Origin of the sequence: Gilliamella bombi, from assembly GCF_900103255.1 — a bacterium.
GTDB classification, from domain to species: domain Bacteria; phylum Pseudomonadota; class Gammaproteobacteria; order Enterobacterales; family Orbaceae; genus Gilliamella; species Gilliamella bombi.
In genome coordinates, this window is sequence record NZ_FMWS01000013.1 from 1 (window position 1) to 40745 (window position 40745).

General features: G+C 34.7%; 39 protein-coding genes, 1 pseudogene and 1 riboswitch. Of the genes and pseudogenes, 15 read left to right on the forward strand and 25 right to left on the reverse strand.

Features of this window, described 5'->3' with window-relative positions:
• Together B9N71_RS12950 and B9N71_RS02390 are read left to right on the forward strand one after the other, a co-directional pair.
• The coding region (locus B9N71_RS12950; protein WP_167370043.1) for a hypothetical protein at positions 1 to 1110 on the forward strand (1110 nt) is incomplete at its 5' end.
• 830 nt (positions 1111 to 1940) lie between these two features.
• Positions 1941 to 2978: a hypothetical protein gene (locus B9N71_RS02390; RefSeq protein WP_143421996.1), complete on the forward strand. Its 1038-nt coding sequence runs from the start codon at positions 1941 to 1943 to the stop codon at positions 2976 to 2978.
• Positions 2979 to 3369: 391 nt separating this feature from the next.
• Here B9N71_RS02390 and B9N71_RS02395 read toward each other — a convergent pair whose 3' ends face one another.
• The 4 genes from B9N71_RS02395 to B9N71_RS02410 all read right to left on the reverse strand — a co-directional run bounded on the left by B9N71_RS02395 (position 3370) and on the right by B9N71_RS02410 (position 7860).
• The gene (locus tag B9N71_RS02395) at positions 3370 to 4401 is read right to left on the reverse strand and encodes an AI-2E family transporter (RefSeq protein WP_085163984.1); all 1032 of its coding nucleotides are present in this window, start codon (positions 4399 to 4401) and stop codon (positions 3370 to 3372) included.
• 260 nt (positions 4402 to 4661) lie between these two features.
• Positions 4662 to 5282, reverse strand: coding sequence for a peptide chain release factor H (gene prfH / locus B9N71_RS02400; protein WP_065589473.1), 621 nt, complete (start codon positions 5280 to 5282; stop codon positions 4662 to 4664).
• Positions 5282 to 6370, reverse strand: a complete 1089-nt coding sequence (locus B9N71_RS02405; protein WP_085163985.1) for an RNA ligase RtcB family protein — start codon at positions 6368 to 6370, stop codon at positions 5282 to 5284. The genes prfH and B9N71_RS02405 overlap by 1 nt, the downstream gene beginning before the upstream one ends.
• 551 nt (positions 6371 to 6921) lie before the next feature.
• The gene (locus B9N71_RS02410) at positions 6922 to 7860 is read right to left on the reverse strand and encodes a hypothetical protein (RefSeq protein WP_085163986.1); all 939 of its coding nucleotides are present in this window, start codon (positions 7858 to 7860) and stop codon (positions 6922 to 6924) included.
• Between the two features lie 135 nt (positions 7861 to 7995).
• On the opposite strand from B9N71_RS02410, the gene B9N71_RS02415 reads away from it, so the two are divergent.
• Together B9N71_RS02415 and B9N71_RS02420 are read left to right on the forward strand one after the other, a co-directional pair.
• A complete protein-coding gene (locus tag B9N71_RS02415) occupies positions 7996 to 8196 on the forward strand; it encodes a heavy-metal-associated domain-containing protein (RefSeq protein ID WP_034912296.1) in 201 nt (66 codons plus the stop codon).
• Positions 8197 to 8375: 179 nt separating this feature from the next.
• Positions 8376 to 8834 carry an STY0301 family protein gene (locus B9N71_RS02420; RefSeq protein WP_085163987.1) on the forward strand — a complete coding sequence of 153 codons (459 nt, stop codon included), beginning with the start codon at positions 8376 to 8378 and terminating at the stop codon, positions 8832 to 8834.
• Positions 8835 to 8900: 66 nt separating this feature from the next.
• On the opposite strand, the gene thiD is transcribed toward B9N71_RS02420, so the two are convergent.
• The 13 genes from thiD to B9N71_RS02485 all read right to left on the reverse strand — a co-directional run bounded on the left by thiD (position 8901) and on the right by B9N71_RS02485 (position 20910).
• Positions 8901 to 9695 carry a bifunctional hydroxymethylpyrimidine kinase/phosphomethylpyrimidine kinase gene (gene thiD, locus B9N71_RS02425; protein ID WP_085163988.1) on the reverse strand — a complete coding sequence of 265 codons (795 nt, stop codon included), beginning with the start codon at positions 9693 to 9695 and terminating at the stop codon, positions 8901 to 8903.
• 11 nt (positions 9696 to 9706) lie between these two features.
• Complete coding sequence (thiE, locus tag B9N71_RS02430; protein WP_085163989.1) at positions 9707 to 10348, reverse strand: thiamine phosphate synthase; 642 nt, start codon at positions 10346 to 10348, stop codon at positions 9707 to 9709.
• Positions 10349 to 10360: 12 nt separating this feature from the next.
• Complete coding sequence (gene thiM, locus B9N71_RS02435) at positions 10361 to 11146, reverse strand: hydroxyethylthiazole kinase (RefSeq protein ID WP_085163990.1); 786 nt, start codon at positions 11144 to 11146, stop codon at positions 10361 to 10363.
• A gap of 63 nt (positions 11147 to 11209) precedes the next feature.
• Positions 11210 to 11311, reverse strand: a riboswitch (TPP riboswitch).
• A gap of 37 nt (positions 11312 to 11348) precedes the next feature.
• A complete protein-coding gene (gene trkA / locus B9N71_RS02440) occupies positions 11349 to 12710 on the reverse strand; it encodes a Trk system potassium transporter TrkA (protein WP_085163991.1) in 1362 nt (453 codons plus the stop codon).
• Positions 12711 to 12819: 109 nt separating this feature from the next.
• Positions 12820 to 13815, reverse strand: a complete 996-nt coding sequence (trpS, locus tag B9N71_RS02445) for a tryptophan--tRNA ligase (protein ID WP_085163992.1) — start codon at positions 13813 to 13815, stop codon at positions 12820 to 12822.
• A 23-nt stretch (positions 13816 to 13838) separates the two neighbouring features.
• A complete protein-coding gene (locus B9N71_RS02450; RefSeq protein WP_065561329.1) occupies positions 13839 to 14534 on the reverse strand; it encodes a phosphoglycolate phosphatase in 696 nt (231 codons plus the stop codon).
• Positions 14527 to 15204, reverse strand: a complete 678-nt coding sequence (gene rpe, locus B9N71_RS02455) for a ribulose-phosphate 3-epimerase (RefSeq protein WP_085163993.1) — start codon at positions 15202 to 15204, stop codon at positions 14527 to 14529. Before rpe ends, B9N71_RS02450 begins: the two co-directional genes overlap by 8 nt.
• Before the next feature lie 36 nt (positions 15205 to 15240).
• Complete coding sequence (locus B9N71_RS02460) at positions 15241 to 16062, reverse strand: Dam family site-specific DNA-(adenine-N6)-methyltransferase (RefSeq protein WP_065589483.1); 822 nt, start codon at positions 16060 to 16062, stop codon at positions 15241 to 15243.
• A 48-nt stretch (positions 16063 to 16110) separates the two neighbouring features.
• On the reverse strand, positions 16111 to 16932 hold the full coding sequence (locus tag B9N71_RS02465) for an SPOR domain-containing protein (protein ID WP_085163994.1): 822 nt from the start codon (positions 16930 to 16932) through the stop codon (positions 16111 to 16113).
• Positions 16933 to 16999: 67 nt separating this feature from the next.
• Positions 17000 to 17521 (reverse strand): shikimate kinase AroK, encoded by a 522-nt coding sequence (aroK, locus tag B9N71_RS02470; protein ID WP_034912252.1) that lies wholly within the window; start codon positions 17519 to 17521, stop codon positions 17000 to 17002.
• 185 nt (positions 17522 to 17706) lie between these two features.
• Complete coding sequence (gutQ, locus tag B9N71_RS02475; protein ID WP_065589485.1) at positions 17707 to 18669, reverse strand: arabinose-5-phosphate isomerase GutQ; 963 nt, start codon at positions 18667 to 18669, stop codon at positions 17707 to 17709.
• Positions 18670 to 18834: 165 nt separating this feature from the next.
• Complete coding sequence (locus tag B9N71_RS02480) at positions 18835 to 19458, reverse strand: LysE family translocator (RefSeq protein ID WP_065589486.1); 624 nt, start codon at positions 19456 to 19458, stop codon at positions 18835 to 18837.
• Positions 19459 to 19467: 9 nt separating this feature from the next.
• Positions 19468 to 20910, reverse strand: coding sequence for an LTA synthase family protein (locus B9N71_RS02485; RefSeq protein WP_085163995.1), 1443 nt, complete (start codon positions 20908 to 20910; stop codon positions 19468 to 19470).
• Positions 20911 to 21161: 251 nt separating this feature from the next.
• Between B9N71_RS02485 and B9N71_RS02490 the strand changes: the two genes are divergently transcribed.
• The 10 genes from B9N71_RS02490 (at position 21162) to B9N71_RS02535 (ending at position 30644) form a co-directional block, all read left to right on the forward strand.
• Positions 21162 to 21800, forward strand: coding sequence for a nitroreductase family protein (locus tag B9N71_RS02490; protein ID WP_167370044.1), 639 nt, complete (start codon positions 21162 to 21164; stop codon positions 21798 to 21800).
• Between the two features lie 16 nt (positions 21801 to 21816).
• Complete coding sequence (locus B9N71_RS02495; protein ID WP_208610412.1) at positions 21817 to 23013, forward strand: FTR1 family iron permease; 1197 nt, start codon at positions 21817 to 21819, stop codon at positions 23011 to 23013.
• A gap of 118 nt (positions 23014 to 23131) precedes the next feature.
• Positions 23132 to 23695 carry an iron transporter gene (locus B9N71_RS02500; protein ID WP_034943540.1) on the forward strand — a complete coding sequence of 188 codons (564 nt, stop codon included), beginning with the start codon at positions 23132 to 23134 and terminating at the stop codon, positions 23693 to 23695.
• Positions 23696 to 23791: 96 nt separating this feature from the next.
• Positions 23792 to 25042 (forward strand): Fe-S-containing protein, encoded by a 1251-nt coding sequence (locus B9N71_RS02505; protein WP_167370045.1) that lies wholly within the window; start codon positions 23792 to 23794, stop codon positions 25040 to 25042.
• A gap of 23 nt (positions 25043 to 25065) precedes the next feature.
• The gene (locus tag B9N71_RS02510) at positions 25066 to 26352 is read left to right on the forward strand and encodes an ABC transporter permease (protein ID WP_085163998.1); all 1287 of its coding nucleotides are present in this window, start codon (positions 25066 to 25068) and stop codon (positions 26350 to 26352) included.
• A gap of 17 nt (positions 26353 to 26369) precedes the next feature.
• Entirely contained in the window at positions 26370 to 27512 is a 1143-nt protein-coding gene (locus B9N71_RS02515) for an ABC transporter permease (RefSeq protein ID WP_085163999.1), read from the forward strand.
• A gap of 10 nt (positions 27513 to 27522) precedes the next feature.
• Positions 27523 to 28182: an ABC transporter ATP-binding protein gene (locus tag B9N71_RS02520; RefSeq protein WP_065561315.1), complete on the forward strand. Its 660-nt coding sequence runs from the start codon at positions 27523 to 27525 to the stop codon at positions 28180 to 28182.
• A 20-nt stretch (positions 28183 to 28202) separates the two neighbouring features.
• Positions 28203 to 28682 (forward strand): DUF4418 family protein, encoded by a 480-nt coding sequence (locus tag B9N71_RS02525; RefSeq protein WP_085164000.1) that lies wholly within the window; start codon positions 28203 to 28205, stop codon positions 28680 to 28682.
• 85 nt (positions 28683 to 28767) lie between these two features.
• Positions 28768 to 29979 (forward strand): ABC transporter permease, encoded by a 1212-nt coding sequence (locus B9N71_RS02530; protein WP_085164001.1) that lies wholly within the window; start codon positions 28768 to 28770, stop codon positions 29977 to 29979.
• Positions 29979 to 30644, forward strand: a complete 666-nt coding sequence (locus tag B9N71_RS02535; RefSeq protein ID WP_085164002.1) for an ABC transporter ATP-binding protein — start codon at positions 29979 to 29981, stop codon at positions 30642 to 30644. Before B9N71_RS02530 ends, B9N71_RS02535 begins: the two co-directional genes overlap by 1 nt.
• A 24-nt stretch (positions 30645 to 30668) precedes the next feature.
• On the opposite strand, the gene B9N71_RS02540 is transcribed toward B9N71_RS02535, so the two are convergent.
• Positions 30669 to 31250 (reverse strand): Maf family protein, encoded by a 582-nt coding sequence (locus B9N71_RS02540; RefSeq protein WP_085164003.1) that lies wholly within the window; start codon positions 31248 to 31250, stop codon positions 30669 to 30671.
• A 251-nt stretch (positions 31251 to 31501) separates the two neighbouring features.
• Between B9N71_RS02540 and B9N71_RS02545 the strand changes: the two genes are divergently transcribed.
• Positions 31502 to 31930 (forward strand): universal stress protein, encoded by a 429-nt coding sequence (locus B9N71_RS02545; protein WP_065589497.1) that lies wholly within the window; start codon positions 31502 to 31504, stop codon positions 31928 to 31930.
• 272 nt (positions 31931 to 32202) lie between these two features.
• Here B9N71_RS02545 and rlmL read toward each other — a convergent pair.
• The 7 genes and pseudogenes from rlmL to B9N71_RS02580 all read right to left on the reverse strand — a co-directional run.
• Positions 32203 to 32544 (reverse strand): annotated as a pseudogene (gene rlmL, locus B9N71_RS02550) (bifunctional 23S rRNA (guanine(2069)-N(7))-methyltransferase RlmK/23S rRNA (guanine(2445)-N(2))-methyltransferase RlmL); the annotation flags it as partial.
• 110 nt (positions 32545 to 32654) lie between these two features.
• Positions 32655 to 33206 carry an MltR family transcriptional regulator gene (locus B9N71_RS02555; RefSeq protein ID WP_085164005.1) on the reverse strand — a complete coding sequence of 184 codons (552 nt, stop codon included), beginning with the start codon at positions 33204 to 33206 and terminating at the stop codon, positions 32655 to 32657.
• 6 nt (positions 33207 to 33212) lie between these two features.
• Positions 33213 to 34376 carry a mannitol-1-phosphate 5-dehydrogenase gene (locus B9N71_RS02560; protein ID WP_085164006.1) on the reverse strand — a complete coding sequence of 388 codons (1164 nt, stop codon included), beginning with the start codon at positions 34374 to 34376 and terminating at the stop codon, positions 33213 to 33215.
• A gap of 78 nt (positions 34377 to 34454) precedes the next feature.
• Complete coding sequence (locus tag B9N71_RS02565; protein ID WP_085164007.1) at positions 34455 to 36332, reverse strand: PTS mannitol transporter subunit IICBA; 1878 nt, start codon at positions 36330 to 36332, stop codon at positions 34455 to 34457.
• Positions 36333 to 36712: 380 nt separating this feature from the next.
• Positions 36713 to 38833, reverse strand: coding sequence for a bifunctional 23S rRNA (guanine(2069)-N(7))-methyltransferase RlmK/23S rRNA (guanine(2445)-N(2))-methyltransferase RlmL (gene rlmKL, locus B9N71_RS02570; protein WP_085164008.1), 2121 nt, complete (start codon positions 38831 to 38833; stop codon positions 36713 to 36715).
• 433 nt (positions 38834 to 39266) lie between these two features.
• Positions 39267 to 39758, reverse strand: a complete 492-nt coding sequence (locus B9N71_RS02575) for a hypothetical protein (protein ID WP_085164009.1) — start codon at positions 39756 to 39758, stop codon at positions 39267 to 39269.
• Positions 39759 to 39924: 166 nt separating this feature from the next.
• Positions 39925 to 40341, reverse strand: coding sequence for a hypothetical protein (locus tag B9N71_RS02580; RefSeq protein ID WP_065589504.1), 417 nt, complete (start codon positions 40339 to 40341; stop codon positions 39925 to 39927).
• Positions 40342 to 40745 lie beyond the last annotated feature (404 nt).

Sequence of the window (40745 nt, forward strand, 5' to 3'; positions counted from 1 at the left end):
AATAATCCTATTCGACGCGTTCTTGCACGAAATTTATTTGTATCTTCCAAATTATCTCTCAACGTATTATCGAAATTGTTCCAAAAAAGCTTATTGGTGTTGGGGCTGTTATTATTGTTATCTTCATGGAGTTTACAGGCATTAACTAGTAAAAGTGGTCGTGCAAATAATCATCGTAGTGATGCAATAGTACTACCTGCTGATCCAGTTATCTTATTTGCGACCCCTACCCTTTCCCCTTACTATCTTTATAATGAAGGTATTAACGATATTCAACCTGAACCCACGACACCTGAATTTGTTTACAATAAAGGATTTTTTGCTCAACTACATCCTTTATATGCTTTTAATTTTCCTACCACAGGTGCTGATGGGTTATTTTTTGATTTAGTTTTAGAGGGAAATGTAAATGATTTAATATGGGATTCTGATACACATGAAGGAATTACTGCCACAGTGACAAGTATACCAAGGAATGAGTCTTGGTTTTATGAGGCTTGCAGTACTCTGGAAAGTTTTATGCCTTCCTGTAGTACAAAAACTATTTTTAAAAAAAGTACATTTATACGCGTTATTTTAACAGGTCCATCAGCAAATCATGCTCAAAGAAACTCCAATAATCCAAGTCCAGTTCGTAAGCCACATTTGCCGCAAACATTTGAATTAGTGGGTAGAAATAGATCTGGTGAGGTATTAAAGTATAGTTTTATATTGAAGCAGTGGTTTGTCCATCGTGGTGATAAAATGGGTAACCAATCTGAGCAAACCGCATGGTGTAATGCGATAGGTTATCGTATGCCAAGAGTAAAAGATCTGACCAATGCGAAGTGCGGTGTAGGTGACTCCCGATACGACAATTTTCCTTGTAGAAATGGAATAGACGGCGCTTCACCACAGTCACGCCGTAATGATGTACTACGCAGTATAGGAGCAGGATTCGTAACGGAATGGGGAACCTTGACTATGTACAATAGTGCAGGCTTTACCAGGCGTGATGACTATTGGACTAGCGATAGCGATTTCTTCGTAAAATCGGGCAGTGGCCAGGTTTATAACCTAAACTCAAATTGGGTTTCTAGCTCTAATGGTGGTATTTGCGTTTATCCTTAATACTAATTTCTTATTTTTTATATAAAAGAGATATTAAGCTTGGAATTAATCAAAAGTAAAGCAGTTAAAGAATAACGCTCAGCTTAAGTGAATCTAAGCTATGAAGCAAGCGTTAAGCGCTTTTACACAGCAAGTAAAAGCGCTTTCAGTGAAATAATAAAATAACAAAAAACGCAGTAATTTTATCATTTTACAAAAAACTAGATTACATCATGAAGTGCAACTCGTCTTAGCTCCTTAGAATAAAAGGAGGCAGGGCTTTTATTCTAAGGCCGTTTTCTTGGGTGCGAGTTCAATAAATATTGTATTTTCTTTATCTGTTCGTCGTCAACGAATGAAATAGTCGCTGACGTTTGTTTAAACATGCGGCAATCTGCTCTGGCTGTAATAATGTATTAGGTATTTTTCAATTTGATGTCATACCGAGCCTCTATGGGCCTATCATTACCGCTGTTTTTTCGCCTTTTCCGAGCAAGTGTCACCGCCTCATGCGCTTGATAGGCTTGTTTACGTTTGAATTTCTTTTTATCTCACGACTTATTGTCGAAGGATATTTAGAAACATAACACCATATTTTAATTAAAAATTTAACTATCAATAAAACTGAACCGTTTTTATTTTTACATTTCTTTATAAAAAAAGTCCGCCAAAAAACTAGCCAACCATTTTTTTAATGGTTATACTTTTATCGCTATAGGAAAATAAGCTTATTAAATAAGCGAATAATTATAAAAATCTAAATAAAACAAAATATTACTTGACAGGTGAACCATAATGCATTATCATTTTAGACACCAGACACCAGACACCAGCACTGGCAAACCTATGTCTTGAATTTATCAAATAATCCTATTCAATGCGTTCTTGCACGAAACTTATTTGTATCTTCCAAATTATCTCTCAACGTATTATCGAAATTGTTCCAAAAAAGCTTATTGGTGTTGGGGCTGTTATTATTGTCATCTTCATGGAATTTACAGGCATTAACTAGTAAAAGTGGTCGTGTAAATAATCATCGTAGTGATGCAATAATTTTATCTTCGACGGTGCTTATTGACTATGTAAGACCGAATCTAATGAAAGCTGACAGCCAGTTACCTGCAAGCCCAGTTGATATATGGAATCCTCATAAGGGCTTTTTAGTTCAATCAATTGATCCTGAATCATACAATCTAAATTTCCCGACCACAGGTGCACATAATTTATATTTTGATTTACTCATAACAGGAATAGATGTAAATGAATTGACATGGTTACCTGTCACACATGAGGGAATTACTGCAACAGTGACAAATGTTGTAGCTAATGATAGGTGGATTCCTGATGAAGACAAGGGAAAAGTTTTTCCCCGTGTTAAGCTAACAGGTCCAGTGGCAGGAAATCAATGGGATAATCCGAATCCTAGCCGAATTACTGTACCAAAGTTACCGCAGAAGTTTGAGTTAGTGGGTAAAGATAGTGATGGTAATGAGGTAGTAAGATATGGGTTTGAGTTGAGGCAGTGGTTCGTCAATCGAGGAGATAGAAGAGATACCGCTTCTAACCAAACTACATGGTGTAGCAGTTTGGGTTATCGTATGCCACAAATAAAAGATTTGACTAACGCTGTCTGTGTGGATCATAATCCTTATTCTTCTGATCCTTCCTATTCTAAGTGCAAAAATGCAGTAACTATTGATGCTAAGCTGTCGTCAGGTAATCGGTTTTATCAACGACGAATAGGAGCAGGATTTTTCACAGAGTGGGGAATGATAGACACATTCTTTATCCCCGATGCGGGTTTTGTAGGTTCTGCTTATTTGACCAGTATCCCTTGTTCGGAGGAAAAAAATGGCTTCTTAGCAGTACACATGGGGGGGGGGACCTAGGTATGTGTGGCAAGGATGACGACGTGGCAACCTTGCGTGATCATGTTATTTGCAGTACACCTTAGCTGTTTATCTCTCCATTTTTGAGTTGCAGAGGGGCTGAAGCAGACAACGTATGTGCGCTTTTGTTATTAAGCAGCGGTTATTAAATAACAAAAGCGCTTTTTTTAATCCAAAATCGGTGTAATAAAAAATAGTCAGTCTATAAATGTTTGATTTATTTAAAAACATTAAACATAAGCTTCAATAAAATTAATGGTTTATCTGAACAATTTTGGTGATTTTAAAGTTTTGACTATGTGGTAATAAATTAACTTATTTTTTACTATGAAAATCTATTTTATAACAATCAGATAACTATCAATTTATACAAATCTTAATTTGAATAGATTTAAATAATTCGTAATTCTTTTAGTGATAATTTTATAAACGCATAAAAAATAGGCGCAAAAATTAAACCAATGACACCAAAAAGAGTTTCTAAAAATAGCATCGCAATTAGTAATTCACAGATACCAGCATGGATTTTTGTGCCGACAATTTTAGCATTAAGTACATATTCCATTTTATGGATTAAAATTAAATAAACAATAATTATTATTGAAACAGAAAATGATACGGTAAATGCGACAAAAAAGATTATTGTATTGACAATCAGGTTTCCAATAATTGGAATTAGACCAAAAATAAATGTTGCTAGCACTAAACTTTTACTAAATGGCAAATGAATACCAAACACGGGCAGAATAATAAATAGTAAAATAGCCGTCATTACGGTATTAAATAATGCAATCACAACTTGAGAGATAGCTACATATTGGAAAACCACTACTAATCGGTTTAGGCTGGTTTTCAAGGCTTTAGTCAATGGCCTTTGTGTAATTTGATTATGATCAGCGTTGCGTTGATTTTCTTTATAACCCAGAATTAATCCAATGATCATTCCTACAATTAATATAATTAAATCATGAAACACTTTTTTAATAATAGATTGTAGATAAAACACATGATCTTTAAGGTAAATCATTATAGTTGATTTAATTTCATCTAGATCATCAGGTAAATAATGGGTAATACTTGTTGGTAGACTGCTGATTACATTGTTGACCAGTAATTTCAAATTTGTTAATGTTTCGGTTGGATGCTTGGCCATATCAACAAACCAAGCAAATAAATACCAAAAGCCACCAATAAAAATGCCAATAATTAAAGTGGTAAGTACCAATACCGAAATTAATTTTGACCTATGGCTAAAACGTAGCATTTTTTGTGATAAAAAATCATCTAATTTTTGTGTTAACGTATAGGTTAATAAGCCTGCAATTACTGTAGGCATTAAATGCACTTGCATTAAGATAATGAAACTAACCGAAAATAGCACAAGGCAAAACAGCCCTAATTTTTGATTGTTATTAAGTAACATTATTGATTTATTTCCTTTAATAATTAATGCGATATATTAAGTGAGCATATAGGCTGAAAGATAATTATAATGATAAAAATAGGATATTGATACATTTGGGATTTATAAAGTATCAATATTCCATATAAATTATGTTTAATTATTTATTACTATGTAACATGAAGTATATATTAATGTTTTAAATGCTTTTTATTTATAGTGTTGGTAAATAAAGTTTTATTATTCATATAAATAATAAAACTATTATATTAGTAACATGGTTAGTGTCTTTTTTCGCTAAATTTTTCGCCGTAAAATACTAAACTACTATTACCTCTTGGCACCGAGTAATGAAATTGTTGGCGCGTGGTTTTATGTTGTTGATGTGTATTTGCTTCGTATTCGGCAAGTTTATGGGCTAGTAATAATTTAGCTAACCGTTTATTGGCATGTTGACTTCGTTCTGTTTGTACTTTAACACTAATCCCCGTCGCAAGATGTGTTGCTCTTACTGCTGATTCGGTTTTATTGACATGCTGGCCACCTGCACCTGATGACTTCATAGTCGTAAATTCAATGCTACTATCTATTATTTGTGAGGGATTTTTTAGGCAAGTAATACCGATAAACCAATTCTTACGTTTATGCGTCGGTCGATACGGACTTTGACAAATCCATTGTATGGTTCCAAGCCAACGTTGAATTAATTGTTCACTTTGTAAACCTTCAACCGAAATAAGGACTGATCGAAAAGTATTGGGGTTATCACCCAATACGTTTTCGACAATTTCGGTTGTTACCGATAATTGTCTTGCCTCATCTAAGAATTTTGTTACTGCTTTGGAAACAGCTAAAGTGCACTCGGCAGGTCCTCTGGCAGATGAAAAAAAGAGTAATGCCATTAATGACCTCCTTGTGTTTTATAGTTCAATATTGGCGTAAGCTGTGCAATGACTTTAACAATATTGACTTGTTGCATAGACTCAATCACACTATCGATTGATTTATATGCTTGTGGGGCTTCTTCATAAATTAAGCGACTATCTTCACAAATTATGCGAGTACCTAATTTAGTTCTTTTTAACTCTTGCATTGAATAACGATTATCTAACTTACCTTTACAATCGGTTCGTCGCCATTTACGCCCTGCGCCATGAGCTAATGACATAAGTAGGTTTTCACTCTTTATTGGTTCGACTAAATAGCTATAATCCCCTCGCGATCCTGGCACAATCACTAGTTCATCCGTAGCTGAAGAGGCTCCTTTACGATGTAACCAATAGTTTTGTTTCGAAAACGTTACTTTTTCCAGAAAGTTATGGCACACATTTAACACTTCTGTCCCTTGTGTATTCAGATTTTTCATTAATCTTTCTGCAACAGTTTGGCGATTTAATGTTGCAAACGCCACGGCGTTGTCATGTTTAGTTAGATAGTTTAATGCTTCTGGACTATTTTCAGGCAAACCTTGATAACCAAAGCATGATATTTGATTTTGTAAAATTTGATGTCCTAATCCTCTTGAACCACTATGTACTAATAAAAATAATTTTTTAGCATTAAGTTGATAATGATTAAATAACTGTTCATCAAAAATCTTACTAACCTTTTGTAATTCAGCAAAATGGTTACCACCGCCAATTGTGCCAAGATTATATTTGTGCCGTATATCTGGTTGATCAATATTGCCGATTTGCCGTTCTAGTTTATCTACGCTTAGTTTGGCAATATTAATTTCTGTTTGCCAAAATCCCATACCACAACCAATATCACTGCCAATTAAAGCAGGGTAAATGATTTCACGACTTAAATAAGCCGCCCCAATAGGATAGTCTTTTCCTGGATGAAGATCTGGCATACCAACAACTTTAACCATATTTGGTAAATTTGCAGTTGTTAGTAATTGCTCAATAGCTAAACCTTCGATCCATGTATTTTTTGATGCTATATATGACACTTTGTCAGATAGCATCTGTATAGAATTGTCCATATATCAATCCATTTAATAAGTATTATTGTTTTTGGTTTACCCTGAGGATGTATAAAGACTATTGTTTTGAAAAAATCATATGCAAGAAAGATATGTTGAAGGTGAAAGCTTACTTAAAATTTTACTTAACACCTAACTCTTTAATAGTGATTAGATCACAATAAATTTATTCTTTTCAAACATTATTTTATTAATATAAAGTTGTCTTTAATCATTGGGTATAAGTTATATCGGCAGGCTAAAATTAGCAGAATGAATTGAAGTAAAAGGTTGGATAGGTAATTACTTAATTATTTTGCGATAAGCCTGCAAAGGTTAGTTAAATAAATCATAATCAATTCTCCTTTGCGGTTAATAATGGCGCGTATCATAATTATCTTTTTGCAAGATGTAAATAGTAGAATAAAAATTTTAGTACTTTTCTTGAAATAAAAATGGGAAAACAGCTTGTTCGTTTGTTGGTGCATAAAATCCATTTGAAATTATCTTTTCCTGTTAAAAGAGGCTGTTTAACAACCTCTTTTTTATTTTTGGAAATGACTAAGGCAATGCTATTTAATTACATAAAAGTTAACATCGCGAGTATTTCTGAGAGCATCAACGAATTGCCTCAATTCTTTTCTATAAGTTTTCTCAGGATCGTTTTCTTCTGTACATTTGTCTTCTGCACCATAGCTTTTAGCCATTGCATCATTTGATGCCAAATTGTCGTATGGTTTTGTAAAATCACTACCTTTTAATGTCATAAGATGATTCCAATCATTTAACAGGCCTTCCATATATTGGCGACCGGCTTCGCATTTTATGTTATTTAAGTCAATCTTAGGAATAACATATTGGCTTATCTCGCTGAACTTTTTAGGGTTGTAAGGGAAGCTAATGTCTTCTTGTTCATCTTCTTTTAAGAATTCAATAAAGTCGCTTTCACGATATAATTTTCTAAAACGTTGTTGATAAGATTGGTTTTTCTTTAATCTTAGGTCTTGAGTTATTTCTTCTGGGAAAGGTTGATCATAAGAATAATCCCAACGATATTGGCTGTGTTCAATAAATACATCATTGATTAATTTTGCAGGCATTTCTATTTCTTGCTCTTTACCATCAATAATGGCTGGGATGTTATTTATTTCTCTGTTTTCTCTTAAGATCTTTTCGTATTGCTCATCATTCAACTCAGAGGTTGAATAGATGACAGTGTATAAGTAATAGTTACTTTGTGTTGGGTTAATAAGACCTAATTCTCCAAATTGAGCCGGTTTTACGACAAAATTGAAGTCGTCATTATTGTACGATAAGGTATGTTTGCCATATTCAAATGTATAATTAACACCTGATTTGGCTGGAATCGTTAATTCTTTACCATCAATAGTGACTTTTATTTCGTTAGCAGTAGGATTGTCAATCCAACGGTCGATAGAGCTAGGTTCAGAACATCCAACAAGGATTAAACTGCAAATTAGCAGTAAAGAATATTTTATTTTTTTCATCATAATATTTTGTTATAAGTATAAAAAGTGAGTGAATTTTATCATGTTTGTAAAAAAAATTAAATGTAATCAAATAAAATTAGTGTTATAAATAGACCTGTTATTTATTAAAAATGCATTAGAAATAGAGAGGTTTTCATGAAATTAATAGTCGATAATATGAGTTGTCAACACTGTGTTAAAGCAATAACAAAAGCAATTAATGATATTGATCCAAATGCAAAAGTGACCGTTGATTTAACCAAACACGAGGTTGATATCGAAAATAGTTCTATTTCGCAAGAAGCTGCGATTACTGCTGTTAATGAGGCTGGTTATGAGTTTGTTAGGATTGTGTAATAACTACATCTATATTTGACGGCACTAGGCTATTTTGAAGCATCTTTTCTATTTTAATTTGTTGAAATTTCAAATTAAAACAGAACTAATAAAACTTTGTTTAAGGTATTGGCATATTTTGGGGAATGCTAGAATGCTTTTATCTGTTTATTAATAGGCTATTGTTATAAGGATATATTATGAAAGGTAAAATATTGAGTGTTACTGTGGCTATTATGGCTTGGTGTGGTGCAGTTTTTTTTGTTAATGCTTATCAGATTGATTGTCCACAAAAATTTAATATTAAAGAAGAAGTTGTAAATATGCCTGATGGGTGGGAAGTTTCTAATGATATAAATAGTAAGGAGGCATCTTTTTTTAGTATGATTGTTTATCACGATAAGCCTTCTAGAATGGCGGCTTTAAAACCAGCAAAAGGAACGGTTGACGGTAAGAAACATGAGTTAATATGGGAAGTTAATTATAAGACAGATATTGAACCTTATTATGTTAGTTGTTCTTATAATGGAACTAGAGTTGAGTTGATAAAACAAATTGATTTATCAATGAAAAGTTGTTGGGCTGATTATTTTGAAGACGAGCAAGGAAAGCGAGGAACGCTCAGTTGTAGTACGAGTGAAGCAAAAGATCTGCATTAGTTGCGTATGGGATTTGTTGTTATATGCAATAGTTAGTGACGTAAATCCCATTAATATTTTGAACAATTACCACCAGCGGTAAAAATGATGCGTTGGTCCAATTCCTTTCCCTATATTTAAATCATCGGCATGGCTAATTGCGCCTTGTAGATAATTTTTTGCTTGGGCGACTGCTTCTTCTAAATTATTTTTAGGTAATAATGCTGCAATAGCTGCTGATAATGTGCACCCCGTTCCGTGAGTATTTTTAGTTTGGATGCGTGGAAAGGTCATTCTTATTATATTATTGTGTGTGATCAAATAATCAGGGCTTTCATTGCTAGGCAAATGTCCTCCTTTCATTAATACCGCTTTACAGCCTAACTTGAGTAATTCACGCCCTTGCTTTTGCATTTCATCTTCGGTTTTAGCTTCATCACAATCGAGTAGCGCTGCTGCTTCTGGTAGATTGGGAGTAATAATTGTGGCTAAGGGTAATAAAAGCTCACGAATAGCTGTTACGGCATCAGACTTTAAAAGGGGATGTCCACCTTTAGCAACCATTACAGTATCTAACACGATAGTAGGAATAGGGTTTGTTTTAAGAAGGTGGTGAACGGTTGCAACTATTTCTTTATTCATTAGCATACCCATTTTTACGCTATCAATTTGAATATCTTGATAAAGTGTATTAAATTGGGCTTCAATAAATTCGGGCGATATAGCTAATACCGCATCAACCCCTTGCGTGCTTTGTGCCGTTAGGGCAGTGATAACTGACATACCATATGCACCAAGTGCAGAAAAAGTTTTTAGATCGGCTTGAATACCTGCACCACCGCTAGGATCAGATCCTGCAATGGTTAATGCAATTGTTGTCATGATAGTATTTCCTATTTAACTTGTTTGATTTTGTTGATAAGCGATAATGTTGCTTGTTGAATATCTTTTTTGCCACAAATAGCCGAAACTACAGCAACGCCGTCAATGCCCGTTTGAATAATGCTAGTTACATTGCTTTCATCAATACCACCAATGGCAACAGTTGGGCACTGTTTTAGTTTGACTAATTCAGTTAATTGTTCAGTTCCTATTGCTACCGTTGCATTTTTTTTGGTTGTGGTTGGAAAGATAGGGCCTATGCCAATATAATTAACCTGCTGCCAAGGAACTGCTTCAAGTTGTTGTTGGTTAGTTACCGAAAGGCCTAACCATTTATCTTTGCCGATAAGTTGTCGAGCTACATCAACAGGCAAATCACTTTGCCCAATATGGACACCATCGGCATCAACCGCTAAAGCAATATCTACATGGTCATTTATAAATAGTGGAACAGAGGTGTCGTTTAATGCTTCTTTTAATGCTAAGGCAGCGTAGTACCAATCTTTACCGCTAAACTCACGTTCAGATCTTAACTGTATTGCAGTCACACCATTTGAAACAGCAATCTTTGTGGTGTTTACCATGCCATTAATGCCACCGCATAATAATGGATCAAGGACTAAATAGAGGGTTAAATCCAGTCGTTTTTTCATTTGATTTCCTTATTAAAGCGATGGGTTAAATGTTGAGAGTTGATCTAATAGTGATATCGAGAAAGTTCCTAATCCTTGTTGTTTATTAGCTAGCTCACCAGCTTTTTTCATCATAAAACATGCACAGGTAGTGGCTGATAATGGGTCAGGAGAATTAGCTATGAAAGCCGCTACCATTGCAGATAATGAACATCCTGTACCTGTTACTTTTGTTAAAGCAATATCACCTCCAGTTATACTATATGTGCTGTTTCCGTTAGTTATGTAGTCAACATCGCCCGTCATTGCGACAATAGTTTGATATTTTTGCGCAAGCTCTTGGGCAGCGTTTAAAGCTGATTGAGTTGTGTCTTGACCGTCGGGTCCTTTTGAGAAAGATTTTTGACCATTTAGTGCTAATATTTCTGAAGCATTACCTCGTATTACTGCGGGATTAAATGATAATAATTGATGTGCAATTTCAGTTCGATAATTAAGTGCTGCTCCTACAGCAACAGGATCGAGTACCCATGGGGTTTGTGTTTGCTGTGCCTTGGCGGCCGCTAATAGCGTACTTTGGGCTGTGTTGCTGTGAATAGTGCCAATATTAATCAGTAAGCTATCGGCAATGTTGACAAATTCAGCAACTTCTTGTTCGGCAATTACCATTGCTGGAGATGCACCAATAGCAAGTAGTACATTGGCGGTAAAGTTTTGGACTACATCATTAGTAATGCAATGCACTAGTGGGCGGTGTTGTTTTATATAATTGATAAAAGGAGCGGTTTGGGTAATTTGGAATGATTTGGCTGCTGACATATTTCTTCCTTTCTTACTGATTTATTAATTTATAAATGTCGGGAAGAATTTGCCAATTTAAGGCTTTTATGGCTTAGACTTCCCTACGCTGGTATAATCCAGATCAGGTTCAACGGGTGAAATCTCAGTTTTTTGTTTAGACAAAAAACACCCCGAGTCAAAATGATTTTTTATTATGAACTGATTATCTATTTTTAACAAGCTATTGTAATAATCTTTCAATATCAGTAATTGCTTTTCTATCTGGTAAGAAGATGATTAGATGATCATTGTCTTCAATGGTTAAATCAGTATTAACGATAATAACATCTTCTCCACGCACTACAGCTCCAATGGTTGCACCCGATGGGAGTTTTAGGCCATTAATATTTTTGCCAACCAGTCTTGATGTTTCACCATTACCATTGGCAATAATTTCGACAATTTCGGATTCTCCTTGTCTTAATGAAACAACTTTAACAACCCCAGTTTGTCTAACATGGCTTAATAGCTCAGATATTGTGGCGTGTTGTGGGGAAATCGCAATATCAATCACACTATCATTAATTAGTTCAAGGTAGGCTTGGCGTTGAATTAATACAATTACTTTTTTCGCTCCCATTCTTTTGGCTAACATAGAGGACATGATGTTGGATTCATCATCACTGGTAACAGCGATAAATAGATCAGTAAGTTCAACTTGTTCTTGTGAGAGCAATTCTTGATCCGATGATTCCCCATGTAATACTGTTGTATTAACAAGTTGCTCGGCAATTAATTCTGCTCGTTCGGCATTTCGCTCAATTAATTTGACTTGATAGTTATTTTCTAAACGTTTTGCTAGAGCGACAGCGACACCACCACCGCCACTGATAATTATTCGTTTATATGGTTTTTCTAACCTTTGTAACTCACTGGTCACCGCTTTGATATTAACGGGGGGAGTTATAAAGTAGACCATATCGCCCGCTTCTATAAGTGTTGAACCAAGCGGTCGGATAAAACGGTTTTTGCGGTAAATAGCTACTACTCGAGCTTCAACATGTGGTAAATGTTCTTTGAGTTCTGATAATTCACTACCTACTAAAGCACCGCCATAATAAGCGGTAACGGCAACCAAACAGACACGATTGTCGTAAAAAGATGCAAATTGTAACGAACCAGGATATTGTACTAATTGACTAATATGGTTGGTGATAAGGTTTTCTGGAGCAATGATATGATTGATATTAATACAATCTTTATTGAAAAGAGGGTAGTTTTCGTTATTGTATTCAGGTGATCTAATGCGTGCAACTTTTTGTGGAATATTGAACATGACATGCCCAATTTGGCAGGCCATCATGTTGACTTCATCTGAGTTAGTTACAGCAACAAGCATATCAGCTGATTCAGCACCAGCGCTTTCTAAAACTTGTGGGTAAGATGATTTTCCGCAAATCACCTGTAAATCAAAACGTTCTTGTAATGATTGCAATTTGTCGTGATCTTCATCAACCACTGTAACATCGTTTTGCTTTTCGGTAACGAGATATTCAGCAAGCGCACTACCTGTCTGTCCTGCACCAAGAATAATAATCTTCATAACTAACCTGTATATTTAAATGGCTTTAATTGTTACCCATTTTCCTTGTATATTAAAGCCATTGCATACTGTTTTATTTTTTAGTAACAATCAGTTATTAATTTTTCAATTATACAAAACCGATTGCATCATAAACTTTTTTCAAAGTTGGTGCGGCTTTTGAGCGTGCTTTTTCTGCCCCTTCTTGCATTATTGAAATTAGATAACTTTCATCATCTCGATACTGATGATACTTCGCTTGAAGTGTAGTTAGCATATCAATGACTTGTGTTGCTACTTCGGTTTTTAGGTGGCCATACATTTTGCCTTCGAACTCTTTTTCAAGTTCGCTGATAGGCTTACCTGTCACGCCAGTTAAAATGTCAAGTAGGTTTGAAACACCAGCTTTATTTTTTAGATCGTAACGTACCACAGGTGGCTCATCTGAATCGGTCATTGCACGTTTTATTTTTTTCTCGATATCTTTTGGATTTTCGAGTAAACCAATTACGTTATTGCGATTTTCGTCTGATTTAGACATTTTTTTAGTTGGTTCTTGTAGTGACATGACGCGAGCTCCCACTTTCGAAATAAAGGGTTCAGGAATAGTAAATATGTCACCGTAAAGCGCATTAAATCGCATAGCAATGTCGCGTGATAGTTCAAGATGTTGTTTTTGGTCGTCACCTACTGGTACTAAGTTTGCTTGATAGAGCAAAATATCCGCAGCCATCAGTACTGGGTAATCAAACAATCCCGCATTGATGTTTTCAGAATGACGAGATGATTTATCTTTAAATTGAGTCATACGGCTAAGTTCACCAAAGTAGGTGTAACAGTTTAATGCCCAGCCGAGTTCTGCATGCGCAGGCACTTGTGATTGTACAAAAATGGTACTTTTTTGCGGATCAATACCACAAGCTAAATATAGAGCGAGTGTGTCTAATGTGGCTTTACGTAATTTGTTCGGATCTTGGCGTACGGTAATTGCATGTTGATTGACGATACAATAAATGCAATCATATTCGCCTTGCAGAGCCACCCAATTTTTTAAAGCACCTAAGTAGTTGCCAAGTGTTAGTTCTCCTGATGGCTGAGCGCCACTAAATACAATCGGTTTGCTCATAATTTATTCCTAATCTATGCTAATTATTTTTTTGCCTTAGCTTTTGGCTGAGGTAATAATGTTAATATGTCTTTAAAATCGTCAAATAAGAAATCAGGGTTGCTAGTGGCAATCGATATGCCATAGTTATAACCATAGCTTAATGCAACAGTTGGGCAGTTAGCATTTTGGGCTGCAGTAATATCATTTTTTGAATCACCAACAAAAAGTAACTGATCACAGAATAATCCAAATTTAGCCATTACTTGGTATAAAGGGGCAGGGTGTGGTTTTAATTTGATCACATCCCCTCCACCAAGCACTAATGAAAAGTACTCTTTTATGCCTAAAGAAGTCAGCAAAGCAGGCAAAAACTGTGCCGGTTTATTGGTTACTAATGCTAGTGGATAATTATTATCGTGAAGTACTTTTAAGGTCTCTTTAACATTGGGAAACAGTTTTGTTTCTGCATCGATGACTTTATCATAGTGTTGATTAAATAGATCTTTAGCTTTGGCAAATAGTTCTGTTGATGGATCGACTTCAATTGCTTTGAATACTCGTTCTAGCATAATATCAATACCATTGCCTACAAAATTTTTGACTTGTTCGTTGCTGATTGTAGGTAGATTCAAGTCTGCTAACATATTTTGTGTTGCTAATGCTAGTCCTGGTACGCTGTCAACTAATGTACCATCTAAATCAAAAGCTACTGCTTGAATATTTTCTAGTTTATTCATGTTCAACTCCTGCTAATTCTTTACGCATGGCGTCAATAACTGTTTTATAATCGGGTTGGCTAAATATAGCTGAACCAGCAACAAACATATCGGCACCAGCTCTAGCTATTTCGGCAATATTGTCAATTTTTACACCGCCATCAATTTCTAAACGAATATTGCGTCCAGATTCAATAATGCGCTGTTTAGCTTGTTGTAATTTCTTAATTGTTGAAGGTATAAAAGATTGACCTCCAAAACCTGGGTTAACACTCATTAATAAAATAATATCAATGTTATCCATGACGTAATCTAAATAATCAAGCGGTGTAGCTGGATTAAATACAATACCAGCTGTGCAGCCATGATCTTTAATTAACTGTAATGAACGATCCAAATGGACAGTAGCTTCTGGATGAATAGATATATTGGTTGCCCCAGCTTTGGCAAATGAGGTAATTATCTCTTCAACAGGTGATACCATCAAATGCACATCAATGGGAGCATTAATACCATAGTTTCGTAAAGCTTTACAAAACATTGCTCCCATTGTGAGATTAGGTACAAAATGGTTGTCCATGACATCAAAATGTATTACATCAGCTCCTGCATCTAGCACTTTTTGTGTATCTTCACCAAGGCGAGCGAAATCAGCTGATAATATTGATGGAGCAATAATGTATTCTTTCATAACTTACCTCTAATAACTCGCTTTATATTTAGCTATCTAAGACTTTTTGTATAATGCTAGAATCTCGTCAATTTTTTTTCTTCCTTTACCGGCACAGCTAATTGATCGTCTCATTTCTGTTCGATAAAGTTCGCTTGCATTATTATAAAGGTTCATTGTGTAATCAGTATAATGATTAGACACAAGCACGGGTATGTTTTTTTTATACGCCATAGTTTCAGCTAATTCTGACAAGTTTTTGTGCTCTTCAAATCCAAATATATTTGAGTAATAAGCCGTAAATCCAGCTGATTCATTTGGGGGTATATAGGGGGGATCACAATAAATTACTGAATTTTTTGCCGCTTTCTTCATTACTTCGTGGTAAGGTGCGCAAAAAAATTGTGCTCTTTGAGCTTTTTCTGCAAAAAAGTAAAGTTCTTTTTCAGGAAAATAAATTGTCTTATAGCGTCCAAATGGTACGTTAAATAGTCCATTGTTGTTATAACGACATAAGCCGTTATAACAATGTCGATTTAAATAGACAAATAAAAGCGATCTGATGTACTGATCTTTACTTCCATTGAATACATCACGCAGTTGATAAAACGCATCTGGGTGATTGTTTTGAGCAACAAATAGTAATCTAAGGTCACGGATAAATTGATCTGGACTTGATTTTAATAATGTAAATAATGAAATTAAGTCATGGTTGATATCCGCTAAGATATAACTTTTATAGTTAGTATTTAAAAAAACAGAACCAGCTCCAACAAAAGGTTCTATTAGCTGATCGCCCTCTGGTAGATACCGTTTAATTGTGTCCACAAGCTCATATTTTCCTCCAGCCCATTTTAAAAAGGCTCGTTGCTTCTTCAACGGATACTCCTATTTGTCGTTGATCGGATAAATAAACGATATCCTTGGTTATTTTGCTACTTTTTCTTTATTAATCATTGCACCAGATTTAACCCATGGTTTGTCTTTCTGTAGTGCATTTGGCAAAGACTTGATTGCTTTATGTGCCTCATCTACTGATGAATAGTTGCCTTTTATTAAAATAAACATTGAACCAGATTTATGTTTGGTTTCATAAATATGGTAATCTGTTATATCGTTTTGTTTTACAAATTTTTTTAGACCTTCAAGTGATTTAGAGGCACTAAGCTGAACGACATAATGATCATTTTTTATCTTAATATTTTTCCCTAAATCATTATTTTCAGTTTTACGATTAACAGAGTTCGATGTGTTTTTTTTCGTATTATTTTTATTTGATTTAACCCTACCATTAGATGTTGCCGCAGAATGATGATTTGCTTTAGAATCTCCATTTGAGTCATTTATTGATAGGTTTAAGCCATTACTTGTATCTGAAAAGGATTCAAGTTGCTGTTGTTGTGTATTAAATTTATTTAATGTACTGTTTGATGTATCTGTCACCAGTTCATTACTTTTAGGTTGATTTCCACCAATTCCAACACTATTTTGTTCATCAGTGATTGTATTATTGTTTTCTTCTGTTGAAGCCACTCCATTAACCACAGGTGGTGTTAATGGTGTTCCTTCTTTTTTACGAGAAGAATTAAAAATAATCAAACCAAGCAATAAAAGAATAATAATTGCTGAACCAAAAATAATTAATTTTTTCTTTGGAAGATCTTGAAGAAAACTAAGTAATCTGAATGAATGCGCAGAATCCTTATTGGGTTGTTCTGATATATAACGGTCATCTTTATCTACACGCATACTTACTCCTTAACCTATCAAAAGATTTATTACTTAATGATTAGCTATTATTTCTAAAATACACGACTTAAATTTGCTCTATTTTATCAATAATATAATTAGCAACACCTTTGGCGCTTTGTTCATCGGTTTTAATTGTAATATCAGCAATCTCTTCGTAAAGTGGTTCGCGCTCTCCAGCTAGCTCTTCGTAAAGCTCACGAGGTGTGTTGCTTCCTTGTAGTAATGGGCGGCGTTTATCTTTTTGTGTTCTTGCCATCTGTTTTTCAATGGTTGTTTCAAGATAGACAACGATTCCTCGAGCGGATAATCTATTTCGTGTCTCTTTAGATAAGACTGAACCCCCACCAGTTGCAAGAACTACACCTTGTTTTTCAGTCAATTCGTTAATGACTTTTTCTTCTCTGGCTCGGAATCCCTCTTCTCCTTCTAGGTCAAAAATCCATGCAATATCGGCTCCAGTACGTTTTTCAATCTCTTGATCTGAGTCAAAAAAATCCATGCCTAACTGTTGTGCAATTTGTCGGCCTATAGTGCTTTTTCCTGCCCCCATTGGGCCAATTAGAAAGATATTTCGCTTTTCTGCCATTGTTGTTTCATCATCTGTTAATTTTGGTTAAAATATACAACACAATGTCAACTTGCTTTGATTTATATGATCATTCGCTTTATCATTGTGTAACTTTTCTTGGATCTCCGTCTAACGACAAAAATTTAGGTCGGTAATTATCTCAATAGATAGTACCTTTTGGCAATAGGTATTTACCAATACTTTTAGCTAATACCAGCTTGATGCAAATCATGGATGTTTAAAACCCCTACTAATTCATTGTTGTTATTAACAACCGGAGCGGCAGTAATATTATGATCAGTAAATAATTTTAGTGCTTCGACAGCCTTCCAACTTTCAGGAATGCGATGTCCCAAGCTGGTCATAACGTCCATAATGTTATCTTGTAATGTACCATTTTTTAATAATAAGCGACGTAAATCACCATCGGTAAATACACCAACTATTTTATTATTATCTTGGCAGATTGCAACTAGCCCTACTCCTGTACGGCTTAATTCTAGCATGGCATCAAATACGGTTGCAGTTTGTGGTATTTTAGGAATACGATCACCTGTTCGCATTACATCTTTGACATGATTGAGTAATTTAGCCCCTAAACTACCTGCAGGGTGGGAGCGTGCAAAATCTTCTTCTTTAAAGCCTCGTGCTCGCATTACTGCAATTGCTAGCGCATCCCCCATTAATAATGTATTAGTTGAACTAGAGGTTGGCGCAAGTCCCATAGGACAAGCTTCTTTTTCAATTGAAATATCAAGAATTGCTTGGGCTGATTTAGCAAGTGGTGAATCCAACCCTCCAGTGATAGCAATAACAGGCACCTGCATTTCTGTAAGAATAGGTAAAATTAAATTAAATTCCTTAGCTCGACCCGAGTATGAAATTAATATAGCTACGTCGTTTTGAGTTATCATTCCTAAGTCGCCATGCAGGGCTTCCGATGGATGCATAAAAAAAGCAGGACTTCCTGTACTAGCTAACGAAGCGGCAATCTTTTTCCCTATATGCCCTGATTTTCCAATACCCGAAACAACGACTTTACCTTTGGCGGTTAAAATAAGTTTGCATGCGTTAACAAAATCTTTGCCTAATCTATCTGGTAATTTTTTTGCTTCGTATATCTCCAATTCAAGAAGCTCTCGACCATATTGTAATAATTTATCCATTTAATTAGCCTATTGAATAAAACGTGTTATCAGTGCATTTATAATCGGAAATTAAGGACAAGACGATTATAAAAGATGAACAGGTTTTAGTTTAACAATTAATGTTTAAATATTCAAAAAAGTATGCATTTTAGACTTAATATTTACTAATTACTTTTTAATAATCTAAAAACCTAGGGCAACTTTAATTCCTAGTGTAATTAAAATGCCTCCTAGTAATTTATCAATTATAAATTGAATTTTAAAGTAACGTCGTTGTACACTTTGCCTTTGAAAAATAAAGACGACAAAAGGCCACCAAAAAACACCTTCAATCCAAATAATAAACGCAACGATTAGCTTATCAAGTGTTGATGATTCTGCATTAAGCACTTGAGTAAAGGTAGCTAAAAAAAATAACGTTGCTTTAGGATTAAGTAAATTACATAAAAAACCTTGCATAAAGGCTGATTTTTCTGAAATTGGCTGCATGAGTTGTGGCTTACCAATATAGGTGGTATTTGGTTTTTGAGCGAGCAGTGCCTTTATGCCAAGCCATATTAAGTAAGTGGCACCCGCATAGCGTAAGGCGTTATAAAGAAGTGGAGTTGTGGTGATAAGTACTGCAATACCCGCAATACAATAGCTCATATGAACTAAGATGGCGATGATGACGCCTAGACAAGTGAGCAATGCTATCTTGCGGTTATAGCTTAAGCTATTTTTTAACACCAAAAAGAAATCAGGCCCAGGTGAGATCATACCTAAAAAGCTAATTGTAGAGACAAAAATTAATGTATCAAACGTCATTTTTCGTGCCTATTTAAATACTTGTGCTGAATTATTGAGCGTTGCAATATTAGATTTATTTTGTTCAATAAACTGTTTTTTATCAAAATTAGGTTCAGTTAAATAGTCAGTCAAAAATTTAGCGTTAGTTTTGACTTGGGCTCCATTTAAAATTAAACGAGGTAAGTCAATCTGATAAATAGTTTGATCAGTGTTTTTTTGTAGATCTTGCGTATGTGCATTTGTTAATAAATAAAGTTTGCGTTCTTTTTCTGAAAGACGATTGATTGTTGGTGTGCCTGCTCCCATCATTAAATGATCTGGAAAAATATAAAATACAGTATCTTCTAATACACCTTCTTCTTTTAGATGTTGGATAAAAATTCCCAAATTATGATCTAGTGAAGCAGCAACGAAAGACATATTATCTGATTTTGGTGAAATAACCGATTTCATTCTTTCATCATCAAAACCATTTGGTGCATGAGTTGAAACAGTTGAAATAAATAAAGCAAAAGGTTTTTTTGTTTTGCGCATTTCAGTAATTTGTTTTTGCGCTACATCAAAAATGTCTTTGTCATACAGCCCAAAAGGTGCTGGTGGATATTGGCCGACATAGTTTTTTTCAGAAATGACTTGCATACCAAACAGTTCTGCAGTGTGACCAATACCAGCAAAATCAGGGCTAGCCATTACATAACGGGTTTGATAGCCCGCTTGATTAAGTATATCGCCTAGGCTAACTAGATTGGTTTTGTCTGCGCGCATTAGTGGTGATGTTGTGTAGCCACCAATTAGAAAGGGCATACCGGTCATATAAGTGTACATCGATGCGGTAGTCCATGAGCTTCCTGGACTCATGGGCATATTAGCAAAAAAGGTATAATCTTGGCGAAGTTTTTGTAAATTAGGGGTAATATCCTCAAAATCGAAAAAGCCTTGTTCAAATGATTCTAAAGATAAAACAATAATATTTTTACCTTGATAGCTAACAAGCTGATCTTTATTGGTATAGTGAGTCATATTAAGTGATTGTAACGCCTGCTCAAATGGCTCACGAGGTGCGCTTGTAACTTGATAGATTTCGTATAAGCGACTGAATGGACCATTATTGTAACTGATGGATACTATTGCCACAAAGGCTAGTAACAGACGAAATACTAAATGACATTTACGTTTGCATAAATCTGCGAGTTTTGATAGCAAAAAAATAAGGGAAAAAAAGACAACGATAACTAAGACTGCTTGTAATTTAAAAATAAATAGCCCTTCGATTATGTCATTAATGTTTAAATTTACATAAAACTGATAATCAATAAAGCCACCACTAAAATAGATAGAAGTTAGCTCCATTACAATAAAGATCGTTAGTAAAGTTATGGTTAGCATTTGCCATTTTGTCTGTTTAAAGAGTGAGGCAAAAACAATTGTAATAATAAAAAGTGGCAAAACAATTAATGTCGATAATGGCATAAGATATTGTTACTCAATATATTCAAAAATCAATTTTGCCTAAGTATATACTTAATGGATAAAAAAATAAAAATATCGGTTGATAATGTTTGATTTGTGGTTTTGAAATTCGAAATTGGGTATGTATTGTATGAATAATAATTATAGCACCATAGTACCTTAAATGATAATTGTTATTATTTGAGGTTGATAATTAATTCTATTCGCAATAAGATATTGATGAAATTATTGCGATAATGTCCGAGGTTGCTATGCCGTGGTTTATACGGAAAATAGTTGTTATTTTATTTGTATCTTTGTTTTCACACTCTTTTTGTTATGCCGATATTGCATTACCTACCCCTCAAACTAAAGATGGAATGAGTCTATTTGAAAGTCTAAAAAAACGATCTTCAACTCCTGGGGGGGGCTTTCCTACTGGTAAAATTTCTGATGACGAACTTTCGACAGTACTTTGGGCTGCAAGTGGTTTAAATCGTGGTAAAACAGGGTGGACGGTGCCGATGGTTAAGGGTAAATCTCCTTATGTGAGAATCTACCTCGCCAGTGAAAAGGGTACTTTTTTATATGAGTGGGAAGGTCATTATTTAAAAGAAATTAATAATAAAGATATTCGTGCTGATATTGGTTTGCAAAGTTTTACAAGGCGAGCAGCCTATTCATTGATTTTTGTGTCGGATGCTAGTGCATTAACCGATATAAATCCAGAACAAATCGCTAACTTTAATTACACGGCCGTTGGTGCAATGAGTCAAAACGCTTATTTAGTTGCGTCGGCACTAAAATTAAGCGCTCGTTATATTCACTCCATTAAACCAGAAGTTATTAGCCAAGAGCTACAATTACCAGAAGGCAGTAAACCACTAGGTATGCTTTTAATAGGAAAATAAAAGGTAAAGTTAAGATATGAAACGATTTTTAATACTTGCTTTGCTTCTTATTGGAAGTTTAATGGCTTTGGCCCCATCATCTTATGCTGCCGAAAAAAAATACGAAAGTTGGAATGCTATTGTTGACGAAATGGATACCATCTTAAATGACGCTTATGATATCTATTTTATAAAAGATGTTGAGCGTGCTAAAGCTCGAGTTAATAATGCCTATTTTGGCTTTTATGAAAAGCATGGGGTTGAGCGTGCGGTTATGTCTTATATTTCGGGTAAACGAGGAACCGATACCGAATATCAATTTGCCAAAATTAAACGTTTAATGAACGATGGTGCGTCGAATAAAGTTGTTAGAAATGAAATTGATACTATTTTAAAAATGTTACATGAAGATGCTAACGAACTAGATGGTAAGCAAGAGAGCGGTTGGAGCATTCTGTTAGCTTCGTTTATTATCATTTTTAGGGAAGGGCTGGAAGCGATTTTAGTGATTGCGGCAATTTCAGCATATTTGGTTCGTTCTGGACATCTTGCCATGGTAAAAGTAGTTTATATGAGCTCACTTGTAGCTATTTTTGCCAGTATTTTAGCGGCAATTGCTCTTCATACTGTGTTTGATATTAGCGGCGCAAATCAAGAAATTGTTGAAGGAATTGCTATGCTCTTGGCAACAGTTGTACTATTTTTTATTAGTAATTGGATGTTTTCAAAGGCAGAAGCTGAGGCTTGGAAAAGCTATGTTGAAGAAAAGGTACAAACTGCAGTGTCATCTGGTAGTCGCTTTGCCTTAGGTTTTGCTGCCTTTTTAGCTGTTTTTCGTGAAGGTGCTGAAACGATCTTGTTTTACCAAGCAATGCTAATTGAAGCTAAAGAACACATGGATATGGTTTGGTATGGGCTAGCTATTGGAACGATAATTCTTGCGATTATTTTTGTCGTTATTCGTTTTGGTACCATGAAATTACCAATTCGCCCATTCTTTATTGGCACTAGTATTTTGATGTATATCATGGCAATAGCTTTTGCCGGTGGTGGAGTAAAAGAATTACAAGAGGCTGATATGATCCCAGTTACTTCTGTTGATTTTATACATTCTGTCGAAGTTTTAGGTATTTACCCAACAGTCGAGACATTAGTTCCACAAATAATTATGGTATTTATTGTGGTAGTTTCTGTCATATATTACAAAGCTAAACATAGTTGTAAAAAGCAATAATTATTAATATTGCTTATTTGCTTAAAATTGCATAAATGCGGATTGAAAAACTGAGTTGTGTTAATACCCAAAAAAACAAGTGTAATAAATTTTCAAAAACTAAGAGAAGGAGTTTTCAATGAAAAAATTAGTTTTATCAGCAGGTATTGCTTCAATACTTGCCTTATCTTCATTCGTTCATGCAGCAGCACCGGCACCTGGCGAACAAAAAGGATTTGAAGAGTTTCCAATTGGTGATGAAGTAACCGTGGGGCCATTACACATTGGTGCTGTTTATTTCCAACCTGTTGATATGGAACCCGCTGGTATGGGTGGTTTACCAGCCTCAAAATCAGACATGCACATTGAAGCTGATATTTCAGCTGCAGAAGGTAATAACTTAGGTTATGGCGTAGGTGATTTTGTTCCTTACTTAACTGTAAAATATAAAATTCAAAAGCAAGGCAGTGATAAAGTGATTGAAGGTAACTTTATGCCAATGAATGCATCTGATGGTCCTCACTATGGTAATAATATAAAATTAGATGGTGCTGGTAAATATAAAGTAACATTTATGATTGAAAACCCAGAAAAACAAGGTTATTTACTACATGTTGATAAAGAAACAGGTGTGGAAGGACGCTTTTGGAGCAAACCTATCGAAGTTTCTTGGGACTTTGATTACATTCCACGCGCATGGTAATGATTTTAAAATAACTAATTATATTAAATAATTAATAATCAGTTATTGGTGAGCATTATGCTCACCAATAATATTTGCAATAGTTAGGCAATGAATATGCTTCAATACCTTATCAATATTACCGATAATACTTTCGTTCCAGCAATGATGATGGCATTACTGAGCGCTGCAATTATAAGATCCACGCCTCATCATATTAAAAAAATTATTTTGTTTGGTTTTGTATTGGGCTTTATTGCTGCATTGATTTATGCCATTTTAAAACGCAACACAGGGTTTGCTGTTCGTGAATATTATGATCTTGGAGTGATCATACCTTGGGTTATTATTGCTATACCGTTGATTGTTGCTATTTGCTTGCAAAAATCCACCCATAATCGAACTGGTAAATTCTTTTTTACAATGTTATTTGTGCTAAGTATTGGTTTGATAAGTGCACAGTCTTTACCTAATTTAATGCTCTATCCATTCGAATTTTCTGTCGGAATGGACTCTATTTTTAATAATGATTACTTGTTTAAATGGGTTGGTTATGGATTTGCTTTACTTATAATCTTGTTAACTGGGCTATTTACTTTCCGTATATGTGGACGATTATCGACAAAATTTATTTTTGCTATTACTTCACTGTCAATTATTATTTTCACTATTCAAAATAGTATTAATATTCTACAAATTTTGATTGTTAGGCGTTTTATCTCATCCCAACCATGGATGATGGAGTTGATTATTTTTATTCTTGGTCATGTTAATTTCTTTATCTTTATTTTCATGGCAATTGTGCTTTGTTTAGCCAATGTTTTGTATATCAAATCAAAAACAACTTCGTTAGTGGGTAATAACCCTGCTCAAATTCGTAAACTTAAAGCACAATTACATAGCGATAGAAGATCTGCCCTAATGATTATGGCTGGTACAGCAATAACCGCATATACTGTGACGCGCGCACGTTACATTTTTGAAAAAGGCGTAGAACTTACACCGGCAGAGCCTATATTGACTAATGCTGATGGCTTAATTGTTATCCCTCTCGATAAAGTGAACGACGGTAATTTACATCGTTATGGTTATCAGGCAACAGATGGAACTTTAGTTCGCTTTATTGTTATTAAAAAAAGCGATAATGCTTATGGTGTAGGTTTTGATGCTTGCGATATTTGTGGTGCAAGTGGTTACTACCAACGCGGTGATCAAGTCGTTTGTATTTTGTGCGATGTAGTAATGAACATTGCAACGATTGGATTTTCAGGAGGATGTAACCCAGTTCCACTTAAATACGAAATTATTGACGGCAATATGGTGATTCGTCCAGCTAACCTTGAAGCAGAAAAAAGTCGTTTCAAATAAAAGCGTATTAAAAGGAATATTGTATGTTTTGTAGAATGTTATTAAGTGTTTTAATTCGCCAAAAAAAGAAACTTTTTCTTATTGCCTTAACGGTTGCATTGGGTGTTTCGCTTGCTACTGCTATGCTAAATGTAATGTTTGACGTAGGTGATAAGGTGAATCAAGAGCTAAAAGCCTATGGTGCTAATCTCAATATCGTTCCTCGTGGTAGTGCTGTCATTAATGAAATGTACCAGCTTGATAACAATGATAGTGGGCAAGCTGTGCAATATATTAAAGAAGAAGAACTTGTTAGAATTAAGATGATTTTTTGGGCTTATAATATTGTTGATTTTGCACCTTTTCTAACAACTCAAGCGACATTTCATGATAAGCCAATTACGGTGGTAGGTACTTGGTTTAATAAACATCTTAATATTCCAACAGGTGATCAGGTTGATACGGGCATGTTAGCCATGAAATCATGGTGGACAATTGAAGGAAACACCATGACCGATGATAATTTGCAAGGAGCTATGGTGGGTGAATCTGTAGCCAAACAGTGGAATCTAAAGCTAGGCGATACGATAGATATAATTTCAACGAAAACAAACAAAAAGTTTACATTAACTATTAACAATATTTTTCATAGTGGTGGTGCTGAAGATACGCAAATTTATGTCTCTTTACCAGTTGCACAAGATCTTGCCGATAAAAAAGGACTAGTTGAACGTGTTGAGGTTAGTGCATTAACCACTCCAGAAAACGAATTAGCTCGTAAAGCAGCGCAAGATCCAAACAGTTTATCTAGAACAGAATGGGATACATGGTATTGTACTGCTTATATTAGCTCAATTGCATACCAGCTAGAAGAGTTAATGCCTGATGTGCGTGTGAAAGCTATTATGCAAGTTGCTGAGTCAGAAGGCTCCATTTTACAAAAAACACAATTACTAATGTTATTACTAACTATCTTATCATTGATTTGTTCGGCGCTTGCTATTTCGAATTTGGTTACTGCTAACGTTATAGAGCGCAGTACCGAAATTGGCCTATTAAAAGCGCTTGGTGCAACTAATACAGCTGTTGCAATGCTAATATTAACTGAAATCTTTATTATTGCCTTACTTGGTGGATTTTTTGGTTACTTTATTGGTTTTGGTTTTGCGCAAATTATTGGTCATACTGTGTTTGGTTCTTTTGTTGAGCCTAAGATGATAATTATTCCTTTAGCCCTAATTATGGTGATCTTAATTACCTTTTTAGGTAGTTTACCAGCATTGCGTATTATGATGTTTTTGCGTCCAACTGATGTGTTACATGGTCGATAAGGTGAAAGGTAAGTCTCATGATCAATAAAAATAGGCGCTTTATAATTAAAACCGTGTTAAGTTCACTTATCCGACGCCGTTCTCGCATTGCCATCGCCTTGCTTGGCGTTGCTATTGGAGCAACGGTTCTTCTTGGTATGATCACACTTTGTTATGATATACCACGGCAAATGGGACAAGAATTCCGTTCTTATGGTGCCAATCTTCTACTACTACCTGCCAATAATCAATCAACGGTAGCAATGACAGAGGTTAATAAAGCGGTTACCTTTTTACCAGAAGATAAATTACTTGGTGTTACCCCATTTCGTTATAATTCAATTCGTAGTAATCAGCAACCTTATACTATTGTGGGGACCGACTTTAAACAAGTTGTAAAAACCAGTCCTTATTGGTCTATTGAAGGTTCAATACCACAAAATTCACATGAAATAATGATTGGTACTGATATTGCTAACTTTGCTAAATTAAACATTGGTAGCACTATGCCGATTTCCGGCAAATCTAAACAAGATTCTCGTTTTGATGAAGAACTCACCGTTACAGGTATTGTTAAAACTGGACGTTCCGAAGATAACTTTATTTTTGTTGATCTGCACGATTTAGAAGAATTACTTGAAGAAAGCGAGCAAGCAGAAGTTGTTGAAGTAAGCATTGCCGCCACAGAAACAGAATTAAAACAGTACATTGAAAAAATAAAAAAACAAATGACAACAGTTGAACCTCATTTAATTAAATGGGTGACAAAGTCAGAAGCATCTGTATTAGGCAAACTGTCCTCGTTACTCTATTTAGTTACTTTTGTTGTACTCGTTCTTACCATGATTTGTGTAGCTACCACTATGATGACAGTGGTAATGGAGCGTCGTAAAGAAATTGGTCTTAAAAAAGCGATAGGAGCCAACAATAAAAGTATTGCAAAAGAGTTTTTAGCTGAAGGATTAGTTTTAGGTGTTATTGGTGGCTTTATTGGGGCTATATGCGGGCTTATCTTTGCTCAAATTATTAGTACCAATGTGTTTGGACGTTCAATTATTATTGAGTTTTATCTGATCCCAACCACTATCATTATCTCAGTGATAGTAACGGTAATTGCGTGTTTAATTCCAGTAAAACGTGCTCTTGAAGTAGAGCCTGCGTTAGTATTACGCGGTGAATAGGATATAAAGTATGAATATGCTCGAAGTAAAAAATGTGTCTAAAATTTATGGTTCACTACATGCACTGTCTGAAGTAAATTTAACAGTTGAAGAAGGTAAATGGCTATCAATTATGGGACCTTCTGGTAGCGGTAAAACAACTTTGATGAATATCATTGGTTGTATGGATAAACCTTCACTTGGTTCAGTGATTTTAGACGGGCAAGATATTACTCAGCTTTCTTTGTCAGAATTAACCGAAATACGTCGAGATAAGATAGGTCTGATTTTTCAACAATTTCATTTAGTATCGTATTTAACCGCACTAGAAAACGTCATGCTTGCTCAATATTATCATAGTATGGTTGACGAAAAAGAGGCTATGCAAGCACTCGAACGTGTTGGGCTTGCTGCTCGAGCTAAACACTTACCTAGGCAGTTATCAGGTGGCGAACAGCAACGTGTTTGTATTGCTAGAGCATTGATTAACTATCCAAAACTGATTTTGGCCGATGAGCCAACTGGTAATTTAGATGAAAGCAACGAAGCGATGGTCATGAATTTATTACATGAGCTGCACAAAGAAGGCAGTACCATTATTGTAGTTACTCACTCACTAGAAGTGTCAAAACATGCACAAACCACTGTAGTACTAGAGCACGGCAAAGTTGCACGTGTAATTGATAATTAATCAACTGAAGGTTGTTATATATGAAAAACCGTCTTATTTCATCAAGTATTTTTATTATTATTGGAGTATTAATTATCTTATTTCCATTATATATATTGCCAGTTTGTCCTCTTCCAGATGTTGTAACCATGCCTGTTGATACATTGAATCACGCTAGTAGCGAGGTAGCACATAACGGGCATATACATAGTGGCGCAGGAAAAATCATGAAATGTTTTTGGACAGCAAGAGCTGAAATTGGCATTGGTTGTTTAGTGATAGCCATTGGTGCATTGCTACTAACTAGCCGTACTGCTTTTGTGCGAATGGGATTAAGTATGGCACTTGCGTGTATTTCTTTATTAGTAGCGGCTATACCAACAATTCTAATTGGTGTTTGCGGTAATGAAATGATGCGATGCAATATGGGATCTAAACCGGCCTTAGTTTTATTATCAGGTTTATTATTTATTGCCGCTGTTATTAACATCTATTACTTAAATAAAACAACGAAAAATTGATAGAGTTTTGTTAGCAAACAAAGACCACACTTATCTTTACCAGATATAGGTATAACATTTAAATCCAACAAGCAGGGAAGTCAATATGTGCGAAAAACCGATCACCATGGCAAATTTAGCATGGCGAAATATTCAGCGGCGACCGTTTAGAAGTTGCTGTTTGATTATCATCATTACGCTTTTTTCGGCAACGCTGTTTGGTGGAAGTATACTGATGAAAAATCTCAGCCTTGGTATTTCAGGCATGGCTAACAGGTTAGGTGCTGATATTCTTATTGTGCCTAATGGTTACGAAAAAAATATGGAAGTTGCCTTATTGCGTGGTGAACCGAGTACTTTTTATTTAAAAGTAGATTTGATTGATAAAATAAAAGGTATCAAAGGTATTGAGGCCATTTCACCTCAGCTATTTATTGCTTCATTAAATGCAGGATGTTGTTCGTCTAAAGTCCAATTAATTGGTTTTGAACAGCATACTGATTTTATAATTAAGCCTTGGTTACAATCACAACTTTCAGAGCCATTGACTGATAATCAAGTCGTTGTTGGTTCTAAAATTAGTTCTGGTGTGGGCGATGAAATCTTATTTTTTAATCATCCTTTTAAAATTATTGCTAAAATGGATAGCACAGGGATGGGATTTGATACCTCTGTCTTTATGACTATGTCGGCAGCCCAATCATTAATGAAAAATGCAAAATTAATTGAAGGGGATGTCGACCATTTTGCTGATTATGCCTCGTCGATTTTCATTAAGGTCAATTCAGATTATCAACCTAAAGATATTGTTAATCAAATTATGCCCAGATACGCCATTGACTATAATATTGATTTTATTATGACCAAAGGTATGTTAAGTAATATATCAAAATGGTTAACTAGCTTTTCAACTATTGTATATAGCCTATCGGCTATTTTTTGGGTTTTAGCTATTATTGTGATTTTTGTGATATTTTCTTCAAGCTTAAATGAACGCAAGCGTGAAATTAGCTTATTACGAATATTAGGCGCTTCACGGCGTGATTTAGTCAAAATGTTGCTTCGTGAATCTTTAATTATTAGTGCATTAGGTGGAATTAGTGGCATTGTTATCGCCTCGGTATTACTTTATGCATTTAGCTTATTGATCTGCCAATCTATTGGTTTGCCGTGTGTAAATATCTCAATATTTGATGCATTATTATATGCAATTGTTGTTTTTATTCTTACGTTAATTATAGGACCTTTATCAAGCTCCTATAGTGCCTTATCAATGACTAAATTTGATACTTATAGTACCCTTAGAGAGGGCGAATAATGTTACTGAATGTTAAAAATCTACGTAAAGATTACATAAGAGGGCAACAAACCTTTTCAGCTGTGAATAATGTTAGTTTTTCAATGGCAAAAGATGACTTTATTTGCATTATGGGAAAATCAGGCAGTGGTAAAACCACTTTGCTAAATATGATTGCTGGTTTACTTACACCAACGCAAGGAAAAATCACTATTAATAATACAAATTTATTTGATCTTAATGATCAGCAAGTATCTGCCTTTCGTAATCAGCATATTGGTTATATTCCTCAAGGTAGCAGTTTACTACCTAATTTAACAGCAATTGATAATATTCGACTGCCTTTTTATTTAACCAAGCGAGAAAACCAAAATCCCTTAAATGAAGCTAAGAGGTTGCTTGAAAAAGCCAAAATAAGCCATTTGCAAGATGCATACCCAGCTAATATGTCGGGCGGTGAAATGCGCCGTATTGCGATATTGAGAGCACTGATTTGTAAACCACAAATGATTATTGCTGATGAACCAACAAGTGATCTTGATGAAGAAAGCGCTGCTGAAATCATGCAATTACTGACTGATATTCATCAGCAAGGCACTGCGTTATTAATTGTCACTCATGATCATGATGTTGCCCGTTATAGCCAAAAAGTTATGAAAATGTCAGCTGGACGATTTATTGACTAATGGGTTTAGTTATTAACTGAATTGTTATATTAAAAGTGGATTACAACCCATGTCGATCATAATTTTATTGAGTTTTAATAATGGCAACCCAACTAATGAATTAATATCATTACCTTCAAGTTTATCAAACAGGGTGATGCCCAGTTCATCACATTTAAAACTGCCAGCACATTGTAGTGGCTTCTCTTTGCTAATGTAAGCATCAATTTCTGAATCAGTTAAATGCCGAAAAGTCACCTTAAATGGTTCGCAAATAGTGGTTTGTTGTTGTGTTTTGGTATTAATTACTGTCATACCAGTATAAAAATAGAAAGCTTTACCGCTGCTTTGTCGAAGCTGTTTACGGGCATTATCAATTGTATGCGGTTTGCAAACAATATTACCGTCTAACACACCAACTTGATCAGAGCCAATAATTAAACTATCAGCAAACTGCGTCGCTAATGATTGGGCTTTAAGTTTTGCTAGTCGAACCACCAATTGCTGAGCTGATTCGCCGACTAGCGGTGTTTCATCGCATACAGGCGGTACACACTCAAAAGGGATAGCTAATTTTTCGAGCACTTTTTTACGGGATATAGATGTTGATGCTAATATGATTCTCATTTTAATTATCTCTTAAAATCCAAGCAAAAGGGTGTTCATTAAACCCGATATGACCATTACGATCAACTACGTGTTCTAACTAGATTTTTATATTGGATTGATAAATAATATAGCGAACGTTGATCTCCATCATAAAACGAATAAAAACAATTAAGGATTACATTTAAAATTAGTATCATACTAGCTAGGTAAAACCTATTTTAGCTTCACTGAATATATAATTGAATCTTTAACAAAGCAAGGGGGGAGTTATGTACAAAAAAATTTTAGTTCCTATCGATGTGCTTGAAGATGAATTAACTAAAAAAGTCATTCCACATGTAGAGTGCTTAGCCAAACTGTCTAATGCCCAAGTTATCTTTTTTCATACATTACCAGTCGCTTCAGCCATTGTGAATGTTTACTCATTTGGTTTTGACGAATTTAAGGATAAAGCTACAGTACAAACGGAAAAAGACTTGCATAAACTTATTGACTCGATTGATTTACCGCGTGAAAATGTATCCTTTTCTATTGCATTTGGTAATCCAAGGGATGAGATTCTCCGTTTAGCGGAAGAAATTCAACCCGATTTAATTATTCTAGGCTCACGTCGTCCTAATATCTCAACTCATCTTTTAGGATCTAATGCTTCTGGGGTGGTTCGAGGTGCTAAAACTTCGGTGTTAGTTGTTAGGTAGGATGATTAAGTTTTGTTGAAAAATTAAATAAAATTAGGTGAATATCCAAATAAATTCTTTTTAAATATTTAGAATTACAGGTTTCGGGTGTTATAAACTTCAGTGATCATTTCTATATTGATATTCGGATGGATTAGCTATTTTGTTTTATTTTTCGTATTTCTATAAAATTGTTCAGGTAGAGTATTGATTTTATTTAATTTTTTGTTTTTGGTGTTGTTGAAAAAACATTAATAAAATTAATACTCTACCTAGCTGTTTTCCTGCTACGTCTATTGATGTTTTACAATAAAACAGCAGTGAATTTGTTTATTGCGTTTAAAATCAAGCGATAGCGTTTTATTGGTAATTTCTTGATAGGTTAGTCCTAGGTTTTGCATACCGATACTATCCAGTTTAAAACCACGCTTATTATTCGAAAAGATAATTGTTCCATTAGGGTGTAACAAGCGTTTTAAATCGGCCATCAATTTTAAGTGATCACGCTGAACATCAAAGGTATCGTTCATCCGTTTCGAGTTTGAAAATGTCGGCGGATCGATAAAAATTAAATCGAATTGCCCATTAGCTTGAGATAAATAGAGCAAACAATCCGCCTGAATTAATCGATATTTTTACTCGTTAAATTATTTTTTTAAATTGCGAATCATTTCTTTAAATAGATATAAGTGACATATCGAGCATATCAAATTTAACGTATCAACAAAATATACGATCAATATTATTATGGAAAATAGTCAATCTTTTGTTTATTAATGACTCGAACCGTTAGCTCTGTAATAGCGATGATGAGTGCTGAGCGTATCATTTGTTGATAGCGGTTTTGGTAAATGGAAGATTTTAAAGTATCGACAATACCTGATTGTTTTACTTTTTCGTGTTGCGATTCCCAGCTTGGTGGTAATACCATATCATGTAATAAGCTAATAGGACCTAAAATTTCATCATCTAAATAAGTGTATTGTTTGTCGTCTAGCTCTAGTTCGTCCAAAACAGCAATCAGTAGCTCTATATCTTCGTAATCCTCACGAGAAATAATACCCAACACATAAAGCAGTTTTAGGCACACTGAGGTATCATTGAGAGGTCCATTTTTACCCACCAATGAGGGAATAACAAATTTAATGGCGTGAGGCTCTTTTCGGAAGACTTTAAGAATCAATTTGTTGACATTATCATTAATTAATTTAATGGCAACTTTTAGCAAGCTGTGAATATCAGCTTGCTGGTTGAGTTTTTCTAATATTATATCTTCTTGTAATATCGATTCTGGCATTGAGAATTAGACAAATTGATGATCTTGCATTGCAGTATAAATTTCTTCAACCTTCATAACAATAGAATTATTAACGTCAATACTAGAGATTTCACAAAAAGCTTGTTTAACGCCTTTTTCAGTAATGAGTTTTTTTAGTTTAACTGCTTGCTCATCATCATTATTACGATAGTTAAGCGCAGCAGCAACTCCAATTAGTAAGTTAGTGTTTTTAACTTGATATTCAAAGGTGCCAAGTAATGGTTTTATTAAACGATCGTCTGCACCTAATTTACGAATTGGCTGACGCCCAACACGTGCAGTATCATCCTGTAAATAAGGATTTTCAAAGCGGGATAATATTTTTTCAATATATGCCATGTGTTTTTGCGCATCAAAATTGTAACGTTTGATAAGTACTAACCCACTCTCTTCCATGGCTCCGCGTACAATTAAACGAATACGTTCATCTAGAATTGCATCACGTATTGTGCCAATACCATTATAAAATCCTAAATAAGCAGTTATTGCGTGACCAGTATTAAGTGTAAATAACTTACGTTCCACAAAAGCCATTAAATTATCAACGGGTTGCATGCCTTTAATGGTTGGAATAATGCCTACAAATTGTGTTTCATCAACAATCCATTCCGAGAAAGTCTCAACAGTCACTTCTAGTATATCGCCTGTTTTTGATGTTGCAGGTGGTACAATACGATCCACCGCAGAATCGACAAAACCGATATGGGTGTTTGTCCATTGCTGAAGTTCTTCTGGTAGCGCTTTAAAGATTTCTTGTTTAAATTGGCTGGTACCTCGTACCATGTTTTCACAAGCAATAATATTAAGTGGCTTACTGTTACCTCGATTATGTCTTGCAATAATTCCTTGGGCAATCGTTGGAGCAATACGCGCTAAAATTTGTGGACCAACGGCAGTGGTGAGTAAATCAACGCTGGCAATATAATCGATCACTTCATTAGAGGTGCTATTAATTCCATCAACATTTTTAACTATCTCAGTGGTGGATTGTTCGCCAACAACATTTACCGGATATTCATGACGAGTGGCGATGGCATCAATAATTTCCTGATTGACATCAGCAAATGTAACTTGTACACCAGCATCGGATAGTAATTTGCCGATAAAACCTCGTCCAATGTTACCTGCGCCAAAGTGTAGTGCTTGCATAATAATAATCCTTAACTTTATAATTTAATTTGAAATAATTCACTCTATTTCCCGTGTAAAGTGGGAAGTAGAAATAGGTTAACTTAGTATTGCTAAAACTTCCTCAATATTATTTGTCGTTGCTAATTTTGCAATAATAGTTTCATCATCTAATGCATTAGTCAGTTTTGCTATGACATCAAGATGTTCATTATTGTGAGCAGCAATACCAATCACAATTTTTGCTTTATCATCTTCTCCATCACCAAATTGAACCCCAACAGGGTATTGGCAAAATACGATACCAGTTTTAATAACATAGTCTTTTGATTCAATAGTGCCATGTGGAACGGCTATTGATTCTCCTAAATAAGTTGATGTTAATTTTTCACGCTCTAGCATTGCTTCAATGTAAGTTGGTGTGACATAACCATTATCAACCAATTTTTGCCCTGCAAAACGAATTGCTTCTTCTTTATTTTTAGCGGTTAACCCTAAAAAGATATTTTGTTGTGATAATTTAAATAGAGGAATATTATCAGTCGATTGATTGCTTATAGGCACTGTTTCACTTGCTTCATTATTTGCTTGAGAGCTTAAAAGATCCGCCACGAGTTGGCTATATAATTGACTATCTAAAAAGTTAGTTAATGAAATATGATGTGCATTTGGTGCGTGTTGTTTTGCTCGATCGGTTAAGTCTTTATGTGTAATAACAATGTCAACATCATCAGGCAGATTATTAATTGCTACATTAGTGACAAAAATATCCAAATCTGCATCTTGAACTTTTTTGCGTAATACTCCTGCGCCCATAGCACTTGAGCCCATTCCTGCGTCACAAGCCACTATAATTTTTTTAACTTTAGTAAGATCAAGTGTACCATTTACAATTCCTTTTGATTCATTTTTCATTGCAGAAATATTCGATTTTGCCTCTTCAAGGCTTTTATCTGCTTCTTTGGTGGTTTTTAATAAAATAGCGGAAACGATAAAAGTAACCATTGTTGCTGCAATGACAGAAATAATTACGCCAAACATTGATGATTTTGGAGTGACCGCAAGAACGGCGATGATTGATCCTGGCGATGCTGGTGAACTTAATCCAGCACCAAATAGTGTTAAAGTAAATACTCCGGTCATTCCACCTAAAATCACTGCAATAATAAGGCGAGGGTTCATTAATACATATGGGAAATAAATTTCATGAATTCCCCCAAAAAAATGAATGATTGCTGCACCACTGGCTGAACTTTTTGCAGAACCTTTACCAAGCAACATATAAGCAAGTAATAAACCTAATCCAGGACCAGGATTTGCTTCGATTAAAAAGAAAATAGATTGAGAATGCTCTGCCGCTTGTTGAATACCTAATGGTGAGAATATACCGTGGTTAATTGCATTATTTAAGAAAAGAATCTTGGCAGGTTCAATAATAATTGAAGTTAAAGGTAGTAAGTTATGCTCAACTAAGAAATTAACAGCAAGAGTTAATTTACTTGATGCAACAACGACAGAAGGTCCAATTGCAAAAAAAGAAAGCAATGCAAGTAGCATGCCAATAATACCAGCTGAAAAATTATTGACTAACATTTCAAAGCCACTTTTGACTTTCCCGTCTATGGTTTTATCAAATTGTTTTATTACCCAGCCACCAAGTGGTCCGACTATCATAGCACCTAAGAACATCGGAATATCTGCACCAACAATGACCCCCATTGTCGTAATTGCACCGACAACGGCGCCTCGTTCACCGTGAACTAATTTACCGCCAGTATAACCAATCAACAGTGGTAATAAGTAAGTGATCATCGGGCTAACTAACTTGGCAATAGTTTCGTTTGGGTACCAGCCCGTTGGAATAAAAATAGCGGTAATAAATCCCCAAGCAATAAATGCGCCGATATTTGGCATGACCATATTACTTAAAAATCGTCCAAAATTTTGAACTTTTAATTTGATGTTTGAACTTGTCATAATATAAAACTTTCCTTATTGATTGTATAATCATCATGCTGTTATTGTAGAAGGATTTAGTTATTCAATTCATTAAAAAAAATTGATAAGTGTGATGAGTATCACATTGTTAAAATGGGTCTATTTTTTGTTTTTGTGATTAAGATCACTCTTCTGGAAGGTGGTAAGAGAAAAATATACTAAAACGTATAGTTTCCTGAAACTTTTTTACAAGATTGAATTTTATTATTAGTGATTACTGCTTATATATTATTTAGCAAATCAAACCCAGCTGAAATGGTTTAATTTTGATTAAAAATGCTCAGTAAAGTTTTTAATTTTGTTGAATGTTTTATTTTGTCATAATTTTAATAAATTAACCGCCTTATGGCGGTTTGTGTTTATTGATGTTTTACAATAAAACAGCAGTGAATTTGTTTATTGCGCTTAAAATCAAGCGATAGCGTTTTATTGGTAATTTCTTGATAGGTTAACCCTAGGTTTTGCATACCGATACTATCCATTTTAAAACCACGCTTATTATTCGAAAAGATAATTGTTCCATTAGGGCGTAACAAGCGTTTTAAATCGGCCATCAATTTTAAGTGATCACGCTGAACATCAAAGGTATCGTTCATCCGTTTCGAGTTTGAAAATGTCGGCGGATCGATAAAAATTAAATCGAATTGCTCATCAGCTTGAGATAAATAGAGCAAACAATCCGCCTGAATTAATCGATGTTTTTTACCTGTTAAACCATTTTGTTTTAAATTACGATCTGCCCATTCCAAATAGGTGCGAGACATATCGACCGTGGTGGTTGATTTTGCTCCGCCAAGTCCAGCATAAACCGTTGCACTACCTGTATAGGCAAATAGGTTTAGAAAGTCTTTGCCTGCACTCATTTCACCAATCATTTTTCGTGCTAAGCGATGATCTAAAAACAGTCCTGTATCTAAATAATCGGTCACATTAACCCAAAATGCGGTTTTGCGCTGATTAATCGGGTATTCATGGACTAAAAAATAGTCCTGTTTTTGTCCTAGCTTTTGGTATTGCTGTTTGCCTTTTTGCTTTTCTCTTGTTTTTAATACTAACTGATCGGCGGTAAGCTCAAGCACTGACATGGTAGCATTTATAGTATCAAAAAGCCGTTGGCGAGTTTTTTGTGGATCGATGTTTTTCGGCGCTGCGTATTCTTGCATCACTATTTTATCTTTATAACGATCGATAGCGACATTGTATTCAGGCAAATCTGCATCATAAAGCCGATAACATTCCAGTTGTTCTTGAGCAGCCCATTTTTCTAACTTTTGTTTATTTTTGCGTAATCGGTTAGCAAAATCATCCGCAGGCATAGTAAAATTTGTGATTGCTTCTTCAGTGTTACGCTTAGCAATGACATAATTTTTTTGTATACAGTCAAGAGGGCCATTTTTTGCTTTGAATTGTCTTTCTGCTCTCATTTGCAAGCAATCTAACAATTGTGGTGCACCGCTAAATAATGATAAACGCCATCCACCAAAATTTTGTTTGATTTGTCGACCAAGTGCCGTATGCAAAGCTATAAGCGCAGGTTCGCTTTCTAAGCGTTCTCCATAAGGTGGATTACTGATGATCATGCCTACCGTTTCAGTTGGCAATGGATTGGTCAGTTGTGTCACATCTTGCATCGAAAATGTAATTAAATCCCCCACACCTGCTTGAAGAGCATTTTGTTTAGCTCGTTCAAGTACCGTCGCATTATTATCATAACCGATAAATGGTGTGTTTGTTTTGGATACGTTATGCTTTGCAGTGAAAAGCAATTCGTTCCACAGTGTCGGGTTAAAGCCTTTCCAAGCAAAAAATCCCCACTGTTTACGATGTAAACCGGGTGGGATTTGTGATGCGATCATTGCCGCTTCAATTAGTAATGTACCTGAACCACACATCGGATCGAGCAATGGCTCAGTTATTTTCCAACCAGAACGCATAATAATAGCTGCCGCTAGGCTTTCTTTTAGTGGGGCTTTCCCTGTTTGCTCTCGATAACCACGCTCATGTAAACTATTACCACTTAGATCTAAAGATAGTGTGACACGGTTTTTATTTAAATAAGCATGAAGTCGAATATCGGGATCTTGTTTTGCTACATTAGGACGTTCATTAGTATGACGCAAAAAGTGATCGACAATAGCATCTTTGATCTTTAGCGCACCATATTGACTATTACGGATAAATTCGTTTACGCCAACAAAATTAATCACGAAAGAGTTATCAACAGCAAAAATATCTGGCCATTTAATATTAAACACACAAGAGTACAGATCCAAATCGCTATAGATGTCGAACTCGGCAATAGGTAGTAAAATGCGAGATGCCAAACGCGACCATAATAATGATTGATATAGCGTTTTGTCATCGGCATCAAAATAAACACCACCTTGTGCAATTTTACAATTAATTGCACCAATTTGTTCTAACTCTTTTTTTAATAACTCTTCAAGCCCACGAGATGTACTGGCAAATAGCGTTTTCATGCATAATCCACTTAACAATAAAATTGCTGGCATTATACCGACTAATTGTAATAGTGGGAAATAAAGGCTGATATTATTTAGATGAATATTGGGTTAGTTTATTAATAATCAGAAAAGTTTGGCGGTAATGAAAATTAATGTTAGTTTAGTAGAAGAATTAAAATGTAATCTAATAAAGCATCAAGATATTTATAATATGACGCCTATTGAATTTAAACACGATAACAGGCAGTGTAATTTTCTACGTGAGTTTTGTGCTAAAAATTTGGTATTTACAGTAGCTTTTGAGATATCCACATAATTAATAAAATTGCCTGTTTCAGTTGCGTTTGTTATTTCTTTTCAAAATCTATAATATGAATTATCAAATTTTTGCAAAGCATCAATTAGAATTCTTTAACCCTGCCATTGGTTTTCCTTTATGAGAATAACTTCATTTATATTTTTCATAAAAATCGTTATATATCTCAACTATATCTTTATTCTCACTCTTTTTACATTTGTTAATAAAAGAGTTTTTTAACTCTTTGTAATTCAATTCTAATAGCAATTCTGCAATTCTTCTATATATGAAATCATCAGAAGAATCGAGATATTTTAAAACCATTTTTGGTAGTGTTTTCTTTACAATATTATTATGTCTATATTTGAATAATATATCTCTAGCTATTGGAATATGATCTATATTGCCGCCTATTGATATTTCTATGACAATAGGAATTAAATTATCTAGCTCTTTGTCGTCAAAATCTTCATCTCTTACAAACCTTAGTGCTGTTCCTTGTTCTGACAGAATTTTAAGAGCAAATAATAATTGATCAAAATACAGATTTGATTTTTTGAAGTAGTATTTAGCTGAAAATAATTTTTTTTCAGACTCTTTTAAGCGGAGCCATTCTATAGAATATTTGTCTTTATCTTTCATTTTTTATTGCTACACAGCATGGAACAAAATAACTTTTCAAAATCATTCGTAGATTTTTATATTGTCTGAAAAATTTGTTGCCATCCAACATAATTTTTTGCTTGAGTCAGGTAAAGTATGCAGAAATGGATAGCAGAATTAGTTTATAGTATCCAATTTTTAAATATTACAGTTCTATCGAGAATAACATAACATTATCCGAAGTTGTAAAAAATGATACATAGCTGTTTATTTCGCATGTGCCAGATGTTTCTATAAAAATAATATCTCTTCCTAGTGACAAAACTAAAATACCTGTATCTTCACAAGATATCACTTTAGCCTTGAAAAACATGTTGTTATTAATTAAATAAAAGCCATACCCAGGTATTTTTTCAAGAGTTATATTCTTACCCCACTCAAAAAAATCATCGATTTCTAATTCAATATTATAATATGTGTTTGATAATGATTTACTATTGTCCCAAATCGCAACACCACATCCTAAATCAGATTTGAACTCTACTAAATTCTCGTCTATTTTACTTACTAAAGTAATTTTCATTTTTTTATGGTATTTAATAACTCTATTATTAGTATTCATTACATTATCAACAAGATCGGAATTACATGTTTATTCATGATAATGGTGTTTTGTTTGCTTGCTTGCTATTTATTTCATGATTGCTATAACAAATACATTATTTTGCATCATGGGACGTGATTCTATCATAATTTGGTAAGCTCTTTCTAGGATGCTTGCTTATTTGAATAAAAACTTAATTTAAATGCAAATTGATATCATAAGGTGTAATAGTCTTTATTTGTAGGATTTACTAGCGTTATTTACAGTAATTTGAGAAGCTACTGTAAGGAATATACACAAGAAAACAAAACTAACGCCTTGTTAAGCTATTTGCCTGAGGTAGAATTTAACAAATAGCTACCCCTTAATTTTGTTGTTTGAACAGGTGTGGTCATTCCACACTACATAGACCGCCATTTAGT

Bases quoted from the DNA above. Each gene is read 5' to 3' on its own strand.
- trpS (WP_085163992.1), bottom strand. From the start codon at position 13,815: ATGAGCAAACCGATTGTATTTAGTGGCGCTCAGCCATCAGGAGAACTA.
- B9N71_RS02525 (WP_085164000.1), top strand. From the start codon at position 28,203: ATGAAAAACCGTCTTATTTCATCAAGTATTTTTATTATTATTGGAGTA.
- B9N71_RS02415 (WP_034912296.1), top strand. From the start codon at position 7,996: ATGAAATTAATAGTCGATAATATGAGTTGTCAACACTGTGTTAAAGCA.
- B9N71_RS02490 (WP_167370044.1), top strand. From the start codon at position 21,162: ATGCCGTGGTTTATACGGAAAATAGTTGTTATTTTATTTGTATCTTTG.
- B9N71_RS02450 (WP_065561329.1), bottom strand. From the start codon at position 14,534: ATGAATAAACTAGAAAATATTCAAGCAGTAGCTTTTGATTTAGATGGT.
- B9N71_RS02420 (WP_085163987.1), top strand. From the start codon at position 8,376: ATGAAAGGTAAAATATTGAGTGTTACTGTGGCTATTATGGCTTGGTGT.
- B9N71_RS02505 (WP_167370045.1), top strand. From the start codon at position 23,792: ATGCTTCAATACCTTATCAATATTACCGATAATACTTTCGTTCCAGCA.
- B9N71_RS02530 (WP_085164001.1), top strand. From the start codon at position 28,768: ATGTGCGAAAAACCGATCACCATGGCAAATTTAGCATGGCGAAATATT.
- rpe (WP_085163993.1), bottom strand. From the start codon at position 15,204: ATGAAAGAATACATTATTGCTCCATCAATATTATCAGCTGATTTCGCT.
- B9N71_RS02535 (WP_085164002.1), top strand. From the start codon at position 29,979: ATGTTACTGAATGTTAAAAATCTACGTAAAGATTACATAAGAGGGCAA.
- B9N71_RS02465 (WP_085163994.1), bottom strand. From the start codon at position 16,932: ATGCGTGTAGATAAAGATGACCGTTATATATCAGAACAACCCAATAAG.
- trkA (WP_085163991.1), bottom strand. From the start codon at position 12,710: ATGAAGATTATTATTCTTGGTGCAGGACAGACAGGTAGTGCGCTTGCT.
- gutQ (WP_065589485.1), bottom strand. From the start codon at position 18,669: ATGGATAAATTATTACAATATGGTCGAGAGCTTCTTGAATTGGAGATA.
- B9N71_RS02540 (WP_085164003.1), bottom strand. From the start codon at position 31,250: ATGAGAATCATATTAGCATCAACATCTATATCCCGTAAAAAAGTGCTC.
- B9N71_RS02545 (WP_065589497.1), top strand. From the start codon at position 31,502: ATGTACAAAAAAATTTTAGTTCCTATCGATGTGCTTGAAGATGAATTA.
- B9N71_RS02485 (WP_085163995.1), bottom strand. From the start codon at position 20,910: ATGCCATTATCGACATTAATTGTTTTGCCACTTTTTATTATTACAATT.
- B9N71_RS02555 (WP_085164005.1), bottom strand. From the start codon at position 33,206: ATGCCAGAATCGATATTACAAGAAGATATAATATTAGAAAAACTCAAC.
- B9N71_RS02580 (WP_065589504.1), bottom strand. From the start codon at position 40,341: ATGAATACTAATAATAGAGTTATTAAATACCATAAAAAAATGAAAATT.
- thiD (WP_085163988.1), bottom strand. From the start codon at position 9,695: ATGACAACAATTGCATTAACCATTGCAGGATCTGATCCTAGCGGTGGT.
- B9N71_RS02575 (WP_085164009.1), bottom strand. From the start codon at position 39,758: ATGAAAGATAAAGACAAATATTCTATAGAATGGCTCCGCTTAAAAGAG.
- B9N71_RS02510 (WP_085163998.1), top strand. From the start codon at position 25,066: ATGTTTTGTAGAATGTTATTAAGTGTTTTAATTCGCCAAAAAAAGAAA.
- B9N71_RS02395 (WP_085163984.1), bottom strand. From the start codon at position 4,401: ATGTTACTTAATAACAATCAAAAATTAGGGCTGTTTTGCCTTGTGCTA.
- B9N71_RS02405 (WP_085163985.1), bottom strand. From the start codon at position 6,370: ATGGACAATTCTATACAGATGCTATCTGACAAAGTGTCATATATAGCA.
- B9N71_RS02410 (WP_085163986.1), bottom strand. From the start codon at position 7,860: ATGATGAAAAAAATAAAATATTCTTTACTGCTAATTTGCAGTTTAATC.
- prfH (WP_065589473.1), bottom strand. From the start codon at position 5,282: ATGGCATTACTCTTTTTTTCATCTGCCAGAGGACCTGCCGAGTGCACT.
- thiE (WP_085163989.1), bottom strand. From the start codon at position 10,348: ATGAAAAAACGACTGGATTTAACCCTCTATTTAGTCCTTGATCCATTA.
- B9N71_RS02515 (WP_085163999.1), top strand. From the start codon at position 26,370: ATGATCAATAAAAATAGGCGCTTTATAATTAAAACCGTGTTAAGTTCA.
- thiM (WP_085163990.1), bottom strand. From the start codon at position 11,146: ATGTCAGCAGCCAAATCATTCCAAATTACCCAAACCGCTCCTTTTATC.
- B9N71_RS02565 (WP_085164007.1), bottom strand. From the start codon at position 36,332: ATGACAAGTTCAAACATCAAATTAAAAGTTCAAAATTTTGGACGATTT.
- B9N71_RS02495 (WP_208610412.1), top strand. From the start codon at position 21,817: ATGAAACGATTTTTAATACTTGCTTTGCTTCTTATTGGAAGTTTAATG.
- rlmKL (WP_085164008.1), bottom strand. From the start codon at position 38,833: ATGAAAACGCTATTTGCCAGTACATCTCGTGGGCTTGAAGAGTTATTA.
- B9N71_RS02500 (WP_034943540.1), top strand. From the start codon at position 23,132: ATGAAAAAATTAGTTTTATCAGCAGGTATTGCTTCAATACTTGCCTTA.
- aroK (WP_034912252.1), bottom strand. From the start codon at position 17,521: ATGGCAGAAAAGCGAAATATCTTTCTAATTGGCCCAATGGGGGCAGGA.
- B9N71_RS02480 (WP_065589486.1), bottom strand. From the start codon at position 19,458: ATGACGTTTGATACATTAATTTTTGTCTCTACAATTAGCTTTTTAGGT.
- B9N71_RS02560 (WP_085164006.1), bottom strand. From the start codon at position 34,376: ATGCAAGCACTACACTTTGGCGCAGGTAACATTGGACGAGGTTTTATC.
- B9N71_RS02520 (WP_065561315.1), top strand. From the start codon at position 27,523: ATGAATATGCTCGAAGTAAAAAATGTGTCTAAAATTTATGGTTCACTA.